Source organism: Nocardia sp. NPDC006630 (assembly GCF_040611495.1).
Classification (GTDB): Bacteria; Actinomycetota; Actinomycetes; order Mycobacteriales; family Mycobacteriaceae; genus Nocardia.
Map to the genome: position 1 here is coordinate 1 of NZ_JBEXOK010000011.1, position 57,444 is coordinate 57,444.

Below are 57,444 nucleotides of genomic sequence, written 5' to 3' on the forward strand. Positions count from 1 at the left end.
CTCTCAACCGGGGGGTATGAGAAGCCGGAACCAATAATAATATTGGCACTGACATTCATCGACACACTATTGAGTTCTCAAAGAACAGGCGCACACACCATCCGGCCGAATTAACGACCCTCCAGTGAGGCAACTTTTCCAGCCTAGCTTCTCTGCTCCAGCGAGTCAAGCTCGGGTTCAGATGGGCTTTACCTGTTTGGTCAGGCGCTCCTCGTACAACCTCGTGTCCGGGTCCGCATTTCCAGCCTCTGAGCTGGGCGTTTGGCTCCCGGTCGGTGTCCGTGTCGCTCTGACCTGGAATAAGTTACGTGGCGGGAAACGCCACGTCAAATCGCCTGGTCAGGGGTCCGTAACCGCAGGTCGCGAGGGCGCGATCCGGACCTTTCGACGACCTGGGCCATCCGAATGTGACCCAGGTCATGTCGATCGGCTCTAGTCGGCCCTGCGGACGCCGGCGAAGTTCTTCTTGCCGCGACGCAGTACCAGCCAGCGGCCGTGCAGGTAGTCGGAGTCGGACGGCGTCCACTCCAGATCCGAGACGCGCTCGTTGTTCACGGCCGCGCCACCCTCATTGACAGCACGCCGCGCCGCGCCGCGACTGTCGGAGAGTCCGGTGGCCACGAGCAGGTCCACGATCGTGGAGTTGCTGGTGGATTCGGCGACCTTGCCGTCGACGGCGGCTTCGGTCAGCGCGGCGGCCATGGTCGATTCGTTGAGGTCACGGAGTTCACCGCGGCCGAACAGGGCCTGACTCGCCAGCTGCACGGAGTGGGTGTTCTCCTCACCGTGTACGAGGGTCGTCATCTCGGCGGCCAGGCGGCGCTGCGCCTCCCGGGCGTGCGGACGCTCGAGGGTCGCCTGCTCGAGTTCGTCCAGTTCCTCCCGCGAGACGAAGGTGAACCAGCGCAGGTAGCGGACCACATCGGCATCGGCCGTATTCACGAAGTACTGGTACCAGGCGTAGGGGCTGGTCATCTCCGGATCGAGCCAGAGACTGCCGCCGCCGGTGGACTTGCCGAACTTCTTGCCGTCGGCGGAGGTCACGAGCGGAACGGTCAGGGCGTGCACATGCTCGCTGTCGACGCGGCGGTTCAGCTCCACGCCCGCGATGATGTTGCCCCACTGATCCGAACCACCGACCTGCAGCCGGCAACCGTGATTGCGGCGCAGCTGCAGGTAGTCGTTGGCCTGCAGCAGCATGTAGGAGAACTCGGTGTAGGACATGCCGTCGCTCTCCAGGCGGCGTTTGACCGTATCGCGGGCCAGCATGACGTTCACCGAGAAGTGTTTGCCGATATCGCGCAGGAACGAGACCGTGCTCAGCGGTCCGGTCCAATCCATATTGTTGGCAATGATCGCGCCGGTGGGTGAATCGTCGAGATCGACGAAACGCTCCAGCTGGGAGCGGATGCGGCCCGCCCACTCGGCCACGGTGTCGGTGGAGTTCATGCTGCGCTCGCCGACGTCGCGAGGATCGCCGATCAGTCCGGTCGCGCCGCCCGCGAGGACGACGGGGCGGTGGCCCGCACGCTGAAAACGCTTGAGCGCCAACAGCGGAACGAGGTGTCCGGCGTGCAGGCTCGCGGCAGTCGGGTCGAAGCCGGCATAGAGGGTGATCGGCCCCTTCGCCAGATCCGCACGCAGCGCGTCCAGGTCGGTGGACTGCGCGATCAATCCGCGCCAGGTCAGTTCATCGATAATGTCGCCGCTCACGTCGCCCTATCTTTCCGCACCCGGAATGCCCGCTGACCAGTAGGTCGGCCCCGGCCCCATCGACGGCGCGTCGATGGGGTGGCCGATCCGGATCATCCCGTCCATCGCCTCGCGAACAAGCCCCGTCTGCGAGGGAGGAACGGGGAGGCGTCAATGCCGTGGTGACCGGCACGCGCCTGATCCGCCACCGAGTGTCCTCGGGGGCGGATCAGGTGTCGAAGCAATATTCAAGGGAGTCAGCGGTTGAGCAGTGCGGTGAAGGTGGCGAAGGAGGCGCGGCGCTCGTAGGCGATCCAGGCGAACATCACGGCCAGGACCAGCGGGAAGGGGGCCAGGGCGGCATCGTGCAGGAGGAAGACCTGGGTGGCGGCGGCCAGCACCGTGGTGATGGACAGGCCCGCGGCGGCCGGGCCGCTCAGACGGGGCACCAGCAGGCCGATGCCGCCGGAGACCTCGACCACGCCGGTGAAGTAGCGGAACCATTCACCCCAGCCGATATCGCGGAAGGACTGCACGGCGTCATGCTGGCCGACCAGCTTCGGCAGGCCCGAGGCGATGATGAAGAACAGGCCGAAGAGGATCTGCAGGGTCCAGAGCACCCGGTTGCGGGTCTTGCTCGGGCCGGCGGTGGTGGCGGAGGTCTGGGCGGGGGCGGCGATGGCGGTCATGGCGAGTTTCCTTCGGGGGCTTGCGAGTTCGGGGTCGAGCTCGGTCATACGTAGAGACGGAGCCCGTTTCGAAAACTCATCGGCGATCCCGAAAAGAATCTTGAAGTTGCACTTTGCCCTGCTCAGCGGCCCGAGATGCATGGGGTTGCAGTGCCTGCGGCAGATACGCGGTAGATGATGGTCGCCGAACGTCCCGCTGGGCCGATCACCTCACCGCCTACGTCGATGCCGTCTGCCTCTACGTCAACGCCGTCTTCAGAGAGGTGAGGTGGACGCGACTCGCGGTGGCGGCGATCTCGGGCTTGCGGGCGCGGATGGCCACATAGAGGTCTTCGTGCGCATGGTGGTCCGCCCCCGGATCGGCGATCGGGCGGATGCGGAGCATATCGACCATGGCACGGCGCAGGCGCGGGACGAAGGCGTTGAACATTTCCAGCAGGATGTCATTGTGCGCAGCGGCGATGACCGTGCGGTGAAAAGCGGTGTCGGCGTCCACGAGTGCTTCGACGGAATCGCCGGCCTCGGCGCGCGCGGTCAGGGCGCGCAGAATATTGCGCAGGTCGGCGGGGGTGCGGCGCTGCGCGGCCAGGGCCGCGGCTTCGGCCTCGATCGCAATGCGGGCCTCGATGACCGCTTCGATATCGGCGCGGCGCAGCACCGTATCCCAATCCTCGGCCACATCGAGTGCGGTGACGAAAACGCCTGCGCCCTGGCGGCTTTCGAGCACACCCCGCCCGGCGAGTTCGCGAATGGCCTCCCGCAGCGTGGAGCGGCCGACGCCGAGCTGCGCGGCGAGCGTCGTCTCCCCCGGTAGCCGGTGCCCCAGCTCCCACTCCCCCGCTCGCAGCCGTTCCAGTAGCACTTCGGCGGCTTGTGCGGCGAGCGGGTGCCTCTGGACCTGCGACATATCCTTTTTGCCTCTCTACTTGTCTGAGGAGTGATTCCCGTTTAGTCTAAGCCACATGACTCAGGGTGTGCTGCTTCTGCTTCTCCGCCGCGGCGGGGTCTGACCGACCGGCACCCTCCCGCGGGTTGAACTGCTGCGCCGGTCACTCTTCCGACGCGAAAGACAGCAATCATGTTCTCTTCCACCACGTGGAATCACCAGCAGCCCTCCGCCATGCCGTCGCATCGGTATCGCGATGTGTACGAACGGGTTTCGGTACCGATCACCGATCGGCGGTGGCCCTCGAACCGGATCACCGCAGCGCCGCTGTGGGTGCCGGTCGATCTGCGGGACGGCAATCAGGCGCTGGCCGAGCCGATGGACCCGGCGCGTAAGCGGCGCTTCTTCGAAATGCTGGTGGCCATGGGCTACAAGGAGATCGAGGTCGGGTATCCCAGCGCCTCGCAGACCGACTTCGATTTCGTGCGGCTCATCGGCGCCGAGGGATTGGCGCCGGAGGATGTCACCATTGTGGTGTTCACGCCCGCCCGCCGGGATCTGATCGAGCGGACCGTCGAATCGATTCGCGGCATCACCAATGACGTGGTCATCCACATGTACATCGCGACCGCGCCGATCTGGCGGGATGTGGTGCTCGGCGCCTCGCGCGAGCAGGTTGCCGACCTGATCACCGCCGGTGCGCGCGATATCGCGGAGCTGGCCGGGGAGCTGCCGAATGTGCGGTTCCAGTTCTCCCCCGAGGTCTTCATGCTCACCGAGCCGGATTTCGTGCTGGATATCTGCGATCGGATCACCACGGCCTGGGAGGCGACGCCGCAGCGGCCGGTGGTGCTGAACCTGCCCGCGACGGTCGAGGTGGCGACGCCGAATGTGTACGCCGATCAAATCGAGTACATGCACCGGAATCTGGCGCGGCGCGAGAGCGTCATCCTGTCGGTGCATCCGCACAATGATCGCGGCACCGGCGTGGCCTGCGCGGAGCTGGCGGTACTGGCGGGCGCGCAGCGGGTGGAGGGGTGCGTATTCGGCAATGGTGAGCGCACCGGCAATGTCGATCTGGCCACCCTCGCCTTGAATCTGCATGCGCAGGGCGTGAATCCGATGATCGACTTCTCCGATATCGACGAGATCCGGCGCACGGTGGAGTACTGCACGCGACTGCCGGTTCCCGAGCGGCATCCGTATGCGGGCGATCTGGTGTACACGGCCTTCTCCGGGACGCACCAGGACGCCATCAAGAAGGGGTTCGCCGAGCACCGGGCGCGAGCGGCGCAGATCGGTGTGCCGGAGAACGAGATTCCTTGGGAGGTACCGTATCTGCCGATCGATCCGGCGGATGTGGGACGTTCCTATGACGCCGTGATCCGGGTGAACTCACAGTCCGGCAAGGGCGGAATCGCGTATCTGCTGCAGGAGGAGTACGGGCTGGACCTGCCGCGGCGTATGCAGATCGACTTCGCGCGGCATGTGCAGCGGCATACCGACAGCACCGGGGCCGAGATTTCGGCGCGCACGCTGTGGGAGCTGTTCACGCAGGTGTATGCCCGAGAGCTGAAAGTATTGCCGGACAACGCTGTTCCGGAAGCAGGCTCTGTTGAGGAACTGGTACACGCGCTGGCCGAACAGGGTTGCATCATCGAAGTGCTGGCGCTGCACCAGCAGGCGGCGGGCCGCACCGGATTCGCGGCCGCGGTGGTGTATCTGGAGTACCGGAACGGGCAGCAGGTGCGGTGGGCATTCGGAACGGGCGAATCCGCCGCCCAGGCCGGGCGCGCGGCGGTGACGGCAGCGGCCGATCGCTGCCGGGCAACGGTCGAGGTGTAATTCCGCGCTGCCGCCGCGCGGTGCGAACCGTGCGGCGGCACAACCGCTTCCGCGACAGCTCAGGCGTCCGGGTCGCGGGGCTGGGAGTCGCCCAGCCGCCGTTCCAGTTCGGTCACGCGGCGTTCGAGAGCCTCGAGGCGGCGCGCCATCGAACTGGCCCCATAGACGGACTTCGCTGCGGGCGTAGCGGATTCGGCATTCGATCCACGTATTTCGAGAATCCGGCTGCGCACCCGCCCGGCGCCGGCGTCCATGCTGTTCAGTATCTGCGCGGCCACGCCCTCACCCTCTTCGACCAGCCCGAGCAGCAGATGTTCGGTGCCGATCTCGGAGTCCCCCAGCTCTTTCGCCTCGTACAGCGACAGCTCCAGCACCCGCTTCGACCGCGGCGTGAAGGGAATGTGGGCGGCCGGTTCGCGGGATCCCTCCCCGATGAGCTGCTTGACCTTGGTGCGCACAGCCTCCCGGCTCACCCCCACATCCTCGAGTGCGTGTGCTGCCACACCGTCGTGCTCGCGGATCAGCCCGAGCAGCAGGTGCTCGGTGCCTATGTAGTTGTGGTTGAGCAGCCTGGCTTCCTCCTGCGCCAGCACCACCACCCGGCGAGCCCGGTCGGAGAATTGATTGAACATGAGACCTCCAGTGGAGCGACTTCCATTCCACGGTAGCCCGCACGCGGCCCGCAGTCGCGGAATCCGCTGGTGTGCTCCAGGTTCAGGCGGGGCGATCGAGCCGCGGCGCGCGCGGGCTGCGCCGGTAGACCGACACGGCGGGCGAATCCGCCAGCCACAGCCGCCAGGGCCGTTCGGCGGCGAGCCGGACGCCAACCCTCGGACCGGCGGAAATGACTGTGGGCTCGATGATTTCGGGAGTCAGCTCCAGCCGGATCGCGGATTTCGCGGTGAAGAGGTCGGTTCCATAGTCGCCGAGGGTGATTCCCAGGGCACTGCCGAGATTGCCCGGCCCCCTTGCCAGATCGGCATCGGTGCGCGCCGCCGGCCGGCGGCTGCGGGCGAGGTCGTGGCCCGCGATCACCTCGCCGGCCCGGATCAGCACCGCGCTGGCGGTACCGTCCGGGCCGGTGGTGACATTCACGCAGGTGTGCATCCCGTAGCTGAGGTAGACGTACAGCACTCCGGGCGGGCCGAACATAACGGCATTGCGCGGCGTGGGGCCCGGATACGAGTGCGCGGCCGGATCGGGCCACGGACCGGCGGGGTCGCCCCCGTACGCCTCGACCTCGGTGATGCGAATTCCCACCACCCCCGACCACAGGGTCGCGCCGAGCAACCGGCGCGCGGCGACCAGCGGTTCGACAACGAGTTCCTCAGCAGGCACAGCTACCGATTGTGTCCTATGACCCCGACACGGTCACAGCCACTTCGCGACCCCGTGATGGCCGGAGCAGGTGCCCCGGTGATTCTCACTGAAGCTGTAGTCGCCGTCCTTGCAGAGGGCGGTTGCTCCCGGCGGTGCGCTGGGGGCCTGCTGTGGGCGCGGAACGCAGTCGCCGTCGACATTGTCGTATTCGGTCGCCGAGCAGGAGGCGTGCAGCAGTGGTGCGGCGGTCGCGGGAGCGCCGAACAGCGCGCCCGCGCCGAAGAGCGCGGCAGACACGGCGGGCAGGACGAAGCGCAGTACGCGCTTCCGGTATTCGATTGTCAACTGAGATTCCTTGTACGAGAACAGTTTCCGCCAGAAGGTGAAGGCCCCCCGACTCAGGCGCCGAACACTACCGCATCGGCTGCGCGACCCGGTGCGGTTCGGCCGATGGCTAGGGCGGCCGTGCACCCGGGGGAGAACACTCATCCCCCAGTTGGTTTTGCCCCCAGAGCTATTCGCTCGCGGGCCGCAAGCCGTCGAGCTTGTCGGGGTTGACCTGGAAGCGGAGGTTCTCGATGCGGCCGCCGACAACGTCGTAGGTGAGCGCGCCGACGATGTAGTCGCCGATCTTGCCGAGAATGCTGAGTTCGCCGTTGACGAAAGCGGATTCGAGGTAGATGCCCGCGCTGATCGGTTTGGCCATGACGCCGAGCATCCAGCGGGCGACATGATCGGGGCCGTGCAGCGGGCGGCGGGCGGCAGTGACCTTGCCACCGCCGTCGTTCCACAGCGTGACGTCGGGCGCGAGTAGTTCCATGAGCGCGTTCAGGTCACCGCCCTGGCAGGCAGCCATGAATTTGCCGGTGATCTCGCGCCGCGAGGCGTCGTCGGCGTCGAATCGTGGCCGGCGGGACTGCACATGGGAGCGGGCGCGATGCGAGATCTGCCGCACCGTGGCCTCGGGGCGGTCCAGGAATCCGGCGATTTCGGCGTGCGAGTAGCCGAAGACTTCGCGCAGGACGAAGACGGCGCGCTCCACCGGTGTGAGGGTTTCCAGGACGACCAGCATGGCGGTCGACACGGTGTCGGCCACTTCGGTCTCCTCGGCGGCATCGGTGGTGGTCAGTAGGGGTTCGGGCAGCCATGGGCCGACATAGGTTTCGCGGGTGGCCCGGGCGGAGGTGAGTCGGTTCAGGGCCAGATTGGTGACGGTGCGAACCAGGTAGGACTTGGGGTACTCGACCGAATCACGGTCGGTGGCATGCCATTTGATCCAGGCGTCCTGCAGGACGTCCTCGGCGTCGGTGACGGTGCCGAGCATCTGGTATGCCGTGCCGAACAGCAGTCGGCGGTGCTCCACGAAGGGATCGATCGCCGCCTCGGGCTCAGTGGCGGGCCGATCGGTGTCATGACTCTGGTCCTGCATGGGGTTCATCTTTACCGGACCTTGCAGATCGAATCGATCGGAGGGCCGGGATGCCGCTGGGTATCCCGGCTTCCGATGTCCGCGTCATACGGTCTTGCGGGTGGCGCGGCCGCCCTTGGACAGCTGCACCGACATGGTCATGCTCTTGCTCATCTTGAAGGTCGGCACCGGGCTGCTGCTGACCATCTCCTTGTAGGCGACCGCGGCCCGGCCCTTCAGGTACCAGCGCTTCGGGGTGTCGTCGGCGTTCGTGAACTGGATGACCGCATCCTTGCGGCCCAGGCTCACCGGCTGGTGGACATAGCCGAAATGGAAGGGCCGCAACGTCTTTCCGCGCAATTCACGAGCAATAGTGTCCGCTGTGTAGGCCGCGGTCGGCAGGCCGCTCTGGCAGGTGCCGTGGATCGGGCCCCACGCCTGCTTGACGGCGGCGGCGTCACCGATGGCGTGAATCTCCGGGTGCGAGACCGAGCGCAGGGTGGCGTCGGTGACGATCAGGCCGCGCGCATCGGTGGCGATACCGGCCGCGGCGGCCAGCGGCGCGACCTTCACACCGGTGGTCCACAGCGTCAGATCCGAGGTCAGCAGTTCACCGGTGCTCAGCTCCACGGCGTCGGGGAGCACCTTGGTGACCTTCACGCCGACGATCCGCTGTACGCCGAGCCGGTCCAGGGCGCGGTTCAGGTGGGCGCGGGCCTTATCGCCCATCATCGCGCCGGGCTCGGCCTGGCTGACGAGGGTGACGGTGAGGCCGGGGTGGGATTCGGCGATTTCGGTCGCGGCCTCGATGCCGGTGAGTCCGCCGCCGCACACGGTGACGGCACCGCCCGCGCGGGCCGCCTCGGTCAGACGCTCCGAAAAGGCATGGGCCCGGCGGGGATCGTTGAGGGTCCAGGCGTGGTGGTCGGCGCCGGGGACCCGGCTGGTGTCGGTGCTGCTGCCGAGCGCGTAGACCAGGGTGTCGTAGTTCAGCTGCGCATTGTCGTCGAGGGTGACGGTGCGGGCGGCGGTATCGATGGCGGTGGCCGCGGCCTGGTGGAATTCCACGCCCGAACCCGCCAGCAGATCCGCGATGCGGTGGTCGGCCAATTCCTGACCGGCGGCGACCTGGTGCATGCGCAGCCGCTCGGTGAATCGGGCGGACGGATTGACCAGGGTGATGCGCACGGCCTGCTTGCGGGTGCGGCGGGCCAGCCGGATGGCGGCCAGCATGCCGGTGTAGCCGGCGCCGAGGACGACGATTTCGTGGGTGTCGGTGGTGTTCATCGCTGCGCTCCTGAGTGTGTCGCGTGGTGGTTCGGCTATGGGACAAACCAGGGTCGCGGAACGTGACATCCGGTGCGGGTGACGCCGGTCACAGCGGAATCTTCGGTCCGCGTTCCGGGTTGGAACTGGCGAAGGCCGGGTCTCCGGCCTGCGAATTTCCGTCTTCGAGTGAGGTGTGATGGCCGTACAGGTCGAGATCTGGACCGATATCAACTGCCCGTTCTGCTACTTGGGCAAGGCGCGATTCGAGGAGGCGCTGCAGGCGTTCCCGCATCGCGACAGCGTCGAGGTGGTGCACCGGTCCTTCGAACTGGATCCGACGCTGCCGCACGACCACAGTGACGCCGTGGTGCCGCATATCGCGGAGAAGTACGGCATCAGCGAGGAGCAGGCCGCCGCCAATGAGCGCGGTATCGGCGCACAGGCCGAGGCGATGGGGCTGACCTATCAGATCGAAGGGCGTGATTTCGGCAGCAGCTTCGATATGCACCGGCTGCTGCACTTCGCCCTGGCGGAAGGCCGGCAGGAGGCCATGCTGAACGCGTTGTACGCGGCCAACTTCGCCGAGGACGCACCGCTGTTCGGCGATGCCGAGCGACTGGTACGGGTCGCGGTGAACGCCGGATTCGACGAGGCCGGGGTGCGCGCGGTGCTCGATGATTCCACCGCGTACGCCGAGGCGGTGCGCGCCGATGAGGCCGAGGCCGCAGCTCTGGGTGCGCGCGGGGTGCCGTTCTTCGTGATCGATCGCAAGTACGGGGTGTCGGGCGCGCAGCCGTCCGAGGTGTTCGAGCAGGCGCTGCAGCAGGCGTGGACCGATCACGCCCCGGTACTGCAGACGGTTGCCGAGGGTGACGTGTGCGGTCCGGACGGTTGCGCTCTGCCCGAACGCAATTGAGGTAGTCGCGGGTCAGGGGTGCGTGGTGCGGGTTCGGCGTAGCGCCACCAGGACCAGCACCCAGACCACTGCTACCGCCACCGCGAGACCCAGGATGTAGTTGCGGTCCAGGATGGTCGGGTTGGGAAGGGCTCCTTTTCGGCCGATCACCGGGACTGCGATGAGTAGCAGTGTCACGGTGCAGACCGCACCGCATGCCACTGGGGCCCACCAGGATTCGGGGAGCACCCGGCGGGCGGCCACGCCCAGGCTTGCCGCGAGCGGTGCGAATACCCCGTCGTGCAGCAGGATTCCGCCCGCGAACCAGAGTGCGATCGAGCGCAGGTCGGCAGGGTTCATCTGCAGCAGCAGGCTGATGCCGTACCAGCCCAGCCACAGGCCGAGCACGACCAGCAGTCCTCGGATGATTGTCATGCCAGCACCTCGATGGTCGAAAGCCATTTGGTTTGCAGGACTCCGGGGCGATTCGGCGCGATGAGACGGCACGGGTAGCCGTGGTCCAGGTCCAGGTCCTCGCCATTGACGCGGAGGGCGACCAGGGTGGAGGCGTCGATCGCATGCCGCCGCGGGAGGACCGTGGTGCGGTACAGGCCACCGGACTCCAAGGATTCGAAACGCACGTCACCGCTGCGGTATTCACCGACGGCGGCGAGCAGATCGCGCAGCCGCACACCCGACCAGTGCGCCGAAGCACTCCAGCCTTCGACGCACGCGATCGGCAGCGTCGACTCCGACTGCGGCAGCGCCGCGAGCTCGGTGCGGCTGAACGCACGCCGCACGCCGCCGACATCGACCATGAGCCGATAGGCCGAATCCTGCGCCCGCTCCCCCACTCCGGCGGCTGCCGCCGTGCGATTAACCGGAAGTCCCTGGGGCCCTTCGCCACTCCTCGGCGAGAGCACTGCCACCCACCGCAGGAACGGTATCGTCTGCCCGGCCACCGCAAGTCCCGCGACGGCGGCGGCGATCCCGGCGGCGCTCAGCACAGCGCGCCGGGAAATACCGGGCTGCCCGGCAGACGTCGAATTACTGTGCACAACAGCCGATTCCGGCAATGCCGGTGTCCTAGCGGGCGATGTGGGCGAACTGCCCGACGCGCGAGAACCTCCATACTCCGGCACCGGGTCCGAATCACTATGCCCAGCAACAGGCTCGGCGGTCGGTGCCGCCGCCCCCGGCATGGGCGGGATACCGACGTCCGGTGGCATCGCGACCGAGTCGTCCGACGCGGCGGTATTCTCCGGCAGCACCCGGGCCGAGGTCCGCTCCGAGACTGCGGGTTGCCCCTGTTGCGGCTCCCCCGCATCGAGCGGTTCCGTACGCCGCATTGCAGGCGAATCACCCTGTTCAACAGCAGATTCCAGCTCAGGTGCCAGCGCAGGGCCCGAGACCGCAGCCGGTTTCGCCAGGGGTCGGGCCAGGGCAGTGCGGATGATCGGGAGTTTTACCGCGAGGTGGATGGCGAGGGCGCCGACGGCTACGTAGGACATGGCGTAGTGGGTGGTGGTGAAGAAGAATTTCCAGGGGTAGAACTGGGCGGTGTTGAACAGGCCGGTGACCAGTTGGAAGATGACCGAACCGACCAGCAGCGCAATGGATCCGCGTTCGAGCATGCGGAGGGGGTTGCCGATGAGTGGGCGGCTGAACAGTCTCGGGAAGACCGCCCAGAGTTTGACCAGCAGCAGCGGGATGGCGATCACGCCCGAGATCACATGCGTGCCCTGGGTGACGCGGTAGAGCCACACCGGATGTGCGGGCCAGTAGAACCAGGTGGGCGGGTGTTGGATCCAGTGGCTGATCAGCCCGGTGAGGAAACACAGTGTGATGGAGATGCCCAGGGCGATGCCTACCCGCGCCGCCACCGCCGGACCCCGTGCGGCCGACACCTGCGACGCGATCAAGGCAGGCACGAGCAGAGCCGGCGGCTCCGGCTCCGGCTCCAGCGGGGCGATGCTGCTCCGGGTCTTCGACACTGTCGTCTCCAATACTCGGAATCTGTTGTCACACAATGAATTACTGCTGGTCGACACGGCACAGGTCCACAACTGCCTGTGCGATCACGGGGCCACCTCCGGGCGGCCATTCGCACCGCTCCACCTCAGCGCGGCCGGAGATCACGCGAGCCCGCACTGCCGCCGAGGTGAACGGGTTACAGCAGGGCGGGAGTCGAGGCCGCGTTGATGAGGTCGAGGGTGGCTGCGAACCGGCCGGTGGATTGGGCGGCGACGGACAGAGCGTCGGAATAACAGTCCACGTCGGTGAGCACCGGCAGGCGGTGCACTCGATAACCGCAGCGGCGCAGGGCTTCCCGGGTGAGGTCGCCGGTACGGGAGGTGGACATGGGGACATCGACGAGTAGGCGGGCGGGGCGGGGGTCGGTCAGTCCGAGTGCCCACCAGCCGCCGTCGGCGGCGGGGCCGAGGACGGTGTCACCGGTGGCCGCCAGCCGGGCGGCGGAGCGGGCGAGCAGTTCGGGACCGGCCTGCGGGGTGTCCATACCGATTTGCAGGACGGGCAGTCCGAAGCGGGCGGCGTCGGCGTGCGCGTTGGCCAGTCGCTCGCCGAAGGTGTTGCCGCGCTGCTGGATTACCGTGAAACCGCGCAGGGCGGCGGCGATCGTGCCGGATTCTTCGGCCATGGCGAGGTTGCCGGTCCAGGCGACCATGCGCTCCTCGGATCCGCAGGAGCGCACCGCGGCGAGCGTGTCGAGCAGGGCGGCGGCGGCCAGCCGGGCGGCATCGCGGGGTGGAAGCGGCGGGGTCAGGCGGGTTTTGGCGAAACCCGCGATGGGGGCTTTCGCGACGATGAGCAGGGTGGCGGGAATGGTCATCGGACACTCCAGAAGTCTTTGGCGGCCCGGACAGTTCCGCGCCACGAACCGGAAACCTTCGATACGCCATGGGTTCTCGGCCGATAGGTGATGTCGCGTTCGACAAGTCGCCAACCGGAACGAGCGGCGGCCACCAGCAATTCGAGCGGATAGCCCGAGCGCGGGTGCAGTGGGCCGAGAGCCAGCAGCCGGGCACGGTGCACCACGCGCATGGCGGCCACATCGTGGACGGCGAGACCGTAGCGCCGGCGCAGGCGGGCGGCGACGATCTGATTGCCGAGTCTTGCGTGCCAGGGCCAGGCCCCGGACCGGTGCGGGCGGCGGCGGCCGACGACCATATCGACGTCGGGTCCGAGTTCGGCTACCAGCAGCGGTAGTTCGCGCGGGTCCATGGAGCCGTCGCCGTCGAGGACGGCCACCACTTCGGTGCGCGCCGCGGCCACGCCGGCCTGCACGGCGCTGCCGTAGCCGGGCACCGGTTCGGCGATGACGTGCGCCCCGGCGAGCCGGGCCACGGCGGCGGTGGCATCGGTGGATCCGTTGTCCACCACGATCACCCGATAGTCCCGGGGGATTGCCGAAAGTACGCCGGGCAGTGCGCCTGCCTCGTCCTTGCACGGGATCACGACGGTGACTCCGCGTTCAACCTTGGATTCGGTCACCTCTAAGACGGTAGAGCCGCGCGGGTCGAATGAACCGGTAGCGACCGGTGACAAAAGTATGACGAGAGCTGGACCGACCCGTATTCCGGTGCAAAGGCGGGGGTGACGCGGCCTAGTCTGGGATCCGTGCGGAAAGCCCCTGTCATGACCCGCCCGCGCCGTGTCGCGCGGCGCGCCGATGTGTACTGCGCGGCGGCGGCCGCGACACTCGTCGCCCTCGCCTTCCTGGTGCCGCGAATACTCAGCGAACGAGCGCGCGGACATCTCTACGCCGGCGCCGCGCCGATCTTCGGAAATTGGCTACCGCATATGGGCTGGGGAACCGTTCCGGCGATCGCACTGGCCGTACTGGTCGTGCGCTACGGACCGGATCTGGCGTACCGCCTGCCCTGGCGGCGCGCCCTGCTGCTCACCTGGCTGACGGCCGTCGCCTGGGCCTTCGCGCTCGCCATGGTCGACGGCTGGCAGCGCGGTATCGCCGGCCGCCTCACCACCCGCGACGAATATCTGCACGAGGTCGGCGGCGTCCGCGACATCCCGGCAATGCTGCGCGGATTCTCCGGCCGCATACTCGATTTCCAGCCCAACTCCTGGACCACTCACGTCTCGGGCCACCCCCCGGGCGCCCTGCTCACCTTCGTCCTCCTCGACCGACTCGGCCTGCACGGCGGCGCCTGGGCCGCCCTGCTCTGCGTCCTCGTCGGCTGCAGCGCAGCCGCGGCCGTCCCGATCGCCATCCGGGCCCTGGGAGCACCGAAAGACGCTGCCCGCCTGGGTGATTCCGGACTTATCGACACAGTTGCCGGCGCAAGCAGCGGCAACTCGGACGGCCGCAACCTCGATGAGAGCAACTCGGCCGACCGTGGACCAGGCAATGGCAAGTCAGCCCTCGACATCCTCGTGGGCCGGGACGGTGACCTGCTCCGCGCCGATGACTCGATCCAGGAAAGCAGCAGCGCAGCCGATGCTGTGAACGCCGGACACTCGGCGGGCGAAGTCGGCCGAGCGGCAGGGCAATTCGCGAGTGATGCGGAATTGCGGGCGCGGGCGGTCATGCCGTTCCTGGCGCTGGCTCCCGCCGTCATTTGGATCGCGGTGTCGGCGGATGCGCTCTTTGCCGGGGTGACCGCGTGGGCGGTGGCCTTGCTGGCCACAGCGACTCGGCAGCGACCGCAATGGGTGCTCACCGCGCTGGCGGCCGGGGTGTTGTTCGGGTTCGGGATGTTCCTGAGTTACGGGCTGGTCTTGATGGCGGTGCCTGCGGCGGCGGTGCTCATGGCGCGGACATTGCGGCCCGCGGTGCCTGCACTGATAGGTGTGCTGCTGGTCGTGGCGGCGTTCAAGGCGGCGGGGTTCTGGTGGGTGGACGGTTATCACCTTGTGGTGCAACGCTATTACCAGGGCATTGCCAGCGAGCGGCCCTTCTCCTACTGGGTGTGGGCAAACCTCGCGGCCACGGTCTGCGCGGTCGGGCTCGCACCGATGGCGGCCCTGCACCGCGTCGCTCTCGGACTGCGGCTCAGCGCGCTCTGGGACCGCCCGGGCCGGCGGACGCCGACGCAGCTGACATCGCTCCCCTCGACCGTCACGACCTCGATGCCTGGCGCAGGAACCGCCGGCGCCCCGGCAACCTGGTCGCCGGAACCTGTAGGCAGTCCAGTGATCCATCCGCCGGAAATCGAGACTGGCTCGGCGACACTCAGGTCGGACCCCGCCGTCAAGGCGGCATTATCGAGGTCGGCCATCGCGACGGCCCCGGTGATGCGGGGCCCGGCAAATGCCACATCGCAGACGACTCCCTCCACTGCCCCGGCAATCTTCAGGGCAGCGCGTGCGGTCGCGGTTCCCGCGTTGCGGCGTTGGCAGGACGCGGTGAATCCGGTGGCGGTGCTCGCCGGGGCGGGGTTGCTGGCGGTGCTGCTGGCTGATCTCAGCGGGTTGAGTAAGGCTGAGACGGAGCGGATTTGGTTGCCGTTCGATGTGTGGGTGCTGGCCGGGGCCGCGCTGCTGCCTGCTCGCGGGGTGCGGGTGTGGCTGGCGGTGCAGGCGGCCGGCGCCCTGGTGCTCGTTCATTTCATTCTGACGAATTGGTGACTGTCATGCGCATTCTGGTGGCCGACGACGATGCTGTTGTCCGGGAAGTGGTTCGGCGATATCTGGAGCGGGACGGGCTCGAGGTGATCGAGACGGCGGACGGGCCCGCGACGGCTGCGGTGCTGGCGCGCAATGACATCGATCTGGCGGTGCTGGATGTGATGATGCCGCCGCCGGACGGGATCGATCTGTGCCGGGCGGTGCGGTCGGGGCCGCGGCCCGGGACGCCGATCATTCTGCTGACGGCGCTCGGGGACGAGGACGACCGGGTGATCGGATTGCAGGCCGGGGCGGACGATTACGTGACCAAGCCGTTCAGCCCGCGCGAGCTGGCGCTGCGGGTGGCCTCGGTGCTGCGGCGCGCGAATCCGCCCGTTGTCGAGGAGGAGGTGCTGCGCAGCGGGGGCGTCGAGGTGCGGCGGGCCGCGCGGGTGGTGACCATCGACGGCGCGCCGGTCGAACTGACGGCCCGGGAATTCGATCTGCTGATCTTCCTGCTGGCCCATCAGCGGCGGGTGTTCAGCCGCGATGAACTGCTCGCGCAGGTGTGGGGCTGGAGTTTCGGCGATCAGTCCACGGTGACCGTGCATATCAAGCGGTTGCGGGCCAAACTCGGTGCGGCGCATCGCATCGACACCGTCTGGGGCCGGGGGTACGCCTGGGGTCGCATCGATGCCGAGGAGGACAACCGTGCCGACTGATATGCCGGGACTGATCGGGTATGCGCTGGCCGCATCGCTGCCGGTGGTGGGGCTCGGCGCGGTACTGCTGCGCTACCTCCGCAATCGCACCATGACCACGAGTATGGCTGTGCTGGTGCTGATTCCGACCCTGGCCACCTTGAGCGGGGTGGTCGCGGTGAGTGGGCTCATGTTCACCGCCGAGTTCGAGCGCTTCGCCGTGGTGCTCGGTGTGGTCACCGCCGTGACCGTGCCCGCGGCCATTCTGCTGGGCCGGGCGCAGGCGCGAACGACGGTGTGGGAGCGGGAGATGCTGGAGCAGGAACGCGCCGCGGAGCGATCGCGCCGCGAGCTGGTGGCCTGGGTCAGCCATGATCTGCGGACTCCCCTCGCGGGGATTCGCGCCATGGCCGAGGCACTGGCCGACGGTGTGGTGAACAATCCCGCCGATATCGAGCGGTACGCGAATCAGATTGTCCGCGAGAACACTCGACTCTCCGCCATGGTGGACGATCTGTTCGAGATGTCGAAGATCAACTCGGGCGCCCTGCGGCTCACCCTGGAGCCGGTGGATCTGCGCGAACTCATCGACGAGGTGCTGGCCGCCAATCAGCCGACCGCCATGCGCGCGCGAATCACGCTGGCGGCCAGGCAACCCGGGGACCGGATCGTGGTGGCGGGCAGCGACCAGGCGCTGAGCCGGGTACTCACCAATCTGGTCGCCAATGCCATCGCCCACACCCCGCCGGGTGGGCGCATCGACATTTCCACCGGCACCGACGACGGCCACGCCTGGGCCCGGGTCGAGGACACCGGTCCGGGCATCGCCCCCACCGACCTGCCCCGCATCTTCGAGGTCGCCTACCGCGGCACCTCCGCCCGCTCCCCCGCCGCCGCCGAACTCGGCAGCAGCAGCGGTATGGGCCTGGCTATTGCCGCCGGGCTGGTCGAAGCCCACAATGGCGATATCAGCGCCGAAAACCGCGAGCAGGGCTGCCGATTCCAAGTCCGCCTCCCCCTCCTCACCGCCGGCGACGCCAACTAGCCGCGCCCCATCATCCCGACGCGCTTTCGGCCGGGATCCACACTGCCCGAGCTTCAGCGGCTTACGTGGATCCCGGCCGAAAACATGCCGGGATGACGGGGCGGATCAGCGCCAGGTCGGGGCGCCGGCGCCGGAGGCCGCAAGCAACGGAGCGGTGGCGAATTCGGTAGACCGTAGTCCAGGGATCGACCGCTGTTAGCCGGTCAGCGCCAGGTCGGGGCACCTGTGCCGGATGCAGCGCGAAGTGGTGCGGTCGCGAATTCGGTGAGGCCGCGGTCCGGGGTGATGGTTGCGGCAAATCCCAGTATGCGCCTGGCTTTTTCCGGGCTGGCGACGATGTGGCGGACATCGCCGGAGCGGTATTCGCCGGTGACGACCGGGGCTTTGCCGCCGCAGGCCGCAGCCAGGACGGTGGCTACCTCGTTGATGGTGATGGGGTGTCCCGAGGCGACGTTGAGGGTGGTGAAGCTGTCGAGGGGGCGTTCCAGGGCTGCCACATTGGCGGCGGCGATATCGCGGACGTGCACGAAATCCCGGGCCTGACAGCCGTCTTCGAAGACGCGCGGGGATTCGCCCGCCTCCAGCGCCGAGCGGAAGATGGCGGCGACACCGGAATACGGTGTGTCCCTGGGCATATTGTCGCCGTAGACATTGTGGTAGCGCAGGGCGGTGACGGTCGAGTCGGTCGCGGTGGCCCAGGCGAGGGCGTAATGCTCCTGCGCGACCTTGCTGGCGGCGTACAGGCTGCGCGGGCGCAGGGGCGCGTCCTCATCGATCGGAGTCCAGTCGAGTGGCTCGCCGGACGGTGCGCGGTGGTCGAAGACGCCGCGATCCAGATCGGCACGAGAACGTGGTCCGGGCACGAAATCTGTTGCGACGCCTCGGTATCGGCCCTCACCGTAGACCACCATGGAGGAGGCGAGCACCAGATGATGGCAGTGCGCCCGGTCCATGGCGGCGAGCAGGACTGCGGTGCCGAGATCATTGTGGGCGGCGTACGCTGGCGCGTCCTGAGCGCTCACCCCCGCGCCGACCACGGCGGCCTGATGGCAGACGGCATCGATCCCGTGCAGGTGCGCGTCCAGGCCCTCGGGATCGCGCACATCCACCTGATGCACGCCTGGCGGCGGAGTCGCAGCGACCCCGTGTGCGGCCGGGAGCATGAGATCAAGGGCGATCACCTCGTGCCCGGCATCCGCCAGCGCGCGGTGAATATGCGATGCGATGAAACCGGCAGCGCCCGTCAGCAATACCCGCATGGTCATGCCTTCCCGATATGGTTCCAGGTCATGCTGTCGATTCTGGACGCGCCGGGGCCGTTATGCCCCTTCGCGTCCGGCGTGCCGCGGATTCGTCAGCGTTTGGTCACTCTCGCGGGCGGCGCGCGACGATGGTGGAGCGGCTCAGATACTTGCCCGCCCCGCCCTCGCGAATGCTCATCAGATCGTCGGCGATGACAAACCCGTAGCCGACCGCCACCAGCACGATGAGCTGCCCCCACGCCACCCAGGCCATGCCGATCGGCGCGGTCGCCATGACCGCGCCCGCGGCGATCAGTCGCACCCACGGGCGCGGCAGCCGCAGCACCTGCCGGAAGAAGGCCTGCCCGAGGAAATACAGCGCAACACCGCCCGAGAGTGCCAGCGCCGCAGCCTTACTCGCCGCTTCATTGCCGTGCGCGATGGTCATGCTGATCCCGGCGGCGGTCATGATGACGCCGACCAGCAGCAGATAGAACGCGTAGTCGTAGCCGGCCACGGCGGCCTGGGTGCGCTGCACCGTGGGCAGTGCGTCCAGGGCGTGCTCGCCGCGTTCGTCATCGAGCCCGAAGAACGCCCACCACAGCACGTAGACCAGGGTCAGGCCGAGTGCGACGGTGGCGATCATTCCGATCGTGATGTCTTCTCCCGCGAGGCCGGTGCCGATGGCCACCACCGATTCGCCCAGCGCCACGATGATGACCAGGCCGTGCCGCTCACAGAAGTGACTGACGCGCACCACGAATCCGCCGCCGTGCACCAGATACGGCGAGAGGATCTGCACCCCGAGCGCGAGCGCCCACAGCAGATAGCGCGGCCAGCCGTGAATGCATCCGCCCGCCAGCACCAGCCCCGCCGAGAGCGCGTTGAACGGGCCGATCCGCCGAATTCCCGCCGCACCGTCGGTGCCCGAGGTCGCGAACATCAGCGCGTGCACGATGGTGATCAGCGCGTATGCCAGTCCGAACGCCAAGCCCGATCCGGTGAACGCTCCCGGAATCGACAGCGCCAGCACGAAGAAGCCGAACATTCCGATGAGTAGCCAGGTGCGCCGGCCGGAGCTGTCGGGGGCCACCTCATTGGTGAGCCAGACATATCCGGCGTACATCCACCAGATGACACCGAACATCAGCGCCACCTGACCGAGCGCCTCCCAACCGGGATGGTGGGTGAAGGCGTGCGTCAGCTGCGTGATGGTGAAGACGAAGACGAGGTCGAAGAACAATTCCAGGGTGGAGGCCCGCAATTGGCCGCCCTCGGCGGCATCCTCCACGGCACCGGGATTTTCACTGTTCACGCAGCAGAGCGTAGAGGTGCGACACACCCTTTGGCATCCCGACCAGCCGGTTCGATCGAAGTGCATCCCGGCACCCCAGCATCCCGGCACCCCAGCATCCCGGCACCCCGGCACCCCGGCACCCCGGCACCCCGGCACCCCGGCACCCCGGCACCCCGGCACCCCGGCACCCCGGCACCGATAATCCCGCCACACCGAAATCGCCGGGCCTACACCGTGCCTCGCGGCTGTTGTGGGGAGAGCCTTGCGCTCCGGTGCGCGGCGGCGCACAATTCATCACGTAGTGAATTCAACACTCGATGAATTGAGGGTGACCGTGACGGCACCGAGCTCATCGCCCGCCATAGCCATCGAGCACCTGCGGGTGGATCGCGGCGGACGCCAAGTACTGCAGGACATTTCGCTGACCGTGCCGCAGGGCAGCATTACCGGGCTGCTCGGGCCCTCGGGCTGCGGGAAGACCACGCTCATGCGCTGTATGGTCGGCACCCAGCTCACCGCGGCCGGCACCGTGCGGGTGCTGGGAGACGAAGCCGGATCACCCGCGCTGCGGCGGCGGGTCGGTTATGTGACCCAGGCGCCGAGCATCTACGACGATCTGTCCGTCGCCGACAATGTCTCGTATTTCGGTGCGATGTACGGATGTTCGGCTGCCGAGGTCGAGGCCGCGATTTCGGCGGTGGGGCTCAGCGGGCATGCGGGGAATCGGGGCAATCAACTCTCCGGCGGGCAGCGGACCCGGGTATCGCTGGCGTGTGCGCTGGTCTCGGATCCGGAACTGCTCGTCCTCGACGAGCCGACCGTCGGGCTGGACCCGGTGCTGCGCGCCGATCTGTGGACGCAGTTCCACGCGCTGGCGAAGCAGGGCCGCACACTGATCGTCTCCAGTCACGTCATGGACGAGGCCGAGCACTGCGATCAACTGCTGCTCATGCGCGAGGGCCGGCTGCTGGCGCAGCTCAGTCCGGATGAATTACGCGCCGACACCGGCGAATCCAGTCTCGAGAACGCCTTTCTCGCGCTGATCCGAATGGGAGAGAAGTCGTGACCGCCACCCTGTCGCGCCCGGCCGGGCCGAAACCGCTGCGCTGCTATATCGCCACCACCGTGCGCATTCTGCGCCAGCTGCGCGCGGACCCCCGCACCGTGGCCATGATTCTGCTGGTGCCAGCACTGCTCATGACGCTGCTGTACTTCGTGTACAAGAACTACTCGGTCATGCCGGGCGCACCGCGACTGTTCGACCGGGTCGGAATCACCATGCTCGGGGTACTGCCGTTCGTGGTCATGTTCCTCATCACCGCCATTGCCATGCAGCGCGAACGGGTTTCGGGCACACTCGAGCGACTGATGACCACCCCATTGTCGAAGCTGGATCTGCTGGCCGGCTACGGCACCGCCTTCTCCATCGCGGCGGGAGCACAGGCCGCGATCGCCTGCGGGGTGGCGTTCTGGCTGCTGGATCTGCAGGCCGCCGGTAGTCCGTTCCTGGTGGTACTCATCGCGGTGGTCGACGCGGTGCTCGGCGTCTCACTGGGACTGCTGGCAAGTGCGTTCGCGCGCACCGAATTCCAGGCCGTACAGTTCATGCCCGTGATCGTGCTGCCGCAATTCTTCCTGTGCGGGCTGCTGGTACCGCGCGGGCAATTGCCCGGCTGGCTGGAGGCCGTGAGCAATGTGCTGCCGCTCAGCTATGCGGTGGACGCGCTGCAGCAGGTGTCCGCGCATACCGGCGTCACCGGGTTGATGTGGCGAGATCTCGCGGTGGTCGCCGGATTCGCCGCTGTCGCACTGGGTCTCGGTGCGGCGACCCTACGACGGCGCACCGCATGAGCGACGGCAATGCCCGCACCGGGCGCAGGCCCGGTCAGTCCAGCACCCGGGAGGCGATTCTCGACGCCGCCCGGGTGCGGTTCGCCGAGGTGGGATTCGAGCAGGCCTCGATCCGATCCATCGCCACCGCCGCGAGCGTGGATCCCGCACTGGTGCACCACTATTACGGCACCAAGCGGGAATTGTTCGCCGCGGCACTGGAATTGCCCTTCGACCCGCAGGTGGTGCTGGAACTACTCGCCGCCACACCACCGGATCAATTGGGCGAGACCGTAGTCCGAGCCGTTGTCGGCCTCTGGGACTCCCCCGTCGGCACCCCCGTCATCGCCGCCTTCCGCAGCCAGCTGGGCAGCACGGACCCCGCGCTGGCACGCACCTTCATCCTGGACATCGTCCTCAAAGAGATTCGCCCCAAGGTGGATTCGCCCCCCGGCACCGGCGCCAAGCGTTCGGTCCTGGCCGCCTCCCAGCTCGCCGGCCTGATGGTCACCCGCAAACTGCTCCGCATCGAGCCCATCGCCTCCATGCCGGTAGACGAACTCGCCGCCCTCGTAGGCCCTACCCTGCAGCGCTACTTCACCGGCGATCTTCCGTAGCCGGACCCTGCGGCGGAGGTGTAGTCCAACCCTGTTGCTGCGGCGGCGCACCCCAACCCGGCTGCGGGCTGCCCGGCACACCCCAACCTTGTGGCGGTGAACCTCCCTGAAGCGGCCCACCCGGCACGAACCCTCCCGGCGAAGGCGTGAACCCAGATTGCTGAGGCATGCCGGGCGCATAGTCGCCCTGCGGCAGCTGCTGCGGCACACCCCAACTTTGCGGTGGCACACCTCCCTGAGGCGGCCCGCCCGGCACGAACCCTCCTGGCGGAGGAGTGAATCCGGCTTGTTGAGGCATGTCGGGGGTATAGCCGCCCTGCGGCATCCACTGTGGATTCGGTTGCGGGACAACACCGGCACGGGGACCAGTCGAGGTCGTAAGCACCGTCAGTACCAGGACCGCCAGTGCGACCAATCCGCCTGCTATCAACAGCCAGAAGCCAGCTCCGAAGCCACCTAACGTGACGGTGTTGTTCAGCATCTGCTGGTCCACCACATCCAGGACCAACATCCCACCGGAGGCGAAACCCAGTGCGGCACCGACGGATGCCAGCGGCCGTCCGAACCCGGCCCGACCGGTGAACAAGACGATCGCGGCAATGACCGCGGTGACAGCCGAAATGACCAGTGGCACACCCTGCAATTGCGTGTCATCCGAGATCCACCACGTGGTCATGTCGAAACCGCCGAGCAGTTTGAAAAAGGAACCGGCCATCAGCAACACCGAGAACAGCGTCGACAGCAGACCCGCGGTCACATCCAGACCCGAAGGTCCCGGCTTCCTCGGCCGTCCGTAGAGGTCAAGCTGCGGTGCGTGAGCAGAAGGCGACGTGGCAAGTGCGGTGAACGAACTCGCAAGTGCGCCAACGGAGACCAGTAGAGTGACGATGAGCGCCCAGTAGCCCGGCCCCAATGTGGCGTGCGTGTCGTCGCCGACAACCATCAGCTGCGTACCGATATCGAATGTCAGGGTCAGGCTCACTCCGACGGCCAAACCCGCCGCTGCCGCACCCAAACCACGCACCCGCCGGCTACGCGTGCCGAGCCCGGCCAGCAGCAGTCCTGCCGCCACGACGGCCACGACCGCCGCGAGTACAAACCCGATCCCGAGTACCTGCCCGGGCGATTGCGGTCCGGGGCCCAGCGGGACAGAACTATGGAATTCCCATGGCCGCCACTGCGAGGTGTAGGACGGTAGATCGATAGTCGGTTGTCCACCAGACTCGAACGTCATCAGTGTCAGAAATGACGCGACGACGAACAGCACGGCTGCGAAGCCGAGCAGACCTGCGGTCACCCGATCCGCAACGCGTCCGCCGACCGGAGCATTCGGAACTCCGCCAGGCGGGGCCTGTACCCACGGCTGCGGCTGATTATTCGAATATCCGCCGGGGCCATATGGACTCGGATACGAACCAGGCGGCGGAAAAGTGCTCACCGCCGCAGACTATGCCACCGGTTGCGTCTCGTCTCGGCGCAAATCGGTCACCGATCCCCCTGTCCGGCCGCAGAACTCAGCCTGACAAGGCAAAACGACCAAGCCCGGAGCAGAGAAAGCAAGCACGGTGACGGATGCGGCTCGACAGTGCTCACTGCCGCTCCGTGAAGCCGGGCTGAGCGGAGGCTCAGTCCTGGGCGATGAAGGTGAGGTGCTCTTCGTCGCTGACGTCGCGGGCCTCGTCGGCGAGCAGGACCGGGATGCCGTTGTCGATCGGGTAGGCGCGGTGCAGGCGGGGGTTGTAGAGCACCGTCGCGCCCTGGTCGTCGCGGACCAGCTGCAGGGGGCCCTTGTCCTGGGGGCAGGCGAGCAGGGTGAGCAGGGTGGCGTCCAGGGTTTCCTCCGACATGATCGACAACCTACCGGTCCGCCGGGGTGAGCTCCGCATCGTGGGGGCTGCGGCGGAACGAAATGTGCCGATGTCCGAAGAAACTGCCGAAGGCGACCAGGCCCATGACCACGACGGCGGCGGGCTTGCTCGGCGTGTGCAGTACCGAGACGGCGAATTGCAGCAGCGCCATATTCAGCACCATGCCGACCAGGTTCACGCCGACGAAGGCCACGAAGTCCCGCATGAGGTGCCCGCGCACCCGGAAGACCAGGGTGCGATGCATGACGAAGGCCACCACCATGCCGACGGCATAGGCCAGCGCCACCGAGAGCGCCGCGGCCACATCCTTGGAGACCACGCCCTCGAGCACGGTCAGCCAGACGATGGTGAGCACCATGCCCATGAGCGTGTTCAGCCCGCCGACCAGGGCGAAGGCGACCTCTTGCCGGCGCACCAGGCGCAGCAGCGGCCCGGCCGGAGCGCCGTCCGGCTCCAACGCAGCGAGCTGCCCCGAATCGATTTCGGCACCCGGCAGCGTCATATCGCGGACCGGCCTTGTCGCATTGCCGTCCGGCAGAGTCGCGTTGCCGACCGGCGAAGTCGCCCGGCCCTCCTGCAACGTCGCACCGCTCTCCGGCAACGTCGCCCTGCGGTCCGATGGCGTTGCCCTGCTGTCCGGCACGCTGCCCCGGCCGCGCTCGGCACCCCCGTCCGGCCCGCCCGGCCCGTCGGGCACGGCAGTTTCGGAGGCGGTTATCGAGCCGTCGGTGGTGGTCACGAAATCGAGTCTACGAGTTCGCGTTTCGGGTCCGGATCAACCAGGTCCGGCAGGTCGGTATCCTCGCCGCCGTCGTCACCGCGGCGACGTGTGCGGAGGTAGAGCCATTCCAGGACGCCGAGACCGACGAGACCCACGGCGGCCGCGCCGATTCCGATCTTCCAGCCCGGCGGACGCCAGGTGAGTTCGAGTTCGGCATTGGACGTGCCCGCCGGGATATCCACGGCGACAAAGGACTTCGCGACCGTGGTGAACGGGATGCTCTTGCCGTTCAGGGTGACCCGGTAGCCCGGCCAGCCGAGCCGGGCGAAGACGATGCGCCCGCCGGTCTGCGATGAGACACGCACCTTGCTGGTGGCGTCGGTCTCCGACATCGAGGTCGCGTCCACATTGCGGGCATCACCGATACGCCCGTTGACGGTGGAGATCAAGCCGTTGTCGCGTTCCAGGACCCAGATGTACTTCTCGTGCCCGGGCGCTTCCACAAAATGCCAGCCGTCCGGCGCGGGCTGATCGCCGGCGTCCGGGAACATGGCCTTCTGCAGCACGATTCGGTCGATCAGCATGAGATCGGCGAGGGTGCGGCCGGTGGTCGGCTCGGGGGTGAACATGCGGCGGTACGAGTCGGGGCAGACGCCGCCGTCCCAGATCATGCAGAGCATTTCGCCGAAGTAGAAGTAGCCGTTGGGCGTATAGCCATTGACGTAGTTCTGCTCCAGGTCCTTGGCGTAGTTGCCCCAGACCAGCGACCCGTACGCACCCTCGAGGCTCTTGTCGGCGGGCTGCAGCAGTCCGCGATCACCGAGCTGAAGTGTGGTGCCGCCCTGGAACTTCGGGAATGCGGCCTTGGCCTCCTCCCGGTTCGCGGGCAGGTTCCACGACATCGGTGTGGGCTGCACGCCCGCCACCTGGAAGTAGGCGATCGGGAACATGGCGACAATGGTCAGCGCCACCGCGGCCGAGCGGCCCCGGGTGCGGGCCAGCCACACCACGGCCGCGCCGAGCAGCGCCACCACGACCGCCGAGAGCACATGCCACAGCACATCGTGCGGATCGGCGGAGAAGGTGCGCACCCACAGCGCCAGGATCAGCACTCCAGCCGCGATGGTGCGATTGCGCCAGCCGCGCACGGTGCCGAAGCGGCCGAGCAGGACGCACACCAGCACCAGCAGTCCCAGCGCCAGCATGGGCAGGACGCGGGCGGGCCAGCGCAGCGGTCCGATGGTGCCGGGCCCGGCGGTCCACATGAGCATGATGATCGCGAACAGCGCCAGCGAGGTGAACTGCTTCCACTGCGCGCGGGCGGCATGCCAATCCACGAAGGCCAGCGCCGGGATCAGGAACCAGGCGATGTAGACCATGGGCAGCGGCTGCACATAGCCCCACCACGAGTTGAACGCCGGCAGCGTGCTCGGCAGGCTGGCATTCAGCGATTCCGACCACGGCACCGTCAGGAACTGGTCGTTATTGATCTGCGAATTGCCGCGCCAGCTCACCTGGGCCGACAGCATGCTGGGCAGGAACGTGATCAGACCCGCCGCGCCCGCGCAGGCGGCGGCCGCGGTCAGGCGCGCGAGCGGCATCCAGGAGGCGCGGCCGCGCCACACCAGTTCACCGACCGCGACGGCGACCAGCATGATCGCCGATTCGACCGCCGGGAACACGTACTGCACCGAGATGGCCAGGTACAGGAAGACGAAGACCGGGATGGGCCCGCCCTTGCCGCGCGCATAGCGGACCGAGGAGGCCCACGCGTGAATCATCCACGCGGTGCCCGTCATTGCGGTGAACCAGCTGGCCTCGTCGAAGAACAGGAAGAAGCCGGTGAACGGGAAGGCGACGCCCGCCACCGCCGCCCACTGCGGGCGGCTGTTGTAGGCCAGGCACACTCGGTACACGCCGAGTCCGGCGATGATCGCGAAGATCACCTTGACGATGGTCGCGTAGACCGCGAGGTTCGGCACCGAGGGCGCGATCAGATCGATCAGCAGCTGCGGCGGGTTGAAAAGCCCCGCCTCCTCATTGGTGTAGTTGCCGGACATCCACTGCTCCGGGCGCAGCAGCGGGAAGTCGCCGTTGCGGAAGGCGCGACCGAAGAACACCCATAGTCCGCTGTATTGGGATTCGGTGTCATCGGTGTAGAAGTGGCGGGCATTGGCGAGCAGCACCGCTATATACCCGAGCGTCACACCGATCGCGGTGACGAAGCCCCAGCGGTACACCTCGCGCCTGGCCGAGCGCTCCTCGGGCTCGGGTCCGGTGGTCTCCGCCACCGTCGAAAATGCACTTTCCACCACGAGTTCCAGACCCTACAGGGCGTCGCGTTGGCTGGCATCAGGCTGTGCGGCAATGATGTTGTGGTGATCATCCGCTGCCCCGAAAGCTGCTACCTGCACCGTGTTAGAGTTCAGCGCGGCTCGGGCTCTGTCGTTCGGCGTGAAGTACCGGCGCGCACCGTCATCGAAAGTCGATTCAGCTGATGCCGATTCCCCCCGCACACGCCCCTCGGCCCCGTACCGATGCGAGCGTCACCGCCGGTCCTCCGGGACAAGCGCGGGTGCATGCCGTGTCCGTGGTCGTACCGGTGTACCGCGGCGAGGACACCATTGCGGCGCTCGTCACCGAACTCGACAAATTGAGCGGGACGGTCACCACGCCCGCCGGTGCGAAGTTTCAGGTGGACGAGATCATCCTCGTGCACGATCACGGCCCGGATCGCTCCGATGTGGTGCTGCAGGAACTCGAGCAGTCCTACCCGCAGGTGCGCGTGGTCTGGATGAGCCGCAATTTCGGGCAGGACGCGGCGACTATCGCGGGCATGGCGGCCGCGGGCGGCGACTGGACCGTCACCATGGACGAGGACGGACAGCACGATCCGGCGTTCATCGGTGAATTCCTGGACGCGGCGATGCGGGAGCGCGCCGATCTGGTGTACTCCAAGCCGGTCAATACCCGGCCGCACGGCTTCCTGCGCAATATCACCTCGCGTGGCGCGAAGATCGTGCTGGCGACCCTGTTCGCCTTCCCCGATTCCACCCGGTTCGAGAGTTACCGGCTGATTCGCGGCGATATCGCGCGGCAGCTGGCGCAGGTGGCGTCGAACGGCGTGTATCTGGATGTGGCGCTCACCTGGGTGGTGAGCGATGTGGCGCAGGTGCCGGTGCAATTGCGCGCCGAGGGCCGCGAGGAGTCCGGGTACAACTACCGGCGGTTGTTCTCGCTGTTCTGGAAAATGGTGCTGTGCAGCGGAACTCGCGGCCTGCGGCTGGTGAGCATGCTGGGCGTGACGCTGGCGCTCGCGGGCGGTGTGATGGCGGCGTGGGTGGTCTATCACGCGCTCACCGACAGCGGCGACGATCCGCAGGGCTGGGCCTCGCTCATGACGGTGCTGCTGCTGGTGTCCGGCGCGCTGCTGTTCTCACTCGGCCTGATCGCCGAGTATCTGGGTGTGGCGCTACACGTGCTCGTGGGCAAACCGCTGTATTTGACGGTAGATTCGCCGACGCCGCGCCCGGCGCAACCGGTTTCGGCACAGGATTTCCAGTACAGCAACGCAGGAACGAGGGGGATCGACCCGGGTGAGCACTGACCGCATCATCTTCAGCCGTCCGTTCCGCGCCACGCGCGAATTGGCGAATGTGGAGGCCGTGCTGTCCTCCGACCACAGCCACGGCGACGGCCCGTTCACCGCGGCGGCCACCGCGAAGCTGCGCGATATCACCTCTGCGCCGTACGCACTGCTGACCACCTCGTGCACGCATGCGCTCGAAATGGCCGGGCTGCTACTGGAACTCGGACCCGATGACGAGGTGATCGTCCCGAGCTTCGCCTTCACCTCGACGGCGACGTCCATGGCATTGCGCGGGGCGACAGTCGTTTTCGCCGATATCGATCTCGAGACCGGCAACCTGGATCCGGCGTCGGTGGCCGCGGCCATCACCCCGCGCACCAAGGCCGTGGTGATCATTCACTACGGCGGTGTGGCGGCGGATATGGAAGGGCTGCAGGCGCTCGCGGACGCGCACGGCGTTGCGCTCATCGAAGACAATGCGCACGGGCTCGGCGGGCATTGGCGTGGCCGGCCGCTGGGGACTATCGGCACCGTGGGCGCGCTGAGTTTCCACGATACGAAGAATGTGCACTGCGGTGAGGGTGGGGCGCTTTTGCTCACCGATGAAATCCTCATGGCGCGTGCGGAAATCGTGCGGGAGAAGGGGACCGACCGGGCGCGGTTCCTGCGGGGCGCGGTGGACAAGTATTCGTGGCAGGACATCGGGTCGAGCTATCTGCCGAGTGAGCTCAATGCGGCGGTGCTGGATGCGCAGTTGTCGGAGTTCGAGACCATTCAGGCCAATCGGCACCGAGTGTGGAACTCGTACGCCGCCGCTCTTCCGGAGTGGGCGGATCGCAACGACGTCCGCCTGATGACGGTCCCCGAGGACCGCGATCACACCGCCCACCTGTACTACCTCCGCGTACCCACCGAGGCGCGCCGCGACGACCTCATCAAACACCTGGGCGCCCAGGGCATCTCAGCCCCATTCCACTACATCCCCCTGGATTCCAGTCCGGCCGGACTGAAGCTCGGACGCACCCCGACACCATGCGTCCGCAGCGCGGAATTCTCCGGAACCATTGTGCGCCTGCCGCTTTGGCCTGGGCTCACAGAAGAGCAGATTGCGCGGGTTGTCGAAGGCGTAACCAGTTTCACTGTCTGAGGATAGAGAACAAAGACAAAGACGCCTGGACAAGAAGAAACAAAACAAGAAGAGCTGAAAGATAAAATCCGAGTATTCTGAATAGCCTTATATCACAACGGAATTCACCTTTCCGGGTCTGTTTTCGCGGAGTAGAATAAAGGCATGGAATCAGGGGGAGAATCCGCAATCGCGACCGGTGCAGCCGCACTGGTCGCTGCGGTCGAATCCCTCACCACCCTGTCGTTGATTCCGGTGTCCGACACCGACATTGTGGCGTTGATGCAGCAGATCGAGACCAGCACCCGCCGGTTGGCGTCGGTGCAACGGGATCTGATCGTGCAAGCCTGCGCGCGGTCGCTGCCCGCTCTCAACGGTTCGGGTAGCCCGGCGTTGTATTTGCAATCGGTGCTGCACATTTCGCACGGGGATGCGATCAACCGGTGGCGCACCGCCGAGGATCTCGCGGTGTGGCACCGCGTCGGGGACGAGCCCGACCCGGCCCCGGTCCTGCCGAACGCCGCCCAAGCCCTCGATGAGGGGGCGATCTCCCTCGATCATGTGCGGGTCATCCGCCAGGTGATGAACAGGTTGCCCGGCAAGGTCGCTCCCGAAGCCCGCGCCTACGCCGAGAAGCAGCTCGCCTTCCAGGCTCGTGCCTTGGATCCGACGCATTTGCCGAGGATCGGGGAGATGATCCTGGGCTACCTCGACCCCGACGGCAAACTCACCGAAGACGCTGACCGGCAGAACCAGCGCAGCGCGGTTCTGAGCCCGCAACGCTACGACCTGATGTCCACCCTCACCGTCGAGCTCACCCCCGACGCCCGCTCGGCATTCGATGCTGTCATGGCCAAGCTCGCGCGCCCCGGTATGTGCAACCCGGCCGATAAGGAAAGCCCGTGGGTCGAGGATGAGGACCACCCGGTGCCGCGGGAGGTGCTGGAAGCGTGCGCGGCCCGGGACGAGCGCAGCAAGGCCCAACGCCAGCATGATGCGTTGCTGGCGGTGTTGCACCCGGACTTCAACCCCGCCAAACTCGGTTCCCACCGGGGGCTGCCGGTGTCGACGATCATGACCATCGACATCGAGGACGTCGAACGCGCTGCGGGGGTAGCGACATTGGCCACCGGCGGCCAGGTGCCGGTCGAGAACGCGGTCAAGATGATGGCCCGCCACTGCAAGACATTCATCCTCGTGAAGAACAAGAACGGGATGCCCCTGCATATCGGGGAAATCCGGTTGGCGAACCCGGCACAGCGGCTGGCGTTGATCGCGACCGAGCGTGGTTGCACGCGCCCGGGGTGCAGCGCTCCGGCGAGTATGGCTGCGGCTCATCATGTGACCGAGTTCTGCAAGGGCGGCCCGACCGATATCGAGAACCTGACCTTGGCGTGCGATCACTGCCACGCCCTGGTCAAGGATGGGCCACGCGGGTGGAAGACGATCAAACTCGGTGCGGATTCGGACTTTCCGGGCCGGACGGCGTGGATCGCTCCGGCGCATGTGGATCCGTCCCGGACTCCGCGGGTCAATCACCTGCATCACCCGGCCGAGTTGTTGACCGAGGCTCCGCCGTCGCTGCGGCCGCGCGGGGTGTGTCATGCCTCGGGGTTGTCGCCGGTGCGGTATCGGGTGCTGCGCCGGGCCATCACACCCCCACCGCGACAATAGATTTCCCGCCCCTGGTGTCACCGACAGGATCATCCTGTCGGTGCTACAGGTCGTTGCCCGACATGATCCTGCGGGTTCGTGTTCTTCGATCCCTTGTTTCCAGGCGTCTTGGTCTTTGAATCTTTGGTCTTTTCGTCTTTGTCTGTGAAACCGGACCACAGCCAGTCTTCCGCCCGGTACCGCAGGTATCTCCTTGGCCCGGAAGGTAAATCGGGTACCCCACCCGAGGTCACCAGCACGGCCATCCCGGGCCCTGCCCGCACCCAGAAACCCACCACCGCCTCTCGGCGCAAGCAACCCAGGTGCACCGACGGCTTCTATACCGAAACCGTCGGTGCACCTGGGTTGCATGCGGCCCGGACAGGGTTGGTCTGCAAGAGGGTGCGGGCAAAGCCCGAGATGGCCGTGCTGGGCACGTGGGGAGACGTACCCGGCCCACCTTCCGCAGTTGGGAGTACTACCTGCGGTACCAGCCGGGTCGACCGGCTGTGGTGCCGTTCTCGAGAACAAAACACGAAAAGACAAGAGCTCAAAGGCCAAGGGCTCGAATATGGTTCGGGTTAGGTCTTGGGGCGGGCTATCAGGAGGTGGCCTGGGATTGGTTTGTGGGGGGTGGGGCGGGATTCTACTGTGAGGCCGGAGGCTTCTAGGGCTGCGATTATTTCTTTGAGTGGGCGGAGGTGGAATCCGTACTGGGTGAAGGGCATTCGGGACATTGTTTCCGGGTCGCCTATGCCGATTATGGCCTTGCCGTGTGGGCGCAGGACTCGGGCGAGTTCTGCGCAGACTTGGTCCAGGTCGGGGACGAAGTAGATGGTGTTGACGGTGATTGCGGCGTCCAGGCTTGCGTCGTCCAGTGGGAGCGCGGTCAGTGAGCCTTCATCCACCTTCAACCGTCCGGCCGCGATCTGAGTCGAGAACCCGGACCTGGCCCGGGTCAGCATGTCCGGCGAGATCTCGATTCCGTGCACATTCCCGGTCGGGCCCACCTGCTCGAGCAGCAGCGAAATCCCCACACCTCCACCGAACCCGATATCGGCGACGGTCTCCCCTACCTCCGACCCGGCCGCCCGCACTGCCTCAGCGATCAGAAACCGATTGGTGCGATTGAGCAGCACCGCGGTCCCCTTCCCCAGCAATCCGTGTGGATTGCCGAGCTGACCGGCGACAGTGGACAACACGCGCGCTGCGAGGGGATTCACCTCACCGATCGTACCGACCGCACAGTCCGGAGACTGGAAGAGGAAACCGCCTCTGCCGAATTGTCGGCAAAGGCGGTTTTCGGCTTCGGTCGTGCGGCGAAGCGGTTCGAACTAAGCGAACAGGCGGTCTGCGATGTCCTGGGTGAGGATTTCGTAAGTGTCGGATTCGCGGTTGTGCCACCAGGTTCGGTCGCCGGGCTGGGGGCGGCCCGCGGCCTGGACAGCGCGGGTGGAAGGTCGGTAGGTAGAGCTGCGGGGGATGTCATCGACCACGTAGATGAGGTCGGGGCGCTGGTCGGGGGCCAGGTGGTTGAGGGCCTCGGTGGCGTCCTTCGGGCTCAGGCGGTGGCCTTCGCGAATGCTGACGGCGGCGACAGCCAGAGTGCGGTTGCCCGCGGGGAGTCCGTAGGCGACTTCCAGGTCCACGGCGGTGATGTCGTTGAGGGCATCGACGATCGGCTGGGTGTAGACAGGGCCGCGGGTCGTGCGAATCACGGTGTCACTGCGGTCCATCAGCCAGTAGTCGCCGTCGCTGTCCCGGCGGAAGAGGTTCTCCGTGGGCATCCAGGCATCACCGGGGGTGAAGACGCCGCGCAACCCGCCGGCCGAAAGGTCGACGGTATCGGAGACGGTGCCGATGAGCAGGCCCACCTCATTATCGGCGCAGCGGCGGGCGAAACCCGAATCCTCGACAATGATCTCGTTGGCGAGCGCGTCGTAGGCGATGAGCTCGACCTTGGCGGTGCCGGGCACCGGACGGCCCTTGCTGCCGATCTTCGCGCCGGACACATTGGCCAGCACCACATCCCCCTCGATGGAGGCGTAGAACTCGAGCACGCGCGCCGGAGCGAACCGATCCTGCGCCCGCCGCCACAGCCCGGCCGGCATACCGGAGCCGATGAACAGGCGGATCGGATGCGGATGACCGTTGGGGAAGGTGTCGGCGTCGAGAATGTCGCGCAGCATGGTCCAGGTGTAGGTGACCACGGTGACGCCGTAGCGGTGCACCTCGGCCGCGAACTGCGCCGGATCCAGGGAGCGGGCCAGTGCGATGCGGCTGCCACCGGCCACCGCGCCACCCAGACTCACCAGCAAACCGGACGAATGGTGCAGCGGCGCAAGGCAGTACACCGTGTCGTCGCGGCCCAGATCGGCGGCGGAGGCGGTGCCGAACGCGGACAGCGCCCAGCGGTGATTGGTCACATACTTGATATCGAAGCGGTCGCCGGTGCCGGTGACCAGAATGAACGCCAGCTCGCGGGCCAGGCCCGGATTCGGCTGATACCAGGACGGCACCGTCACCTGCGCCGGATCGATCTGCTCCAGATCGGTCACCACGCAGTCCTGCGGGATATCCAGCGCGCGGGCATCGCCGCCGCCCAGCACCAGGACCCGGCGGCCGGTAGCGGCCGCGGCACCCAGGTTCTCCGGATCGGAGACAATCAGCTTGGCGCCGGTCAATTCGACGATCTTGGACAGTTCGCTACCGGGCGCGAGCAGCACCGCCACCGCACCGAGCCGCGAGAGCGCGGCAATGGCGACCAGGGCGCTGGGCCGGGTCTCCATGACCACACCGACCCGGGTGGCAGGGCGCACACCGGCGGAGATGAGGCCGCGCACCACATTGTCGATGCGCTCATTGACCGCGGCATGCGTATGCACCCGGTCCTCGAACAAGAACGCTTCGCGCGCGGGGCCGCGCCGGGCCTGCTCGGACAGCAGGCGGCCCAGCGAAACTCGGGTGTGCGGCTGGATCATGCCCAGCCGGGTGAGCCGCGGCAGCGCACGCGCCGCCTCGCCGGAGAGTTCGACGGTGCCGCGCAGCGTCTGCCCGGCCACACCCTCGATGGCCTTGCCGAGCTCCGCGCCGGCCTCGGCCAGACTGCCGACGGCGTGCACCGCACGGGTCAGTCCGGTGGTCGGCCCCTTGCGGGCCACCTCGTGGCTCATGGGCTGGATCTGCTCGGGCAATTCGCCGCGACCGCTGAGCCAATTCACCCAGTCGCGCACCTGCGGCCAGGTCTGCTTGGTGGCGGTGGAACCCGAGACAAGCCCGAAATGTCCTGCTACCACGCTGGATTCGTACACGTCGGCATTGGGCGCCGCGCGCACGATGCCACGAACCGCGGCGGGCTGGCCGATATCGTCGACCTCGCCGACCACCGCCAGAATCGGGCATTTCAGATCGGCGAGCGAGATGGGCTGGTCGCGAATGACGAAACCGCCCAGCATCATTCGATTGTGCTTGATGAACTGCGTGAGCAGATCGGTGAGCGCGGGCCCCGGATAGCCGAGCCAGCCGTCCGCTTCGAGGAAGCGGCGCTGCCGTTCCCGGGGCAGCAGGGCCTCCCGGTCGTGCAGCTGGCGCAGGAAGTCCAGCCGGGACTTGACGGTCTTGACCGGGTCCAGTGCCTGAAAGCCCAGGCGCACCATGGAATCGGTGATCGGCAGCCGGTTGAGCACATGGTCGGCGAGGAAATCGGCCGCGCCCTGCGCGAGTCCGTAGGGAATACCGAAGGGCATGCCCGCCACCGCGTCCACGGGACTGCCGAAGGTGACGATGGACTCCACGCCTTTGCCGAGGCGATAGGCCGCGGTCTGATAGGCGAACATGCCGCCCTGCGAGTAACCCATGAGATGCACGCCGCGGCCGGTCAATTCGTTCACGGTCTCGATGGCGCTGTTGACGGCCAGCACATGGTCGGCGAGGTCGCGGTCCCAGCCGCCCTCCTCGGTGGTGGGTGAGCCGAAATCGACCACCCAGCAGTCGATTCCGCCCTCGTGCAGAATGCCGACCGCCCCGTCCGAGCCGTTCACATCCCAGATCTCGGCGGTGACCATGAGTGGGGGCACCAGCAATGCGACCGGTCGGTCCGAAGGGGCGCTCGCCGCGGATGCCGCAGTGGCATCGGGGAAGTAGTGCCGCAGCCGGTAGGTGCGCTTTCGCTCGACGATCTCGTACGGCGAGGATTCGATGTCGTGAACCAGTCCCCCGAACCGGATCACCTCGAGCCCGTTCTGTGCGGTGGCCACGAGGCGCGCCAGCGGCCCCACAACGGACTTCGTATTGAATTTCACGGCTTTGCTCCCAGACCTACCCTGCTCGTGACCTGCGTCATCCGCCCCGACGCGTTCAGATGAGCTTGCCATATGGCCACCCTACTGCGCGGCGGCTGTGACCAGTTCCATGAGCCGCTCGAGCAGGCGGGTGCGCTGGGACAGACGCGCCGAGCAAAAGGACAGCCCGGTCGGTTCAGCTATTTCTGTGAATATGCGAATGGGGCCATCCGCGACAGCACTCGGCCGGTCAGCACGCTGGTCTAATGCCCGCTAGGGACGATTGCGGAGTCGCTGCTGCGATGCCGCGAAGCCCGACACGACGGCGATAGCAATGCGCCAGACATCATGTTTATGCATTTCGCTGCGCTCGCACGATTGCGCGATCTACGATCTGTATCGCTGGAACGCACTGTCGCGCTTATCTTTTCACTCATCATGTCTAAATCTCCGCAGGCCCGTATTCGGACCTGCCGTATCGCCGTGGACTCCACCGCTCGTGCAACGCGGTGGCCCTTAGAAGGTGAGGACCGCAGCATGACCATCGAAATGCCCCTTCAGACTGAAAACGGCCATCGGAAAACCCTCAGTACCACCGCCGCCCACCAGCTGGCGCACACCACCAAATCCGAACCGCAGATGCAGGGCATCAGCTCCCGATGGCTGACCCGCAATCTGCCGTGGACACAGGTGAAGGGCGGTGTGTATCGAGTCAACCGGCGCCTCACCCACACCGTCGGCAACGGCGAGGTCGAATACATCATCAACGGCCCGAACGCCCGGGTCATCCCGCTCGAACTGCAGGAGCTCCCGCAGCTGCGGGGCTTCGAGGACGAGGAGGTGCTCGCCACCGTCGCCGCACGCTTCGAACAGCGCGACCTCCCGCCCGGCACCGTCGTCGCCGAATTCGGCAATCCGATGGATCAGGTACTGCTGATCGTGCACGGCAAGCTCAGCAAGATCGGCACCGGCGAATACGGCGAGGCCACCAAGCTCGGCCTGCTCGCCGGCGGCGACTACTTCGGCGACGAGACGCTGATCGATCCGGACGCCATCTGGCCGGTCACCATCAAAACCGTCACGCCCACCACCGTTCTGGTGCTGACCCGCCCGGCGCTGCTGCAGCTGTGCGACAACATCCCGGCACTGCAGGAGCATCTGTCGGCCGTGGCCAATGTGCCTGCCGCGCCGCAGAACAAGTTCGGTGAGGCCGAGATCGTGGTCTCCTCCGGCCACCACGGCGAGCCGGTCCTCGACGGCACCTATGTCGACTACGACTCGCAGCCACGCGAATACGAACTCAGCCTCGGCCAGAGCGTATTGCGGGTGCACACCCGCGTCGCCGATCTGTTCAACGATCCGATGGACCAGATCGAACAGCAGCTGCGCCTGACCATCGAAGCCATGTACGAGCGCCGCGAATACGACCTCGTCAACAATCCGGACTTCGGGCTGCTCAACAACTGTGATCTCAAGCAGCGCATCTACACCGAGTCCGGCCCGCCGACCCCGGACGATATGGACGAGCTGCTCAGCATGCGGCGCAGCACCAAACTCTTTCTGGCGCACCCGAAGGCGATCGCCGCATTCGCCCGCGAGTGCAATAAGCGCGGTCTCTACCCGGATCCGGTGGAGGTCGACGGCCATCGCGTGCCGGCCTGGCGCGGGGTGCCGATCTTCCCGTGCGGCAAGATCCCGGTCAGCGACACCTCCACCACGTCCATTCTCGCCATGCGCACCGGCGAGAAGGATCAGGGCGTCATCGGCCTGCACCAGACCGGAATTCCGGACGAGTACGAACCCAGCCTGAATGTGCGATTCAAGGGGATCGACGATCAGTCGATCATCTCCTACCTCGTCAGCTGCTACTACTCGGCCGCCGTCCTGGTCCCCGATGCGCTCGGCATTCTCGACAATGTGTCGATCGCCCGTCAGTCCGACTGATCGGAGCCGGCCATGTCGGTGCTCTCACGCGCCGCGGCGCCGCCCGCCACCCATGAGGTGGCGGCGGCGGTCGCCGCGCTGCTGAAGTCCTTCGACCCGAATGCGCCGTCCACCCTCGTGCTCCCGGAGGGACCGGATTCCGCCGGCGCACTGGATGATCCACGACTGGGCGAATCCGATGCCGCCGAGGCGCATCTCTCGCCGAAACGGTTGCTCGGCCCCATGGGGTTGGGGTCCGCGAGCCTGCTGGTGAATCTGCCCACGCTGGAGGCGATCGCGGGAATCGCCGATCAGGCAGCACATCCGAGCACACCCGCCGGGGGCGCGGTACCGGCCCTGCGGCCCGCGACACCGAAACCCGGTGCCGGGCAGCCACTTCGCCCGATACCCCGGGCGAACAGCGCGGGATTCGTGCCCGCACCACCTGCCCCGGCGCGGACCGGGGCACCGAAAGCCACCGGACGGGCCGCAACCAGCCCGCCGACGGGAGCCGGCTCACCGGCGCGAACCAGCGCGCCGGTGGGAAGAAACACGCCGAGGGCCACAAGCTCATCGGCGGCGGCCGGCACTACGGCGGGGCGAATCCCCTTCGGTCCCAGCGGACTCGGAGCTCCGTCGGCACTCCGGCGACCGCGCGCCGCGGCGCGCGCTCCGGGAACGAAAGCACCCGGAGCGGCGGCGGCGAGTACCCCCGGAGCCGCGAGCGTTCCGGGAGTCGCGGCGCCGAGCGCCTCGGATATCGCAACACCGAAGTCCACTCCGCTCGCCGCCCCCGCCGCCACCCCGGCGGCGGGGGTGGCGCCGCCGGGCGAGAGCACTGCGGTGCGGACTCCTGCGCGTCCGATATCGCACGGCCCCAGCGGAATCGGCACCGCATCCGCAATCCGGACGCAGTCGGCGGGGTCGGCGATTCCGACGCTGTACTGCCCGCCGCCGGTGCGGGACGATCCCGCGCTCGCGGCGGCGGTCAATACCGGAATCATCGCCTGGGCACAGGAGATCGGGCTGTACGAGGGCCGATTGGACGATCTGCGCAAGGCTGATTTCGGGCGCTTGATCATGCTGGCGCATCCGGACTGCGATGATGCGGACCGGCTGCTGGCAGCGGCCAAATGCGCGGTATCGGAGTGGTCGGTGGACGACTACTACTGCGAGGAGGACGCCAGCGATCTCGCACCGGACGGCAGTCGCTCCCGCGCCACCGCCGAACTCGGGCCCCGGCTCGAATTGGCCGCCGCCGCTATGGATCCGGTGCATCTGCCGATCCAGTATCAGGCGCAGGTCGAAAAGGCCATGCAGAGCGATCCGATTCTGCGCGCCTTCCGCACCTCGTTCGAACATCTGTCCCGGTACGCCTCCCCCACCCAGGTCGCCCGCCTGCGGACGGAGATCGCGGGCTGGTTCATCGCGCTGTGCGCGGAGGCCGGCTGGCGGGAGGCCGGGCGGATGCCGCCGGTCTGGGAGTACCTGCTCAACCGCCAGCCGCACAGCTTCCTGCCGTGCATGGCGCCCATCGACGCGGTCGGCGGCTACGAGTTGCCCGCCGCCGAATACACCGATCCGCGGGTCCGGCGGGTGGTGACCACGGCCGCACTGGCCAGTCAGATGGTGAACGACCTGTACTCGATGGCACGCGAAGACCTTTCCAACGGAAGGGAATTCAACCTGCCGACGGTGCTCGCGGCCGAGGAGAAGTGCTCACGCCGACAGGCCGTGCAGCGCACCGCACAGGTGCACGACGAACTGGTGCACCGCTTCGAAGCCGAGGCGGGCGCACTCGCCGCCGGCGGTTCCGCCGAACTGCGCCGCTTCCTGGGCGGTCTGTGGGCCTGGATGGGCGGCAATCGCGCCTGGCATGCCGACAGTCGGAGATACAACGAAAGCGACTGATCCCCAACGTTTTTCAGCTCCTCATCTTCATTCAGCGATCGAGAGGATGATCTGCCATGACCACGTTCCGCCCCGAGTCCGAGAGCGTGCTGCACACCGACTATCAGAAGTCGGTCGCCGCCTACTGGAACAACAATCCCAATGACGACCGCGTGAACACCGTGCTCGGCGAGGTGGATGGGCTCTACCACCACCACTACGGCATCGGCGAGCCGGACCTGTCGGTCCTGGAGGGCGCCGAGGACACGCGCCAGGAGCGCCTCGTCCGGGAATTGCACCGCCTCGAAACCGCGCAGGCCGATGTCCTGCTCGACCAGCTCGGCGATGTGCGCCCCGGTGATCGGCTCATGGACGGCGGTTCCGGCCGCGGTGGCACCAGCTTCATGGCCAATCAGCGTTTCGGCTGCCGGATGGACGGCGTCACCATCTCCGAGTACCAGGCCGGCTTCGCCAATGACCAGGCCGCGGAGCGCGGCGTGACCGACAAGGTGCGGTTCCACTTCAAGAATATGCTCGACACCGGTTTCGAGACCGGGTCCATGCGCGGCATCTGGACCAATGAAACCACCATGTACGTGGACCTTTTCGAGCTCTTCGCCGAGTTCTCCCGGCTGCTGGAGCCCGGCGGGCGCTATGTCTGCATCACCGGCTGCTCCAATGATGTGTTCGGGGCGCGCTCGGCGTCGGTGAGCTGGATCGACGCGCACTACGGCTGCAATATCCACCCGCGCAGCGAGTACTTCAAGGCGCTCGCCGCCAATAATCTGGTCCCGGTCGCGGTCACCGACCTCACCCCGCAGACCATTCCGTACTGGGAACTGCGCACCCATTCCGAGCTGGCCACCGGTGTGGAGAAGCCCTTCCTGACCTCGTACAAGGAGGGCAGCTTCCAGTACCTGATGATTACCGCCGATAAGGTAGGCCGGTGACCGGCACTCTCGACACTTCCGACGCCACTCCGGCCGTCGACCGTGAAGCCCTGCTCGTCGAGCTCGTGGACGAGCAGGGCCGCGCGGCCGGATCGCTGGCGGTGGCGGCGGCCCACACCGCACCCGGCCGACTGCACCGAGCCTTCTCGGTGCTGCTGTTCGACGGGGCCGGGCGGGTACTGCTGCAGCAGCGGGCCGCGGTGAAAACCCGCTTTCCGCGACTGTGGACCAATACCTGCTGCGGGCATCCCGCACCTGGGCAGGCGGTGGCCGAGGCCGCCGCCGTGCGGCTGGGTGAGGAGCTGGGAGTGTCGGCCGAGCTGACCGAGGTCGGCACCTTCAGCTATCAGGCGGCGGACGGGCGGACCGGGCGGGTCGAGCACGAATTCGATCATGTGCTGATCGGGCGGCTGATCGGCCAGGATCCGCAACCGAATCCGGCGGAGATCGACGATATCGCCTGGGTGACCATCGGCGAGCTGCGCACCGCGGTCGCCGCCGCACCCGGCGGGTACACACCGTGGCTGGCTCAGGTCATCGAGCTCGCCGACCGCGCCTACACCGCCGGTCGCTGATTACTGGTTCACGGTCATGGCGAACCGCGAACTCTTCGCCAGGCCGTAGTACACCACCAGGGCCAGACCGCAGCCGATGAACCAGCTGTACTGGGCCGCGGTGTACATACCCGTCATATCCTTGGCCAGCACGGGGAAGACCGCGGCGGCCGCGCCCACCACCGTCGCGATCACGGCGACCGGGTTGAATCCCTTTCGGTACCAGTAACTTCCGGTCTGTGACAGCGTGAACAGATCGTCCACCACGATATTCCGCTTGCGGATCAGGTAGTAGTCGGCGATCAGCACGCCGAACAGCGGGCCGATGAACGCGCCCAGGGTCTCCAGGGTGTAGTGGATGACCTCGGGGTTGTTGTACAGATTCCACGGGGTGATGAGCACCGAGCCGACCGCCGCGATCATGCCGCCCATACGCCAGCTGATGCGCTGCGGACTGACGTGGGAGAAGTCGAAGGCCGGGGAGATGAAGTTGGCGACGATATTGATGCCGACGGTCGCGATGGTGAAGGTCAAGGCGCCCAGCACGATCGCGAAGGTGGAGTCGATGCGCGAGACCGTCTCGACCGGATCGGTGATCAGCTTGCCGTAGACCGGAATGGTCAGCGAGGCGGTGATCACCACGAGCAGCGAGAAGGCCAGGAAGTTGACCGGCAGTCCGAGCAGATTGCCGCGGCGCACGGCCGGCATGGACTTGGCGTAGCGGGAGAAGTCGCCGAAGTTCAGCATGGGTCCGCAGAAGTACGACACCACCAGGGCGATCGCGCCCAGGATGACCGGCAGCGCATTCCAGCCGTGGTACTTCACCGAACCGAGTTCCAAATTGATCGAACCCCAGCCGGCCTTGTAGATCAGGTAGCCGCAGAGCGCGAACATCACGACATAGACTGCGGGACCGCAGAAGTCGATGAACCGGCGAATGGACTCCATGCCCTGCCAGAACACCGCCGCCTGCACCACCCACAGCACCAGGTAGGCACACCAGCCCAGCAGCGACAGGCCGAGGAAGCCGTAATCGGAGGCGACCGCGTACGGCGCCAGGCTCGGGAACAGTTTGACGGCAACCACAATCAGCGCCGCCGAGGCCAGGTAGGTCTGAATCCCGTACCAGGCCACCGCGATCAGGCCGCGGATAATGGCGGGGATATTCGCCCCGCGCACTCCGAAGGCGCTGCGGCACATGACCGGATACGGCACGCCGGTCCGCTGACTGGGCGCGGCCACCAGATTGCACAGGAAATAGACGATGGTGATGCCGACCAGCAGGGCGGCGAGCACCTGCCAGCCGGCCAGGCCGAGCGCGAACAGGCTGCCCGCGGTGACGTAGCCGCCGACGCTGTGCACATCCGACATCCAGAAGGCGAAGATATGGTATGAGCCCCAACGCTGTTCGCGCAGTGGGGCCAGGTCCTCATTGGTGAGCGCGGGGTCGTAAACTGGGGCGGTCACCGTGGGAGGTGTGTCCGCCGTGACGGGTGTGGCGATATCGGTCATGGCGCATCCGATCCGAAGAGCAATGGTCGGATCAAGGTAGGAACGGGCCGTTGCCCCGCCATTGCACCTCCATTGCCCCCTTATTGCGGTATCGATATATCTTCGGCGGCCACCAGCAATCCGGTATCGGTGGGCAGTGTGGAGATCACCTGCTCGAGCCGCAGGTGGTGGCGGCGGGCGATGGCGAGCAGCCGATCCACATCACGATCCAGGAACGCATCGAGCATGAGGTTGTGATCACCGTGCAGGCGTTCCCGATCGGCGTGCGAGACATGCACCATGGGCTGGATGGGTTCGGTGACGTTCCAGGCGGCCTCGAGCATGTGGATGAGCCGGAACAGCCGGGACGGGCGGGTCAGGGCGAGATGGAAGACTCGGGAGTGCCGATGGTAGGCGACCGGGTCGTCCTCGTGAATCGCCTTCTCCAGCAATTCATTTGCCGCTACCAACGCTGCGCGGTCCTCGGCGGAGGCGTTGATCGCCGCCATGCTCAGCGCCGCCTCCTCCAGGGTCTGCCGCACGATATACATCTCGCGTAGTTCGGCGGCGGTCAGCTGGGCGACGGCGTAACCGGCGTGCTGTTCATGCGTAACCAGGCCCTCCCCGATCAGGATTTTGAGGGCTTCGCGGACCGGTATGTGGCTCACACCGAACAGTTCCGCGATCTCACGCAGCGGAATCACGGTGCCCGGCGGGGCGGCGCCGTCCAGGATCACCCGGCGCAATTCACCGAGAATGATCTGCGGTCGACCCGGTTGGTCGACCACCAGGGTGGCCAGCAGGGCGGAGCGTCGACGTGGGGGCATACTGCCAAGCTAGGTTTCCCGTGTTGGTTTTCTCGGTCGGTGGTGTCACAACCAGGAAAAGTTGCCGCCGATTTCACCACATGCTGGCAGACAGCCGGCCCGGGCCGGTGGTGACGCCCGGGCCCATGCAGCCCATGACCATATTCGGGGTCATCATCTCGTATTCGGCGACAACGCGGACGCGACCGCCCTGCCCGAGACCTCCGACCACCTCCATCGGGCCGATTGTGGGCTGCATCATGCCGACCGGCCACGGGCCCCACAGTGTGCTGGTCTCGCCGTCCGACCAGAGGATGTCGACGGTGAGCGGGCCGTCCGCCGGATGCATGCAATCCGATGCCGCCACATGCACTCCCGTGAAGGTGCCGCCGGTGATGCCCGGAACGCCGACACAATCCCACAACCTGCCGACCGAGGTGAAGGTGAGCACGCGGGGCGTCATATCGATGGCGCCGTCCACGGCGGTCCAGCGGAAGTCGCCGCCGGAACAGCTACCGATGGTCGGGACCTCGGCGGCATGGGAGGTCGCGGCCGGAGCGCTGCTCACAGCGGCGGCAACGGCGAACGCGGTCACGATCTTCACTGCATTCGGCACAGCTTCCCTCTCCCGGGATTCGAGCGGGGCATCGGCGCAGGTCAGCGCGAAATCGAGCAGATGCTCGATCGGTCAGAAGATAGCTCGGGAGGTGGGCTCGGCCCGGGATTGTCCGCGCGGGCCGGGGTCCGTACGCGTGGCGCAACGCGGCGCGGCGGGGACGAGACAGTTCGGTTGACGCCTGGCAGCATGGCGCCATGGACCTGATCGCACGGATCGACGCGGCGGCAAATCTGCTGGCTCCGGTCATCCGCCGGACCCCGATGGTGGCATCGCGGGTCATGGCGGAGCGCACCGGGCACGAGGTGTGGCTCAAATGCGAGAACCTGCAGCGCACCGGGTCGTTCAAACCGCGCGGGGCCTACAACCGCATTGCCAATCTGCCGGAGTCCGAACGGCGGCTGGGCGTCGTGGCGGCCAGCGCGGGCAATCACGCGCAGGGGGTCGCCTGGGCGGCAACATCATTGGGCATCGAGTCGACCGTGTTCATGCCGGTGGGTGCGGCACTGCCGAAACTGGTGGCCACCAAGGCATATGGGGCCACGGTGTATCAGGTCGGCGACACCATCGACGAATCACTGATGGCGGCAAGGGAATTCGCCGAGCAGACCGGGGCGACGCTGGTCCATCCGTTCGATCACCCCGATATCGTGGCCGGACAGGGGACGGTGGCGCTGGAAATCCTGGAGCAGCTGCCGGATGTCGGCACGGTCATCGTGCCGACCGGTGGCGGCGGGTTGCTCGCGGGCGTCGCGGGGGCGTTACAGCAGTTGGCCCCGCAGGTGCGGGTGATCGGCGTGCAGGCCTCGGGTGCGGCGGCGTGGCCCGGATCGCTGGAGGCCGGGAAGCCGATTCGATTGGCGCAGATGGTCACCATGGCCGACGGGATTGCCGTGGGACAGCCCGGTGAAGTGCCGTTCGGGCATATTGTCGAATGCGCGCCGAGCATTGTGACCGTCGATGAGGATGCGCTCTCGCGGGCGCTGCTGCTGTGTATGGAACGCGCCAAACTCATTGTCGAACCGGCCGGTGCGGCCGCGGTCGCCGCGCTCATGGCCTGCGATCTGGACGAGCTCGATCTGCGGGGTCCGGTGTGCGCCATTCTCTCCGGCGGCAATATCGATCCGCTGCTGCTGACCCGGGTGATCGGGCACGGTCTGAGCGCTGCGGGCCGCTACCTCGCCGCTCGGGTCACCATCTCCGACCGCCCGGGCAGCCTCGGCGGATTGCTCGCCGAGCTGGGACGCACCGGCGCGAGTGTGCTCGATGTGGTCCACTCCCGCACCGACACCTGGCTTGCCATCGACGAGGTGGAGGTACTGCTGACCCTGGAAACCCGCGGGCCCGCACATCGCGACGAGGTGCTTACGGCGCTCGCCGATGCGGGATACACACTGCGCGTACAGGATTGAGCGTGCTGGAACTCAGCGTCGCTGAGATTCAGTGCGCCTGAGATCGATTCAGTGTGCCCCGCCGAGTTCCAGTGCCAGTACCCCGACGATCACCAGCCCGATCCCGCCCACCTGCACCATTGTCAGTCGCTCATCCAGGAACAGCGCACCGATGGTCGCCACCGCCACCACACCCACGGCCGACCAGATGCCGTACGCGACTCCGATCGCCATACCCCGTTTGAGCGCCTGCGACAGGAAGACGAACGCCGACGCGTAGCCGATCACCACAATGATCGACGGCACCAGTTTGCTGAATCCATCGGAGATCTTCAGCGACACCGTGGCCGTCACCTCGAACGCTATGGCCAGTCCCAGAAACAACAAGGTCATGCGGGCACACTATCGGGCATACCGGGCCCGAAATGAGATGCATGGCGCGACGCCGTATGGTTACTGGGACGGCATGTGGATGCCACCGCACTTCTGAGCCGCCTCAGCGCTGAAATACAGAGAGCGCACCTGTGCCGAATTGTCAGCACCGCCGCTGAGCCTTCGCACATTTCCGGCTCCGAACGCCGATCTCCCGCCGCTCCGCGGCACTCCGATCTCGACCGGTCACCCCCGGCGAGTCGGTCACACTCCCCCAGGAGGACCTCATGTCCGACCAATCCGTGAACCCCGAAACCCAAGCAGTCGACTCCGACACCGCCGACCGGCCGATGTCGCGCCGCGAACGCCGAGGCAAGCCCGCCCGCAAGCAGTCCGACGCCGGCCCCATCAAGTCGGGCCGCTTCACCATCCCCGCCACCAAACGGTCGAACTTCGTCAAAGAATGATCCGGCAGAATCACGAATGCCCGCCGTCTCCGCGGCGGGCATTCGTCGTTCGTACAGGATGATCAGCGACCGTCTTCGTCTGTACCGTTCATCAGTCGATCCAATTCACGTGGGTCGAGCCGTTTGAGCTCCGCCTCGAAAGCCCGGTCGTAGTGCCGGTCGTTCGGGTCACCGCCGTAGCGCCGCCGCGACACACGGCCGTACTGCTTCAGGAACGGCTGAATCTCGGCCTGTAGCCGTGCTTCCCGCTTGGACACAAGCGAACCGTAGCCCTCGCATCCGGCGACGGCTACGGGTTTTCGCCGGGTTCAGCGCAGCCAGGTGCGGTGGTCGGCGGCGGTGCTGCGGACTTCCTCGAGTTGCTTGGCGACCTGGACGCCGGCGGTGCCGCCGCGGGCGTTGCGGGAGGCGATGGAGCCTTCGACGGTGAGGACGTCGCGGACCCGGGGGGTGAGGTTCGGGTCGACGGCGGCGAATTCCTCGTCGGTGAGATCGGCGAGGCCGACGCCGCGGGCTTCGGCGGCGCGGACGCAGCCGCCGGCGGCCTCATGGGCGACGCGGAACGGGACACCCTGGCGGACAAGCCATTCGGCGATATCGGTGGCGAGGGTGAAACCGGCGGGGGCCAGCTCGGCCATGCGGTCGGTGTGGAAGGTCAGGGTGGAGACCAGGCCGGCGATGGCGGGCAGCAGCAGTTCCAGCTGGGCCACCGAGTCGAACAGCGGTTCCTTGTCTTCCTGCAGGTCACGGTTGTAGGCGAGGGGCTGTGCCTTCAACGTGGCGAGCAGACCGGTGAGGTTGCCGATCAGGCGGCCGGCCTTGCCGCGGGTGAGCTCGGAGACGTCCGGGTTCTTCTTCTGCGGCATGATCGAGGAGCCGGTGGACCAGGCGTCGGCGAGGGTGATGTAGCCGAATTCCGGTGTGCTCCAGATGATTACCTCCTCCGCCATGCGGGAGAGGTCGACGGCGGTCATGGCCAGCACGAAGGCGGCCTCGGCGGCGAAATCGCGGGAGGAGGTGGCGTCGATCGAATTGGCCGCTGCCGCATCGAAATCCAGGTCGGCGGCGATCGCCTCCGGATCCAGGCCGAGCGAGGAACCGGCCAGCGCGCCCGAACCGTACGGGGAGATGGCGGCGCGCTTGTCGAAGTCGCGCAGGCGATCGATATCGCGCAGCAGCGGATGCGCGTGCGCCAGCAGGTGATGCGCGAGCAGGACCGGCTGCGCGGCCTGCAGGTGCGTCTTGCCCGGCATGACGGCATCCGGATGCGCGGCGGCCTGGGCGACCAGGGCGTCGACCACCTCGAGGACACCCGCGGCGACCCGGCGCACGGCATCGCGCAGCCACATGCGGAAGAGCGTGGCCACCTGGTCATTACGCGAACGACCGGCACGCAGGCGACCGCCGAGTTCGGTGCCGACGCGTTCGATCAGACCGCGCTCCAGGGCGCCGTGCACGTCCTCATCGGATTCGGCGGGGGCGTAGGCGCCCGAGGCCACATCGGCGGCCAGCTGATCGAGTCCGGTCAGCATGGCGGCCAGATCACCCTCGGACAGCAGTCCGGCCTTGTGCAGCACGCGCGCATGGGCTTTGGACGCGCGGACGTCGTAAGGCGCCAGCACCCAGTCGAAGTGGGTCGACTTGCTCAGCGCGGCCATTGCCGCGGCCGGGCCGGACGCGAATCGTCCGCCCCACAGCGCGCCCTCATTGGTGCTGCCGCCCTGGGTCATAGCGTGTCGTCTCCTCGCGGTCGTATCGCGGTCATCAGGATGTGTGTACTCATATCGGCCAGCGCCTCCTCGGGGACGACGCGGCCGTGATCGGCCAGCAGGGCCGCGGGATCGCCCTCCCGCACCAGCCACTGCTGCATGGCGAACCAGCTACGCGGGTCGGTGCGGCCCTCCCACGGGTACCAGAGCTCTTCGAGATCGACTCGAATCCCGGCCTTGGCCAAGGCTTCCCGTCGGCGTTCGCGCATTTCCTTCGACAGCGCGCGATTTCCGGTGCCGATATTCAGCGCCATCCGGCTGCCGGGCGCACTGAGTGCGACCACGTTCTCCAGCAGCCGGTCCTGCGCCTCGCCGGGGAGGTAGCGCAGCAGGCCCTCGGCGAGCCAGGCGGTCGGCCGATCGGGATCGAAACCCTTGTCGAGCAAGGCTTTCGGCCAGTCGCGCCGCAGATCGACGGGCACCTCACGGCGATCTACCGCAGGCACGTCATCGGCGAGCGCCTTCGCCTTGAAGTCCAGCACCTTCGGCTGATCCAGTTCGAAAACCGTACTGCCGGAGGGCCATTCCACCCGATACGCGCGCGCATCCAAGCCGGAAGCCAGGATGACAAACTGCCGGATGCCGACGGTGATCGCCTTGGCGAAGTAATCGTCGAAATACAGCGTCCGGGCAACCAGGAAGTTGCCCATGACGCCGTTGATGAAGCTGCTACCGGTCGGACCGCCGCCCCGGCCGGCGGCCATGATCGTGTTCCAGCCGTCCGAACCCACGGCGGCCACCAGCTTCGCCGCGTACGGATCGCTGAAGACCGCATCGTCACGCCGGGTTTCGTGGGCCCGCATGGCGGCGACACCGATGGCGGTGGCGCCCACGCTCTCCGTGATGTCCCAGCTGTCGTCATCGGTTCGCATGGACGCCTCCTCAGGCCGGTTGGTACCCGGTCGCAGGCTACTACTTCTTGCCGAGGTCCCGACGCGCCGCAACCTTGGAGGACAGGCCGTGGATCTGCACGAAGCCCTTGGCCAGCGACTGGTCGAAGGTGTCACCGGCGTCGTAGGTGGCCAGGTTGAAGTCGTAGAGCGACTCGTCCGAGCGACGGCCGTTCACGATCACGCTGCCGCCGTGCAGGACCATGCGGACCTCACCGGAGACATGCTGCTGGGTGTCCTGCACGAAGGCGTCCAGCGCGCGCTTGAGCGGGGAGTACCACAGGCCGTCGTACACCAGCTCACCCCAGCGCTGCTCGACCTGGCGCTTGTAGCGGCCGAGCTCGCGCTCGACGGTGACCGCTTCCATCTCCTGGTGCGCAGTGATGAGGGCGATGGCGCCCGGGGCCTCGTAGATCTCGCGGCTCTTGATGCCGACGAGACGGTCCTCGACCATGTCCAGGCGGCCGACGCCCTGGCGTCCGGCGCGCTGGTTCAGCTCGGTGATGGCCTCGAGCATGGAGACCGGGCGGCCGTCGATGGCGACCGGAACACCCTTGTCGAAGGTGACGATGAGCTCGTCCGGCGCCTCGAAGTTGACGGTCGGGTCGACGGTGTAGTCGTACACGTCCTTGGTCGGGGCATTCCAGAGATCCTCGAGGAAGCCGGTTTCCACCGCGCGGCCCCACAGGTTCTGGTCGACCGAGAACGGCGACTTCTTGGAGACATTGATCGGCAGGTTGTTCTCGCCGGCGAACTCGATGGCCTTCTCGCGGGTCCAGGCGTAGTCGCGGACCGGGGCGATGACCTTCAGCTCGGGCGCGAGCGCGCCGATGCCGACCTCGAAGCGAACCTGATCGTTGCCCTTACCGGTGCAACCGTGCGAGACGGTGTCGGCGCCGTGGTACTCGGCGGCCTCGACCAGGTGCTTGACGATCAGCGGCCGGGAGATGGCCGAGACCAGCGGGTAGCGGCCCATGTACATGGCGTTCGCCTGAATGGTCGGCAGGCAGTACTCATCGGCGAACTCATCGCGCGCGTCCACCACGATCGATTCGACCGCACCGCAGTCGAGCGCGCGCTGGCGCACATCGTTCATGTCCTCGCCGCCCTGACCCAGGTCGATCGCGACCGCGACCACCTCGGCCCCGGTCTCCTTGGCGATCCAGCTGATCGCGACTGAGGTGTCCAGCCCGCCGGAGTAGGCGAGTACGACGCGCTTGGTCATAGTCCGTGTGCTCCTCGATTAGTACGTGTAAGTCGGTTCCCCCGCCGTCCTGCAAATGATTATGCACGATGATGCAATCCCATTCATAACCGGGGGTGGCTGACCAGAAAACCCCTGGCCAGAGCCAGTACGGCCCCCCAGCAGCCCGGTGCCGATGAACACCGGCAGCGGGCGCAGCGGGTCATGAGTCGGCGACACCGCGCCCACTACTTCCCCATGAGCCGCCTCAGATCAGCAAGACCGATCACCGCCATCGGCGAAATATCCGATTACTCCAGCGCTGTACCGAGATCAGCGCGGCCGGTGAGCCTTCGCCGGACCATACCGACCATTCGCTTCACAGAAGTGACTACTCATCATCTTCGATGACGGGAATGCATGGCGACAGCAATTCGTCGCGCCATGAAGATACTGCGCCCCGGCGCATTACCGTGACCTGAAATTCATTCTCACGACCAGATGAATCCTCATCGTCTCGCACATAGAGGATCCCGTAGGAACCTGGCGCGACCCGCCCTATTTCGGCGAAGACCTCGATAACTTGATCACCTTGGCTGCCTTTATGATTCGAGCATCCTGCAATATGAATCTGATTTACACCGTTGACAGTTCGAATATCGGCGAGTCCGGGCGCCGATTGCAGACCTTGCAGGACTGCCGCAGCAGCGGTCAGTGCGGCTTCGCTTTCACTATCGTTCTCATCCCCCGCAGAACTCTGAACGGTGACCCAGCCGTGGTACTCGAACACCTCACTCCTTCAGCTAAAACGGCGCTTCATCGATAACAAGGTCGATTTTGTACTCGTCGGCATACTGCTGAAGCTTTTCGCGCACTCCAGCTTGCGGTGGTCCATCAAAATGGTAGTACACACTTCTGCCGGTATCCTGCGCCGCTTCGAAGGTCGCGCGCGCCTGGCTTCTGAAGCTCTTGTTGACTTGAAAGTTCGCAGGCTTCGCTTGAGCGATGTACTGATCGCTGACCGCATCGAACTCCCGGCCGGCGGAGTCGCTGTCGAATCTGACTCGCGATTGCCCGCCGATCCGTCCGGCGAGCTTGTCCGCATCAGGATCCGGCTTGTCGACTTTCGCCAAACCACCGGAGTATCTTCCCGAATCAGCGGGCGCCCGCGCGGTTTTCGGAGGTTGGGCGACCGCATCGTCGGCCACGGTTTCCAGTTCTTGTGCCTCATCCACGGTCTTGCGAGTCTTGCTCAGGTCGCGCAGCGCCAGTTGTGCCTTGCGAGCGCGTATTTCGTCTCGCCAGCCGCGGACGGCTTCCGCGATGCGCACGGCGTAGCGGGCGACGATCGCCGTGGTTGCGGCGCCGGCGGCAACTGCGGTGATACCGAAGGTGATCCAGGCCGTAGCGGTGGCGATGGCGAGTTCACCTGCGACCGCCCAGGCGAGCTCCACCAGGATGCCGTGGAGAATGGCGCTGCGGAGGTGTTCGAGATCCGCCTTATAAGAACTGCACAACTGTGAGAGCTCACCGCAGGCTCCGAGGATGTCGTCGACTGCGTCTTGTAAGTCGAGCAGTCGCCGCGTGAACTCAGCGGCATCGGCGACATCATTGCGTTCCATCACTATCGCGGCGTTCTTCAACACCGAAGCCAACTCGACCGTGTGACCATTTTGCAGGCGATTCCAGGCGTCGGCTGCCGTCTGCAGCGAGTCGGTGTCACCGTCGGGAATGTCGATGCCGACCTTGTCGGCCAATCGAATCAGAGAGTCGGCCGCTTCGCGCAGACCTCGACCAGGCCCTCCGGCCGAAGGCGGGCTGCCATAGTAGCGGCACGACGGCGTCGGAACCGGCGGCATGACAGCAGGCGGGGCGGCTGGACCGAGGACACTGTCGTAGTCGGCCGAGTAATGGTTGTAGCCAGCCTGCACGATCACGGTGCCGAGCTTCTGAAGTCCTTCGCCGAGGAGGGAAACCATGTCGAGAACCTCGGTGACCCGCCGGTCGTACTTCTGCCCCCACGCGGCGCCTGTCTCGTCGACACCGGCCATAGCACCACAGTCGGCCATGGCCTTCGTTTCGGCGAGGAACGCGTTCTGCAGCGCATCGGAAAGGCCGAAACATGCTCTGCCGACGGCGTAGTAGGCGCCGAAGTCGACATTCATCGTTCCGACCTCCGGACCACCGAATTCGCCGGTCTCACAGGCCGAGCATCCTCAAGTTCGCGGCGATGGCTCCGGTGTAGTTCTCGTGTGCGGTGCGGGCGGCGGCTTCCAGCGCGGCCAGGCCGTCGCGGACCTCGTTCGCGCCGGTCAGCCACTCGCGGTGTGCGGTCTCGTAGGCGGTCGCGGCCTCGCTCGACCAGGTTGCCGATAGCGCCTTGGCGCGGTCGTCGAGGGCTGAGAGGTTGTCGGCGACAAAGCCTTTGAAGGCTCGGATGTGTGCGGTCACTTCGTCGAGATGTGTCAGATCAACCGAGTAGCCCTCGCCCGGGACACTCATGGCAGCTCCAGCGAATTCACCGCGGTGGCGAAATTGGTGTCGGCATCCCGATAGTTCTCGGCCGTGACACCCAACTTTGCGGCAAGTTCGAACAGCGCATCCCAGACCTCGACGGCGCCGCGATGCATTTCCTCCCAGCCCTCGCTGTACGAACCCGCGGCAGCGCCCTTCCAGGTGTTCATCAAGTCCCGGACTTCACCATCGAGAGTCGAAGAACCCGACCGCAACTCCTCAGCCATTTTGTAGGCGAGCCGACCCAACGCCTGCACTTCCTCGGGAACAACGTTCAACTGCCCCGATGCCCCACCCGATTCGATCGACACGCCGCCCTCCTTCAGCGCAGCATCATATGGCATCCGAGTAGCAACCAGCATGCTCAGCCAGGCTTCGCGCCCGGACACACCGGCCGGAATCGCCAATCAGGTGGAGGGTGGCCGGTCAGGCGAGGAGTTCGATTTTGGTGGCCAGTTCGGCGCCGGTGGTGGGTTCGCGGGCTATGACGGCGATGGTGTCGTCGCCGGCGATGGTGCCGACGATCTCCGGCAGAGCCGCTCGGTCGAGGGCGCTGGCCAGGAAGTGGGCGGCGCCGGGTGGGGTGCGGAGGACGGCGATATTGCCGCTGGAGTCGGTGGAGACGAGGAGGTCGCCGAGGAGTTTGGAGAGTCGTTCGGTGCCGCCGGTTACGCCCCTGACGGGGCTGCCGTCTTCGGGGACGACATACACACCGGCGCCACCGTCGGCTGCGCGCAGCTTGACCGCCCCGAGTTCGTCCAGGTCGCGGGAGAGGGTGGCCTGGGTGGTGTCGATGCCTTCACCGGAGAGGAGGGCGGCCAGTTCGGATTGGCTGCGGACCTCGTGCTGGGAGAGGATGGCGACTATGCGGGCCTGGCGGCCGGCCCGGGTGCGGGCGATTGCCGCACCCGAGCGCACGGGAGCCGTTGCGGCCGAGCGTCGCTCACCGCTCACCGGGCACCGCCCTGTTTGGCGAGCAGCCAGACCAGCAGCGCCTTCTGGGCGTGTAGGCGGTTTTCGGCTTCGTCCCACACCGCGCTGTGCGGGCCGTCGAGGACCTCGTCGGTGATCTCCTCGCCGCGATGCGCCGGAAGGCAGTGCAGCACAGTCACATCGGGGGCGGCGTGCGCCAGCAGGGCCGCGTTCACCTGGAAGGGGCGGAAGGGGGCGACGCGGTCGAGGCCGTCGTTCTCCTGGCCCATGGACATCCAGGTGTCGGTGACCAGCGCGTCGGCGCCTTCGGCGGCCGCGATCGGATCCGCGGTGAAGGCGATGGTGGCGCCGGTTTCGGCGGCACGCTTCTGGGCCAGTTCCACGATCCACGGCAGCGGCTCGAAACCCGCGGGGGCGGCGATGGTTACGTTCAAACCCGCGGTGACGCCGCCGAGCAGCAGCGAGTGCGCCATATTGTTCGCACCGTCGCCGAGATAGGTGAGCTTGCGCCCGGCCAGGTCGCCCTTGCGCTCCCGCAGCGTCTGCAGATCGGCGAGGATCTGGCAGGGATGGAACTCGTTCGAGAGCGCGTTCACGACCGGAACGGTTGCGGCGCCCGCCATTTCGTCGAGCCGGGTCTGCTCGAAGGTGCGCCAGACGATCGCGTCGACATACCGCGAGAGCACCCGGCCGGTATCGGCGAGCGTCTCCTCGCGGCCGAGCTGCGTATCGCGTCCGTCCACGACCACGGCGTGCCCGCCGAGCTGGGCAATGCCCATTTCGAAGGAGAAGCGGGTGCGGGTGGAGTTCTTCTCGAACATGACCGCGACACCGCGCGGACCCTCGAGCGGACGCCGGGAGAGCGGGGCCTTCTTCAGTTCCGCTGCGATGGCGAGGATTTCGGCCTGTTCGGCCGGGCTCACATCATCGTCGCGCAGGAAATGGCGAATGGTCACTTCTGGTTCTCCTTCTCCACCTGGGCCTGCGCGGCGTCGAGAATGCCGGGGAGGTCGGACAGGAAATTGTCGGCCTGGGTCTCGGTGAGCACCAGCGGCGGAGCCAGCCGGATCACATTGGGCTTGGCGGGATTGATGAGATAACCCGTCTCCCGTGCGGCCGCCTCCACCTGAGCCGAGGCATCGGCGGTGAGCTGGATGCCGATGAGCAGACCGGCGCCGCGCACATGATCGATGAGCGGGTGGTCGAGATCGTCGATCCCGTCGACGAGAATCTTGCCGACCTTCTCCACGTGTGCGAGCAGACCCTCGTCGTCGATGGTCCGCAGCACCGCCAAAGCCGCTGCGGCACAGACCGGATTGCCGCCGAAGGTGGTGCCGTGCATACCGGGCTGCAGCAGCTCGGCCGCCGGACCCTGCGCCAGCACCGCGCCGATGGGCAGACCGCCGCCCAGCCCCTTGGCCAGGGTGATCACATCCGGCACGATGCCCGCCGCCTGATGCGCGTAGAACGCACCGGTGCGGCCGATGCCGGTCTGCACCTCGTCCAGAATCAACAGTGCGCCTTGCTGTTTGGTGATCGCGCGCGCCTTGGCCAGATAGTCGGCGGGCGGAACGACCACACCGCTCTCCCCCAGGATGGGTTCGAGAAACACTGCGGCGGTATCGGTGTCGACCGCGGCGGCGAGCGCCAGCGTATCGCCGTAGGGCACATGCACAACACCGGCCGGCATCGGCTCGAACGGCGTGCGCTTGGCCGCCTGCCCGGTCAGCGCCAGCGCGCCCATGGTCCGCCCGTGGAACGCTTCCTCACACGCGACGATCTTGGTCTTGCCGGTCAGTCGCGCCATCTTGAACGCGGCCTCATTGGCCTCGGTGCCGGAGTTGCAGAAGAACGCCTTCCCGTCCCCGTCACCGAAGTGCGCGAGCAGCCGTTCGGCGAGTTCGATGACCGGTTCGCTGGCATACAGATTCGAGACATGGCCGAGCGTGCCCAGCTGATTGGTGACCGCCTCCAGAATCGCCGGATGCGCGTGCCCGAGGCTGTTGACCGCGATGCCGCCGAGGAAGTCGAGATAGCGCTTGCCGTCGGCGTCGTAGACAACCGCGCCCGCACCGCGCACCAGCGCGATCTTCGGGGTGCCGTAGTTGTTCATCAGCGCGGAGGTCCACCGCTGCTGAATATCGGCTGTGCTCATGACTTCACTCCGTTCGAACTCGCAACGCCCGCGGGGGTCACCATGGTGCCGATCCCCTCCCCGGTGAACAGCTCCAGCAGTACCGAATGCGGCACCCGGCCGTCGATGACGTGCGCGGTCGGGACACCGCCTTCGACGGCACGCAGGCAGGCTTCCATCTTCGGCACCATGCCCGCATCGAGGCTGGGCAGCAACTCGGCCAGCTCATCGGTATCGATGCGGGTGGTCAGCGAGGACCGGTCCGGCCAATCGGTGTACAGGCCTTCCACATCGGTGAGAATGACCAGTTTTTCCGCGCCTATGCCCTGCGCCAGCGCGGCGGCGGCGGTATCGGCATTGATGTTGTGCACCACGCCGTCCGCATCGGGGGCGATGGTGGAGACCACCGGAATGCGGCCCGCCGCAATGAGATCCAGCACCGCATCGGGATTCACCTCGGTGACGTCGCCGACCAGGCCGATATCGGTGGGCGCGCCGTCGACCTCGACGGTGCGGCGGGTGGCGGTGAACAGCCGCGCATCCTCACCGGAGATGCCGACCGCATAGGGCCCGTGCGCATTGATCAGCCCGACGAGCTCGCGGCCCACCTGGCCGAAGAGCACCATGCGCACCACATCCATGACCTCGGGCGTGGTGACGCGGAAGCCGCCCCGGAACTCACCTTGCAGGCCAAGCTTTTTCAGCATGGCGCTGATCTGCGGGCCGCCGCCGTGCACCACCACCGGATGCACGCCCACGGTGCGCAGGAAAGCCATATCGGCGGCGAAGGCCCGCTTGAGGTCCTCGTCGATCATGGCATTGCCGCCGTATTTGACGACCACGACCTTGTCGCGGAATTTCTGCAGCCACGGCAGCGCATCGGCGAGGACGTGTGCCTTGTCCAGCGCCGAAAGCTGTTCGCGCACCGAACTCATGAGCTGTAGGCCGAATTCTCTTCGACGTAGCCGTGCGAGAGGTCGGTGGTGCGGATGGTGGCCTCACCGTCGCCGAGTCCGAGGTCGACCAGCACCTGGATATCGGCGCCGGACAGATCCACATCGCGTGCGCCGGGGGCGCCCATGCCGTTGACGCACACCGGATGTCCATTGAAGGACACCGAAATCTTGTCCGCCTCCAGCTCGATCGGTGCGATGCCGATGCTCGCCAGCACGCGGCCCCAGTTGGGGTCGGAGCCGAAGAACGCCGTCTTGACCAGGCTGTCGCGGGCGAGGGCACGGGCGCCGATGAGCGCCTCGTCCTCGCTGATCGCGCCGCGCACGGTGATGTGCACCCGCTTGGTCACACCTTCGGCATCGGCCATGAGCTGCTCGGCCAGATCGTCGCAGACCGCGAACACAGCGGCATCGAGGTCGTCCTGGCTGGGCGCGACACCGCTGGCGCCATTGGCGAGCAGCAGCACAGTGTCATTGGTGGAGCAGGAACCGTCGACATCGAGCCGGTCGAAGGTCAGAGCGGTAGCCTTGCGCAGCGCCGCGTCCAGCTGTGCGGGCGTGGCGACCGCATCGGTGGTCAGCACGATGAGCATGGTGGCCAGCGACGGTGCGAGCATGCCCGCGCCCTTGCCCATACCGCCGACGTTCCACTTGTCCTGATGGTGGAACGCCACCTCTTTCGGCACGGTATCGGTGGTCATGATGGCCCGTGCGGCCTCCGCACCACCCGAGAGCCCGCCACCCATTTCGCGCACGATCTCGGTGACGGCGGGCAGCAGTTTGTCCATGGGCAGCCGGTCGCCGATGAGACCCGTCGAGCAGACCGCGATCTCGCCCGCCCCGGTCTCGGTGCCCCAGTTGCTGAGCGCCTTCGCGAGCTCCTCGGCGGTGGCGTGCGTGTCCTGGAAACCGCCGGGACCCGTACAGGCATTGGCCCCACCGGAATTCAGGATGACCGCCCGCAGCCGCCCGGTCGTCAGCACCTGCTGCGACCACAGCACCGGTGCGGCCTTCACCTTGTTGCGGGTGAAGACGCCGGCCGCCGAATAC

52 protein-coding genes and 5 pseudogenes (1 of these 57 only partly in view) are annotated in these 57,444 nt (G+C 66.8%); 19 read left to right on the forward strand and 38 right to left on the reverse strand.

Translation table 11 applies throughout. The features are described from left to right. Positions 1 to 432: 432 nt before the first annotated feature. From tyrS to ABZX86_RS30535, 3 genes are all read right to left on the reverse strand, one after another. Entirely contained in the window at positions 433 to 1,713 is a 1,281-nt protein-coding gene (gene tyrS, locus ABZX86_RS30525) for a tyrosine--tRNA ligase (RefSeq protein ID WP_355128326.1), read from the reverse strand. Positions 1,714 to 1,949: 236 nt separating this feature from the next. Beyond that, positions 1,950 to 2,381 (reverse strand): DoxX family protein, encoded by a 432-nt coding sequence (locus ABZX86_RS30530; RefSeq protein ID WP_355128328.1) that lies wholly within the window; start codon positions 2,379 to 2,381, stop codon positions 1,950 to 1,952. 238 nt (positions 2,382 to 2,619) lie between these two features. Continuing rightward, positions 2,620 to 3,288, reverse strand: a complete 669-nt coding sequence (locus ABZX86_RS30535) for an FCD domain-containing protein (RefSeq protein ID WP_355128330.1) — start codon at positions 3,286 to 3,288, stop codon at positions 2,620 to 2,622. A gap of 171 nt (positions 3,289 to 3,459) precedes the next feature. On the opposite strand from ABZX86_RS30535, the gene ABZX86_RS30540 reads away from it, so the two are divergent. Further along, complete coding sequence (locus tag ABZX86_RS30540) at positions 3,460 to 5,112, forward strand: 2-isopropylmalate synthase (RefSeq protein ID WP_355128332.1); 1,653 nt, start codon at positions 3,460 to 3,462, stop codon at positions 5,110 to 5,112. A 209-nt stretch (positions 5,113 to 5,321) separates the two neighbouring features. Here the strand turns inward: ABZX86_RS30540 and ABZX86_RS30545 are convergent. The 5 genes and pseudogenes from ABZX86_RS30545 to ABZX86_RS30565 all read right to left on the reverse strand — a co-directional run. Continuing rightward, positions 5,322 to 5,744, reverse strand: a pseudogene (locus tag ABZX86_RS30545) (Clp protease N-terminal domain-containing protein); the annotation flags it as partial. 82 nt (positions 5,745 to 5,826) lie between these two features. After that, entirely contained in the window at positions 5,827 to 6,450 is a 624-nt protein-coding gene (locus ABZX86_RS30550; RefSeq protein ID WP_355128334.1) for a DNA-3-methyladenine glycosylase, read from the reverse strand. Positions 6,451 to 6,483: 33 nt separating this feature from the next. Then, the gene (locus ABZX86_RS30555; protein ID WP_355128336.1) at positions 6,484 to 6,777 is read right to left on the reverse strand and encodes a DUF3761 domain-containing protein; all 294 of its coding nucleotides are present in this window, start codon (positions 6,775 to 6,777) and stop codon (positions 6,484 to 6,486) included. Positions 6,778 to 6,946: 169 nt separating this feature from the next. Then, a complete protein-coding gene (locus ABZX86_RS30560; protein WP_355128338.1) occupies positions 6,947 to 7,870 on the reverse strand; it encodes an RNA polymerase sigma-70 factor in 924 nt (307 codons plus the stop codon). A gap of 75 nt (positions 7,871 to 7,945) precedes the next feature. Continuing rightward, positions 7,946 to 9,127 (reverse strand): FAD-dependent oxidoreductase, encoded by a 1,182-nt coding sequence (locus ABZX86_RS30565; protein ID WP_355128340.1) that lies wholly within the window; start codon positions 9,125 to 9,127, stop codon positions 7,946 to 7,948. 178 nt (positions 9,128 to 9,305) lie between these two features. On the opposite strand from ABZX86_RS30565, the gene ABZX86_RS30570 reads away from it, so the two are divergent. Further along, positions 9,306 to 10,025, forward strand: coding sequence for a DsbA family oxidoreductase (locus ABZX86_RS30570; protein WP_355128342.1), 720 nt, complete (start codon positions 9,306 to 9,308; stop codon positions 10,023 to 10,025). Positions 10,026 to 10,037: 12 nt separating this feature from the next. On the opposite strand, the gene ABZX86_RS30575 is transcribed toward ABZX86_RS30570, so the two are convergent. The 5 genes and pseudogenes from ABZX86_RS30575 to ABZX86_RS30595 form a co-directional block, all read right to left on the reverse strand. Then, positions 10,038 to 10,439 carry a hypothetical protein gene (locus ABZX86_RS30575; RefSeq protein WP_355128344.1) on the reverse strand — a complete coding sequence of 134 codons (402 nt, stop codon included), beginning with the start codon at positions 10,437 to 10,439 and terminating at the stop codon, positions 10,038 to 10,040. Further along, positions 10,436 to 11,353, reverse strand: coding sequence for a molybdopterin-dependent oxidoreductase (locus tag ABZX86_RS30580; protein ID WP_355128938.1), 918 nt, complete (start codon positions 11,351 to 11,353; stop codon positions 10,436 to 10,438). Before ABZX86_RS30580 ends, ABZX86_RS30575 begins: the two co-directional genes overlap by 4 nt. Positions 11,354 to 11,431: 78 nt before the next feature. Further along, positions 11,432 to 11,923, reverse strand: a pseudogene (locus ABZX86_RS30585) (molybdopterin-binding protein); the annotation flags it as partial. A 251-nt stretch (positions 11,924 to 12,174) separates the two neighbouring features. Next, a complete protein-coding gene (locus ABZX86_RS30590; protein WP_355128346.1) occupies positions 12,175 to 12,855 on the reverse strand; it encodes a DUF2064 domain-containing protein in 681 nt (226 codons plus the stop codon). Continuing rightward, positions 12,852 to 13,517, reverse strand: coding sequence for a glycosyltransferase family 2 protein (locus ABZX86_RS30595; RefSeq protein WP_355128348.1), 666 nt, complete (start codon positions 13,515 to 13,517; stop codon positions 12,852 to 12,854). Before ABZX86_RS30595 ends, ABZX86_RS30590 begins: the two co-directional genes overlap by 4 nt. A gap of 144 nt (positions 13,518 to 13,661) precedes the next feature. Between ABZX86_RS30595 and ABZX86_RS30600 the strand changes: the two are divergent. The 5 genes and pseudogenes from ABZX86_RS30600 to ABZX86_RS30620 all read left to right on the forward strand — a co-directional run. Beyond that, positions 13,662 to 14,270, forward strand: a pseudogene (locus ABZX86_RS30600) (hypothetical protein); the annotation flags it as partial. Positions 14,271 to 14,573: 303 nt separating this feature from the next. Then, positions 14,574 to 15,017, forward strand: a pseudogene (locus ABZX86_RS30605) (hypothetical protein); the annotation flags it as partial. Positions 15,018 to 15,404: 387 nt separating this feature from the next. After that, positions 15,405 to 15,611: pseudogene (locus ABZX86_RS30610) on the forward strand (hypothetical protein); the annotation flags it as partial. Positions 15,612 to 15,616: 5 nt separating this feature from the next. Then, positions 15,617 to 16,312, forward strand: a complete 696-nt coding sequence (locus ABZX86_RS30615; protein ID WP_355128350.1) for a response regulator transcription factor — start codon at positions 15,617 to 15,619, stop codon at positions 16,310 to 16,312. Further along, the gene (locus ABZX86_RS30620) at positions 16,302 to 17,336 is read left to right on the forward strand and encodes a HAMP domain-containing sensor histidine kinase (protein WP_355128352.1); all 1,035 of its coding nucleotides are present in this window, start codon (positions 16,302 to 16,304) and stop codon (positions 17,334 to 17,336) included. The genes ABZX86_RS30615 and ABZX86_RS30620 overlap by 11 nt, the downstream gene beginning before the upstream one ends. 203 nt (positions 17,337 to 17,539) lie before the next feature. On the opposite strand, the gene ABZX86_RS30625 is transcribed toward ABZX86_RS30620, so the two are convergent. Both ABZX86_RS30625 and ABZX86_RS30630 read right to left on the reverse strand, forming a co-directional pair. Further along, positions 17,540 to 18,601, reverse strand: a complete 1,062-nt coding sequence (locus tag ABZX86_RS30625; RefSeq protein ID WP_355128354.1) for an NAD-dependent epimerase/dehydratase family protein — start codon at positions 18,599 to 18,601, stop codon at positions 17,540 to 17,542. Positions 18,602 to 18,701: 100 nt separating this feature from the next. Then, positions 18,702 to 19,892: a low temperature requirement protein A gene (locus tag ABZX86_RS30630; protein ID WP_355128356.1), complete on the reverse strand. Its 1,191-nt coding sequence runs from the start codon at positions 19,890 to 19,892 to the stop codon at positions 18,702 to 18,704. 316 nt (positions 19,893 to 20,208) lie between these two features. Here ABZX86_RS30630 and ABZX86_RS30635 point away from each other — a divergent pair, with 316 nt between their 5' ends. Genes ABZX86_RS30635 through ABZX86_RS30645 form a run of 3 tightly spaced genes read left to right on the forward strand, consistent with a single transcriptional unit; the run spans position 20,209 to position 22,321 of the window. Beyond that, positions 20,209 to 20,940: an ABC transporter ATP-binding protein gene (locus tag ABZX86_RS30635; RefSeq protein WP_355128358.1), complete on the forward strand. Its 732-nt coding sequence runs from the start codon at positions 20,209 to 20,211 to the stop codon at positions 20,938 to 20,940. Continuing rightward, complete coding sequence (locus ABZX86_RS30640; RefSeq protein WP_327140754.1) at positions 20,937 to 21,725, forward strand: ABC transporter permease; 789 nt, start codon at positions 20,937 to 20,939, stop codon at positions 21,723 to 21,725. Before ABZX86_RS30635 ends, ABZX86_RS30640 begins: the two co-directional genes overlap by 4 nt. Next, the gene (locus ABZX86_RS30645; protein ID WP_355128360.1) at positions 21,722 to 22,321 is read left to right on the forward strand and encodes a TetR family transcriptional regulator; all 600 of its coding nucleotides are present in this window, start codon (positions 21,722 to 21,724) and stop codon (positions 22,319 to 22,321) included. The genes ABZX86_RS30640 and ABZX86_RS30645 overlap by 4 nt, the downstream gene beginning before the upstream one ends. Here the strand turns inward: ABZX86_RS30645 and ABZX86_RS30650 are convergent. From ABZX86_RS30650 to ABZX86_RS30665, 4 genes are all read right to left on the reverse strand, one after another. After that, positions 22,302 to 23,618, reverse strand: coding sequence for a hypothetical protein (locus ABZX86_RS30650; protein ID WP_355128363.1), 1,317 nt, complete (start codon positions 23,616 to 23,618; stop codon positions 22,302 to 22,304). The two genes, ABZX86_RS30645 and ABZX86_RS30650, sit on opposite strands and share 20 nt — an antisense overlap. Before the next feature lie 328 nt (positions 23,619 to 23,946). Next, positions 23,947 to 24,168 (reverse strand): Trm112 family protein, encoded by a 222-nt coding sequence (locus ABZX86_RS30655; RefSeq protein ID WP_355128365.1) that lies wholly within the window; start codon positions 24,166 to 24,168, stop codon positions 23,947 to 23,949. 10 nt (positions 24,169 to 24,178) lie between these two features. After that, positions 24,179 to 24,928, reverse strand: coding sequence for a GtrA family protein (locus tag ABZX86_RS30660; RefSeq protein ID WP_355128367.1), 750 nt, complete (start codon positions 24,926 to 24,928; stop codon positions 24,179 to 24,181). Then, on the reverse strand, positions 24,925 to 27,150 hold the full coding sequence (locus ABZX86_RS30665; RefSeq protein WP_355128940.1) for a hypothetical protein: 2,226 nt from the start codon (positions 27,148 to 27,150) through the stop codon (positions 24,925 to 24,927). Before ABZX86_RS30665 ends, ABZX86_RS30660 begins: the two co-directional genes overlap by 4 nt. A gap of 335 nt (positions 27,151 to 27,485) precedes the next feature. Between ABZX86_RS30665 and ABZX86_RS30670 the strand changes: the two genes are divergently transcribed. The 3 genes from ABZX86_RS30670 to ABZX86_RS30680 all read left to right on the forward strand — a co-directional run bounded on the left by ABZX86_RS30670 (position 27,486) and on the right by ABZX86_RS30680 (position 31,299). Further along, on the forward strand, positions 27,486 to 28,517 hold the full coding sequence (locus ABZX86_RS30670) for a glycosyltransferase (protein ID WP_355128942.1): 1,032 nt from the start codon (positions 27,486 to 27,488) through the stop codon (positions 28,515 to 28,517). Beyond that, complete coding sequence (gene rffA, locus ABZX86_RS30675; protein ID WP_355128369.1) at positions 28,507 to 29,646, forward strand: dTDP-4-amino-4,6-dideoxygalactose transaminase; 1,140 nt, start codon at positions 28,507 to 28,509, stop codon at positions 29,644 to 29,646. The genes ABZX86_RS30670 and rffA overlap by 11 nt, the downstream gene beginning before the upstream one ends. Positions 29,647 to 29,790: 144 nt before the next feature. Beyond that, a complete protein-coding gene (locus tag ABZX86_RS30680) occupies positions 29,791 to 31,299 on the forward strand; it encodes a DUF222 domain-containing protein (protein WP_355128371.1) in 1,509 nt (502 codons plus the stop codon). A gap of 560 nt (positions 31,300 to 31,859) precedes the next feature. On the opposite strand, the gene ABZX86_RS30685 is transcribed toward ABZX86_RS30680, so the two are convergent. Both ABZX86_RS30685 and ABZX86_RS30690 read right to left on the reverse strand, forming a co-directional pair. Then, positions 31,860 to 32,501: a methyltransferase domain-containing protein gene (locus ABZX86_RS30685; protein ID WP_355128373.1), complete on the reverse strand. Its 642-nt coding sequence runs from the start codon at positions 32,499 to 32,501 to the stop codon at positions 31,860 to 31,862. Positions 32,502 to 32,612: 111 nt separating this feature from the next. After that, entirely contained in the window at positions 32,613 to 35,579 is a 2,967-nt protein-coding gene (locus tag ABZX86_RS30690; RefSeq protein WP_355128375.1) for an AMP-binding protein, read from the reverse strand. Between the two features lie 516 nt (positions 35,580 to 36,095). Here ABZX86_RS30690 and ABZX86_RS30695 point away from each other — a divergent pair. Genes ABZX86_RS30695 through idi form a run of 4 tightly spaced genes read left to right on the forward strand, consistent with a single transcriptional unit; the run spans position 36,096 to position 40,896 of the window. Next, a complete protein-coding gene (locus tag ABZX86_RS30695) occupies positions 36,096 to 37,502 on the forward strand; it encodes a family 2B encapsulin nanocompartment shell protein (protein WP_355128377.1) in 1,407 nt (468 codons plus the stop codon). Between the two features lie 12 nt (positions 37,503 to 37,514). After that, positions 37,515 to 39,392 (forward strand): family 2 encapsulin nanocompartment cargo protein terpene cyclase, encoded by a 1,878-nt coding sequence (locus tag ABZX86_RS30700; RefSeq protein WP_355128379.1) that lies wholly within the window; start codon positions 37,515 to 37,517, stop codon positions 39,390 to 39,392. A 56-nt stretch (positions 39,393 to 39,448) separates the two neighbouring features. Continuing rightward, positions 39,449 to 40,321, forward strand: a complete 873-nt coding sequence (locus tag ABZX86_RS30705) for a geranyl diphosphate 2-C-methyltransferase (protein ID WP_355128381.1) — start codon at positions 39,449 to 39,451, stop codon at positions 40,319 to 40,321. Continuing rightward, complete coding sequence (idi, locus tag ABZX86_RS30710) at positions 40,318 to 40,896, forward strand: isopentenyl-diphosphate Delta-isomerase (protein ID WP_355128383.1); 579 nt, start codon at positions 40,318 to 40,320, stop codon at positions 40,894 to 40,896. Before ABZX86_RS30705 ends, idi begins: the two co-directional genes overlap by 4 nt. Here idi and ABZX86_RS30715 read toward each other — a convergent pair whose 3' ends face one another. The 3 genes from ABZX86_RS30715 to ABZX86_RS30725 form a co-directional block, all read right to left on the reverse strand. Further along, entirely contained in the window at positions 40,897 to 42,387 is a 1,491-nt protein-coding gene (locus tag ABZX86_RS30715) for an NCS1 family nucleobase:cation symporter-1 (protein ID WP_355128385.1), read from the reverse strand. Positions 42,388 to 42,467: 80 nt separating this feature from the next. Further along, the gene (locus ABZX86_RS30720) at positions 42,468 to 43,193 is read right to left on the reverse strand and encodes a GntR family transcriptional regulator (RefSeq protein WP_355128387.1); all 726 of its coding nucleotides are present in this window, start codon (positions 43,191 to 43,193) and stop codon (positions 42,468 to 42,470) included. Between the two features lie 73 nt (positions 43,194 to 43,266). Next, on the reverse strand, positions 43,267 to 43,788 hold the full coding sequence (locus ABZX86_RS30725) for a hypothetical protein (protein WP_355128389.1): 522 nt from the start codon (positions 43,786 to 43,788) through the stop codon (positions 43,267 to 43,269). A gap of 197 nt (positions 43,789 to 43,985) precedes the next feature. Between ABZX86_RS30725 and ilvA the strand changes: the two genes are divergently transcribed. Continuing rightward, complete coding sequence (gene ilvA, locus ABZX86_RS30730; protein WP_355128391.1) at positions 43,986 to 45,200, forward strand: threonine ammonia-lyase; 1,215 nt, start codon at positions 43,986 to 43,988, stop codon at positions 45,198 to 45,200. Positions 45,201 to 45,248: 48 nt separating this feature from the next. On the opposite strand, the gene ABZX86_RS30735 is transcribed toward ilvA, so the two are convergent. Continuing rightward, positions 45,249 to 45,572 carry a multidrug efflux SMR transporter gene (locus tag ABZX86_RS30735; protein WP_327140771.1) on the reverse strand — a complete coding sequence of 108 codons (324 nt, stop codon included), beginning with the start codon at positions 45,570 to 45,572 and terminating at the stop codon, positions 45,249 to 45,251. Positions 45,573 to 45,838: 266 nt separating this feature from the next. On the opposite strand from ABZX86_RS30735, the gene ABZX86_RS30740 reads away from it, so the two are divergent. Further along, positions 45,839 to 46,018, forward strand: coding sequence for a hypothetical protein (locus ABZX86_RS30740; RefSeq protein ID WP_355128394.1), 180 nt, complete (start codon positions 45,839 to 45,841; stop codon positions 46,016 to 46,018). Between the two features lie 62 nt (positions 46,019 to 46,080). On the opposite strand, the gene ABZX86_RS30745 is transcribed toward ABZX86_RS30740, so the two are convergent. The 13 genes from ABZX86_RS30745 to argJ all read right to left on the reverse strand — a co-directional run. Further along, positions 46,081 to 46,275, reverse strand: coding sequence for a hypothetical protein (locus tag ABZX86_RS30745; protein WP_355128396.1), 195 nt, complete (start codon positions 46,273 to 46,275; stop codon positions 46,081 to 46,083). 51 nt (positions 46,276 to 46,326) lie between these two features. After that, on the reverse strand, positions 46,327 to 47,748 hold the full coding sequence (gene argH / locus ABZX86_RS30750; protein ID WP_355128398.1) for an argininosuccinate lyase: 1,422 nt from the start codon (positions 47,746 to 47,748) through the stop codon (positions 46,327 to 46,329). After that, on the reverse strand, positions 47,745 to 48,659 hold the full coding sequence (locus ABZX86_RS30755) for an SAM-dependent methyltransferase (RefSeq protein ID WP_355128400.1): 915 nt from the start codon (positions 48,657 to 48,659) through the stop codon (positions 47,745 to 47,747). The genes argH and ABZX86_RS30755 overlap by 4 nt, the downstream gene beginning before the upstream one ends. A gap of 40 nt (positions 48,660 to 48,699) precedes the next feature. Continuing rightward, on the reverse strand, positions 48,700 to 49,902 hold the full coding sequence (locus ABZX86_RS30760; RefSeq protein WP_355128402.1) for an argininosuccinate synthase: 1,203 nt from the start codon (positions 49,900 to 49,902) through the stop codon (positions 48,700 to 48,702). A gap of 349 nt (positions 49,903 to 50,251) precedes the next feature. Then, on the reverse strand, positions 50,252 to 50,650 hold the full coding sequence (locus ABZX86_RS30765; protein WP_355128404.1) for an Imm7 family immunity protein: 399 nt from the start codon (positions 50,648 to 50,650) through the stop codon (positions 50,252 to 50,254). A gap of 13 nt (positions 50,651 to 50,663) precedes the next feature. Then, positions 50,664 to 52,025 (reverse strand): restriction endonuclease fold toxin, encoded by a 1,362-nt coding sequence (locus ABZX86_RS30770; RefSeq protein ID WP_355128406.1) that lies wholly within the window; start codon positions 52,023 to 52,025, stop codon positions 50,664 to 50,666. Positions 52,026 to 52,059: 34 nt separating this feature from the next. Next, positions 52,060 to 52,362 carry a WXG100 family type VII secretion target gene (locus tag ABZX86_RS30775; protein WP_355128408.1) on the reverse strand — a complete coding sequence of 101 codons (303 nt, stop codon included), beginning with the start codon at positions 52,360 to 52,362 and terminating at the stop codon, positions 52,060 to 52,062. After that, positions 52,359 to 52,781 (reverse strand): WXG100 family type VII secretion target, encoded by a 423-nt coding sequence (locus tag ABZX86_RS30780; RefSeq protein ID WP_355128410.1) that lies wholly within the window; start codon positions 52,779 to 52,781, stop codon positions 52,359 to 52,361. The genes ABZX86_RS30775 and ABZX86_RS30780 overlap by 4 nt, the downstream gene beginning before the upstream one ends. 19 nt (positions 52,782 to 52,800) lie before the next feature. Beyond that, positions 52,801 to 53,328, reverse strand: a complete 528-nt coding sequence (locus ABZX86_RS30785) for an arginine repressor (protein ID WP_355128412.1) — start codon at positions 53,326 to 53,328, stop codon at positions 52,801 to 52,803. Next, a complete protein-coding gene (gene argF, locus ABZX86_RS30790) occupies positions 53,325 to 54,263 on the reverse strand; it encodes an ornithine carbamoyltransferase (RefSeq protein WP_355128414.1) in 939 nt (312 codons plus the stop codon). Before argF ends, ABZX86_RS30785 begins: the two co-directional genes overlap by 4 nt. Further along, positions 54,260 to 55,462, reverse strand: coding sequence for an acetylornithine transaminase (locus tag ABZX86_RS30795; RefSeq protein ID WP_355128416.1), 1,203 nt, complete (start codon positions 55,460 to 55,462; stop codon positions 54,260 to 54,262). The genes argF and ABZX86_RS30795 overlap by 4 nt, the downstream gene beginning before the upstream one ends. Beyond that, positions 55,459 to 56,376, reverse strand: a complete 918-nt coding sequence (gene argB / locus ABZX86_RS30800) for an acetylglutamate kinase (RefSeq protein WP_355128418.1) — start codon at positions 56,374 to 56,376, stop codon at positions 55,459 to 55,461. The genes ABZX86_RS30795 and argB overlap by 4 nt, the downstream gene beginning before the upstream one ends. Then, positions 56,373 to 57,444: the 3' portion of a bifunctional glutamate N-acetyltransferase/amino-acid acetyltransferase ArgJ gene (gene argJ / locus ABZX86_RS30805; RefSeq protein WP_355128420.1), read on the reverse strand. The gene runs 140 nt beyond the window's last position; only the last 1,072 of its 1,212 coding nucleotides appear in the window; its start codon lies beyond the right edge, outside the window; it ends in the stop codon at positions 56,373 to 56,375. The genes argB and argJ overlap by 4 nt, the downstream gene beginning before the upstream one ends.

Excerpts from the sequence above, each read along its gene's own strand:
- ABZX86_RS30615 (WP_355128350.1), top strand. The coding sequence starts at position 15,617 with ATGCGCATTCTGGTGGCCGACGACGATGCTGTTGTCCGGGAAGTGGTT.
- ABZX86_RS30655 (WP_355128365.1), bottom strand. The coding sequence starts at position 24,168 with ATGTCGGAGGAAACCCTGGACGCCACCCTGCTCACCCTGCTCGCCTGC.
- ABZX86_RS30530 (WP_355128328.1), bottom strand. The coding sequence starts at position 2,381 with ATGACCGCCATCGCCGCCCCCGCCCAGACCTCCGCCACCACCGCCGGC.
- ABZX86_RS30775 (WP_355128408.1), bottom strand. The coding sequence starts at position 52,362 with ATGAGTGTCCCGGGCGAGGGCTACTCGGTTGATCTGACACATCTCGAC.
- ABZX86_RS30705 (WP_355128381.1), top strand. The coding sequence starts at position 39,449 with ATGACCACGTTCCGCCCCGAGTCCGAGAGCGTGCTGCACACCGACTAT.
- ABZX86_RS30570 (WP_355128342.1), top strand. The coding sequence starts at position 9,306 with ATGGCCGTACAGGTCGAGATCTGGACCGATATCAACTGCCCGTTCTGC.
- ABZX86_RS30700 (WP_355128379.1), top strand. The coding sequence starts at position 37,515 with ATGTCGGTGCTCTCACGCGCCGCGGCGCCGCCCGCCACCCATGAGGTG.
- ABZX86_RS30625 (WP_355128354.1), bottom strand. The coding sequence starts at position 18,601 with ATGACCATGCGGGTATTGCTGACGGGCGCTGCCGGTTTCATCGCATCG.
- ABZX86_RS30565 (WP_355128340.1), bottom strand. The coding sequence starts at position 9,127 with ATGAACACCACCGACACCCACGAAATCGTCGTCCTCGGCGCCGGCTAC.
- ABZX86_RS30770 (WP_355128406.1), bottom strand. The coding sequence starts at position 52,025 with ATGAATGTCGACTTCGGCGCCTACTACGCCGTCGGCAGAGCATGTTTC.
- ABZX86_RS30560 (WP_355128338.1), bottom strand. The coding sequence starts at position 7,870 with ATGAACCCCATGCAGGACCAGAGTCATGACACCGATCGGCCCGCCACT.
- ABZX86_RS30580 (WP_355128938.1), bottom strand. The coding sequence starts at position 11,353 with ATGCGGCGTACGGAACCGCTCGATGCGGGGGAGCCGCAACAGGGGCAA.
- ABZX86_RS30720 (WP_355128387.1), bottom strand. The coding sequence starts at position 43,193 with ATGCCCCCACGTCGACGCTCCGCCCTGCTGGCCACCCTGGTGGTCGAC.
- ABZX86_RS30695 (WP_355128377.1), top strand. The coding sequence starts at position 36,096 with ATGACCATCGAAATGCCCCTTCAGACTGAAAACGGCCATCGGAAAACC.
- argB (WP_355128418.1), bottom strand. The coding sequence starts at position 56,376 with ATGAGTTCGGTGCGCGAACAGCTTTCGGCGCTGGACAAGGCACACGTC.
- ABZX86_RS30540 (WP_355128332.1), top strand. The coding sequence starts at position 3,460 with ATGTTCTCTTCCACCACGTGGAATCACCAGCAGCCCTCCGCCATGCCG.
- ABZX86_RS30535 (WP_355128330.1), bottom strand. The coding sequence starts at position 3,288 with ATGTCGCAGGTCCAGAGGCACCCGCTCGCCGCACAAGCCGCCGAAGTG.
- ilvA (WP_355128391.1), top strand. The coding sequence starts at position 43,986 with ATGGACCTGATCGCACGGATCGACGCGGCGGCAAATCTGCTGGCTCCG.
- ABZX86_RS30740 (WP_355128394.1), top strand. The coding sequence starts at position 45,839 with ATGTCCGACCAATCCGTGAACCCCGAAACCCAAGCAGTCGACTCCGAC.
- ABZX86_RS30760 (WP_355128402.1), bottom strand. The coding sequence starts at position 49,902 with ATGACCAAGCGCGTCGTACTCGCCTACTCCGGCGGGCTGGACACCTCA.
- ABZX86_RS30755 (WP_355128400.1), bottom strand. The coding sequence starts at position 48,659 with ATGCGAACCGATGACGACAGCTGGGACATCACGGAGAGCGTGGGCGCC.
- ABZX86_RS30795 (WP_355128416.1), bottom strand. The coding sequence starts at position 55,462 with ATGAGCACAGCCGATATTCAGCAGCGGTGGACCTCCGCGCTGATGAAC.
- ABZX86_RS30590 (WP_355128346.1), bottom strand. The coding sequence starts at position 12,855 with ATGACCATTCCCGCCACCCTGCTCATCGTCGCGAAAGCCCCCATCGCG.
- ABZX86_RS30680 (WP_355128371.1), top strand. The coding sequence starts at position 29,791 with ATGGAATCAGGGGGAGAATCCGCAATCGCGACCGGTGCAGCCGCACTG.
- argH (WP_355128398.1), bottom strand. The coding sequence starts at position 47,748 with ATGACCCAGGGCGGCAGCACCAATGAGGGCGCGCTGTGGGGCGGACGA.
- ABZX86_RS30715 (WP_355128385.1), bottom strand. The coding sequence starts at position 42,387 with ATGACCGATATCGCCACACCCGTCACGGCGGACACACCTCCCACGGTG.
- ABZX86_RS30645 (WP_355128360.1), top strand. The coding sequence starts at position 21,722 with ATGAGCGACGGCAATGCCCGCACCGGGCGCAGGCCCGGTCAGTCCAGC.
- ABZX86_RS30735 (WP_327140771.1), bottom strand. The coding sequence starts at position 45,572 with ATGACCTTGTTGTTTCTGGGACTGGCCATAGCGTTCGAGGTGACGGCC.
- ABZX86_RS30575 (WP_355128344.1), bottom strand. The coding sequence starts at position 10,439 with ATGACAATCATCCGAGGACTGCTGGTCGTGCTCGGCCTGTGGCTGGGC.